Origin of the sequence: Burkholderia sp. BCC0398 (assembly GCF_902833245.1) — a bacterium.
GTDB classification, from domain to species: domain Bacteria; phylum Pseudomonadota; class Gammaproteobacteria; order Burkholderiales; family Burkholderiaceae; genus Burkholderia; species Burkholderia sola.
Map to the genome: position 1 here is coordinate 1 of NZ_CADFEM010000024.1, position 55,343 is coordinate 55,343.

The window sequence follows — 55,343 nt, forward strand, 5'->3', positions numbered from 1 at the left end:
ACCAAGACTCCTTGGCCGTCTAACTATAGGTCGGCACCGTCGTCTCGGCTTGGGTGGGAGGCGTTCATTTCATTGCTCGAACGCGATGGCCAAATTGCGTGCAGCAGTCGCTGCGTCCGGCGTCGGCATGAAGGCGACGTAGTCGCGTTTCATCGCCTTCACGAAGCGCTCGGCCGTCCCGTTACTTTGCGGGCTGCACACCGACGTGGTCAATGGCTTCAGGCCGGTGGTCACTCCGAACCGACGCGTGTCATCAGCCGTGTAGCCCGAACCGTTGTCGCTCAGCCACTCGATTTCTGGCGGGGTATGTGTGTCTTGTTACCTCAAGAAGTCAGGATACCTATTGATATGGGTGGGATTTATCTCGACTTGTCGCGTGGTTGATGCGGTCTGCTGGTTGTTGTTCTGCTGGTGTGAATTTGCTTCGGCGGACGGCGCAAGCCATATGACGGACGAGTGTCCAGAAGGCTGCAATATGTCCGAGCCGCCCGATTGGGTTCGCGTGAGGCAGCAAGTCACTTGCCGTTGTTCGCTTGAGCCATCCGCGGTTGTGCAGAAGTTGTGTATGCAACTTATATGCGGGGCATGTCCATTGTCGCGACAAAAGAAATCACACCCTGTGATTTTTGCTAGGTTTTTGTCAATTTCGGACGTGTCTTATGTGATTTTCTCCGAGTGCTCGGTAAATTCGACGCAGGAGAAATTCCGTTCGATGGAGATGAAACGTGCAGGACGATACCTCAGGCAAGGATGTCGCTCGCTTTGGCGATTCAACGGATCACGACGGCACGGTCATTCACGTCGCGGACAACGTTATGCGCGGGGGATTTCGGGCGTTGTCGAGTGGTGATGAATGCGGCAGTGGGGCAGTATTTGGCCTGCTTGGATCATCAGCGTCCCTTCGTGGCAGCGAGGCCCTTCGCGAGCTCGATGACAATAACGTTGCTGTGGAGGACGAAAATATTATTGCGTCACTGTACAGTCAATACCTCAGATTTCTCGATGATCCGCTTTCATTGGCCGAGTGGGCAATCTCTTATACACCGGAAGCCACGCCATCTGCGTTGCCCGTGCAGGCTGAACCGGGATTGGGTTTGCTCACTATGGTGGAGTTGCCGCCGCAACCGGTTAAGCCGGTTGCCAAGCCCCAGGGGATCATGGAGCTACTCAGGCCGCCGGTCAAACTTGAACAGCTGTTCGGCGACCTCAGTGGGGCACCGGACCTCTGTGAACCGGAGCAATGGAACGACGTGCTGAGTCTGTTCGCGCCTGCCGAATTCCTCGCAGCCGCATCACGCCATGCTGCCCAGCGGCCACCCGAACTGACGCGACGCGAACATCATATGGTCGCAATGGATAGCCCCGTGTCCCTGCCGGTCGGGTTGTTGCCTGATAGCGAAACGTCCTGACGAGTCAGTCTGCATACGCTCGCCGAGTAGCCCGATACGATCCATCTTATTGTCGGAATCACCATGTCCAACGCGTTTGACGTTCAAAAACTATATCCGGTCATGCAGAAATTCAGCCGGCCCCGAACGCTCTCTATCAGTGGGGCGGCCGTCCCGTTATCGCACAATGGCGAACCTGTATTGCAACTGGTTGCGATCGAAGGCGAGGAAGAACTTTCCAAAATCTACACCTACGATTTGGAGGTTAAAACCTCGCTCGATGCGGGGTTGAGTGACGAAGAGGCGGCGAATCTCAATACGCTCGACATGATTGGGAAGGAACTGACCGTCACCATCCAGCTTGACGGGATGGGCACTTTTGTCCCTGGAATGCCAGGGGCGACCGGTGCAGCAAACGTCGGACGCGGGTTACGCGAAATCAGCGGGATTATCACGGCAGTGAGTTTTTCCGGTCAGTCAAATCGACAGAGTAGATATCGACTCAAATTGCAACCGTGGATCGCGCTAGCTGAGAAACGCTCGGATTACAGGATTTTCCAGAATAAGTCTGTTATTGAAATCATTCACGAAGTGCTGAGCGACCACTACCTCTACTCGTGGGACATGCGGCTAAGCGAGTCCTATCCGAAGCTGGTCTATCAGGTCCAGTATGGCGAAACCGACTTTCATTTTATCCAGCGTCTAATGGAAGAAAACGGGATTTACTGGTTCTTCGAGCATTCAGATACCGTGCATCGCATGGTCCTGGTGGACCAGTTGGGGGCGCACAAGCCGGTTGACAGCGAAGCCTATCAGACGCTGTCGTACTATCCGCCAGGCCGCAGGGTTGATATGGAGCACATCGACAACTTTGATACGACTGCACGTATCCAGTCAGGTCAGTGGACCACGAACGATTTCGACTTTACGCGGCCAAGGGCAAATCTCGAGGCCCAGATTCAGTTGCCGCAGGACACCTCGCACAATACGCTTGAACGCTACGAGTGGCCTGGCGACTACACCGAGCGGGAGGCCGGTGAGCAGTTTGCACGGATACGCATGCAGGAAATGCGTGCCCTGGGTGAGCGGGGCACTGGCGGTGGGCATGTGCGGAACGTTGTGTGCGGGACGACTTTTACGTTGGCGGGCTTTCCGCAAGCCGATGCAAACCGCGAATACCTTGTTATCCGGGCTCGGCTGGATGCGGCTGAACTCGACGGGGCAACCGATACCGGCGAATACCGGATTCGGACACGGTTTGAAGTGCAGCCGGCCACGACCGTTTTCCGTCCACCGCGCACGGTCAGCAAGCCACGCACAACCGGTCCGCAGACGGCCATTGTCACGGGGGCCGACGGGAGCGAAATCTACACGGACCAGTACGGCCGGGTGAAGGTGAAGTTCCACTGGGACCGCTCGCCAGTACATGATCAGACATCATCCTGCTGGCTGCGAGTCTCCTATCCGTGGGCAGGCAACAACTACGGGACCATCAGCGTTCCGCGGGTCGGCTCGGAAGTGATAGTGGACTTCGAGAACGGCGACCCTGATCGGCCATTTGTGACGGGGCGGCACTACAACGCGCACAACATGCCGCCGTGGGAGTTGCCCGCCAATGCGACCCAGAGCGGCACGCTGACGCGCTCCACCGATGAAGGCGGCTACGAAACCGCCAACGCGCTGCGGTTCGAGGACAGGAAAGGCAGGGAGGAAATATGGCTCCACGCCGAAAGGGATATGCGAACCGAAGTTGAAAACGATGAATCGCATACGGTTGGGCATGATCGCGCGAAGACAGTCGGACATGATGAATCGGTGACGATTGACAACGATCGTACGGAAAAAGTCGGCCGCGGCGAACAGGTCGAGATTGGTGTAGATCGTCGTCACACCATTGGCCAGGATGCGTTCCTTTCGGTTGGGCGCGATCACCGCATCCAGATCGGCAAGGATCGAATCGAGGAAACGGGCAACAATCGCAAGGACACCATTGCGGCCAACTTCCTGGTCACGACTGGCGGCAACGCCGAACACAAGGTGCAGGGGCGTCACCAGATCGAGGCGGGGCAGGCTATTGAGCGCAAGACCCGTATCTACCAGCTACAGGCGGGCGACAAGGCTGAAATCATCGGCCCAGCCGGAAAGATCACGCTCGACGGTGAGGGCGTCACGATTGAAGGAGTCCGGATCAAGCTGAAGGGGCCGGTCCAGACCGAGACCGGCTGGGTCAAGAATGCCCTGGACATGCGCTCAGACGTGAACAAGGGCGATCCGTTCACACCGGACTACTTCCCGTTTTCAGGCTGACGCCTGCCGTTCATTCCATCAAGGAACCGTGTCTCGTGATTGTGACTTTCCCGTTTGAAGACGATCCTTATTACAGCGCCCCGCAGCCAGCGTCTTACCCGCAGTCAGCCAGTGCCGCGCTGAGTACGCCAGCACTTGTCCGCAAATATATTGATCTCGCGAAGCACGTCGCGGGAGGTGTATTCCCGGTGGGGCGCAACCGCTTCTGGCACGGCGGCGTACACCTGAGCGGAAAAAAGCCGGTGCGCGCGGTCGCGGACGGCACCATCGTCGCGTTCCGACTGGATCGGGACTATATCGACAGCGAACTCGACCGGCAGATCAAGGCGGCCGCACCCGTGAAGGCGTCAGCGTCGAAAGCCAAGCCACAGCCGTCATCGCCCCGACAGTTCAGCAGCAGCTTTGTACTGATTCGGCACGAGTGCGAGGTCAATAGAGGCGGCGGTGAAATGCAGCCTGTGGAGGGCGTTTCGCAGGGTGTCAGCGCGAGCATCCCCAGATACATCGGGGCACACTTCTACTCGCTCTACGCGAATCTGCTGCCGCAGAAGCAGTTGCAGAACAAGGCAGTCCTGCCGCCGTTTCTCACGACCACCAATACAATTGTTCCGGTTGCCGCGTTGCGCGGGGACGAAGTAACGGTAAGCGCGGTGATCGATGACGGGCATCACATGGTCAAGATCAGGATTACTGACATCAATACCCGCAACAGTGGCGAGGGATGGATCGAGCGCATGTATCTGGACGTGGAGCCAGGCGCTCCACTGAGGCCCGAGCAGAAAATCCGGCTGGGCTACCCCATTTCATTCATGTATTGCTGCCATCCTACGGAAAAGCGGTGGATGCCGTTGGACTGCACTTTCTCATTGGAGTATCCGGTCAGGGCCGGACAGGTGATTGGTTACGCCGGGATAACGGACGGTGATCTTGGCCCGGTGGCGGACAGCTTCCACTTCGAGATTTTTACGGGTGAGAACAAGTTGGTGAAGCAGATGAAGCCGCTTGTTCCGCTGAACATTATCAACCCAAGTTCGTCGTACCAGGGGTATGCGGATGGGCAGAAAAGCGATGGTATGGGGAAGGTGTGGTTGACGCGGAATGCAACGCTGGCAAAAGATGTTTTTTCAAGTGAGGGTGGATTATCCGCGTCAAGCATGCAAGTGTTTCCAGCCGGCTCCTGCTTTTTTGCAGCGATACCCTGCGGGTTGGATGGAACGAAGCCTGATTTGGTTAGCGACCTGATATGTTTCAAGCTATTTGGAATGAATGGAAGCACCTACTACGCGTACGCCGATCAAGCGAGGGCCGTAGCCGATGGGCGGGAATTTGTCCGCGACGCGTGGGTGACGCTGACTACCGATAGCGACTGGGTAGCGCGGGGATGGCAGGCCTATGAGGATAGCGAACTGAATACGACAGACGACGGCTTCGTTGAGGACGACGATGCGGTCATGCAGAAAATCCTGTCCGCCGCACACAAGTCTTCTGCGAGCCTGAGTCTCGATGATCTTCATGCTGATGGCGTTGACGCGATCTTGCGCACCGCTGCTGTCCGGTTTCACACCGAATGGGACAGCAGTAACAACAGCAAGCGATACGACAAACTTCAGCAAGGTGCCCATCCGCCGCTTCCGCAATTATCCGACAGCCAGTTCAAGGCGTTCTTGCAGGATATTCAGCGTCAGCAGTTCTGGAGCGACGCGAAGGTACAGCAGGATGGTGTGAACAATGCCATGAAGCCGCTATCCACGCCGATGGATACGAAGAACTGGCATTTCCATCCAGTGGGCTTTCTGGCCCAGATGCGGGAATGTCTCGCAACGGACGCAACGCTGTCCGAGGAGGCGTTCGAACTGGAAATCCGGCAGAGCTGGATAACCTGCCTGAGGCTGATCGAGAAGCGCCTCAAACAACTCGAACCCTGGGCGGACGCCAACGCCGCCATGCCTGATGCGCCCTCGGCGCGGGCGCCAGTCGTCAGGGAATATGCGACTCTGCAAACGATTCACAATGTTGCCCATCACGATCTCTGGTCGAACTTCGAATACTGGTTTGGCGTGACGCCCAATGACATCGCTGCTCCGGAGACGTTGCACGGACAGCTTGCAGCCAAGCCTGCCGGGCATCACATCCATAACTACCTGAAAGGCATGCGGGAGTTCTTCCGCCATATATCCATGCAGCGGGTGGTCAAGGGCGCACTGGGTTTTGAGGCAGGTGCCTATGTGCAGCCGGGGTTGTATCCAGTCAAGGCGCTCAAGCCCGCCCAATCAGGCTTCCGGATGGAATACGTCAATATCGCCTGCCAGTATGGTCCATTCTTCCGAAGCTTTAATAACAGGGATCCGGTCGATCAGAACCGTATGGAAATCCAGTTGCACGAGGTGGCGCATTTGCAGAATACCGCTCATGCCAAGGACCAGAAGATCGATGTTAACGGGGCACACGACCCTGACAGATACAACGGAAAGACCGCCTATGGGGCACGCGCGGCACGGGTACTCGCCGAATTCACGCCCAACAGGGCGTTAGCTAATGCCGAAAGTATTGCATTTTTTATCGAGAGCGCAAAGGATGAAACCTGACCGTCTGACAATGAACGGCGTTCGCACCATTATTTCGATTGGAGGGATGGTGGCACTGGTCGGCTGCTCGTCTCTTGCGGAACAGCAAGCGGCGCCGCCTTCGAACCAAAATACGAAAAGTTCTATGACCGACAAGCAAAGTGGAAACCAGACGGGTGTCGTGCCGAATGAACGGGTGAGTTGGGTCAAGAATCCGCTGATCACGCAGATCAGGTTCCATGACGCAATCGTACGTGACGACAGCATTAAAATGCGGTACTACCTTTCCTATATCAATCCAAGTAAACGGGACGTTAAGTGGACCGGTAAACCGACACCTGATGGTCCTGCAATGCGGCTGTATTCGGGGGGCAAGGAGATTAAGCCTGCCCCGCCTAAGTACAGTGGTATTGAGCCTTATGTCGCGGCTCCCCGGGACGAAGATATAAAGCGATCTACCCATGTGGTGAAGGCAAAGGAGAAATGGGTAGGCGAAGTTGCAGACGAATTTGTGATCTTGAATAGCCAGTTCCTTCCTGGCACGCACGTCTACGAGATGGTCTACTGGCATACGCAACTCGACTGGATTGACGTGCGCGAGGTTCTGGACCGTACCGATACGGGCAAGGGCAGGATGATGTACCCGATCACGGATAACGCGCCGTCGAACCGCCTCTATTTCAGGGTCTACAAGCCGACCGATGAAGAAGCGCGTGAGGGGCGGCACATTGAATTCCTCGGCGAAGTGGATGCCCGTACGCAGGTCCCGGCGCTGCCGTACGCCCGTCCGGGTGACTACGCGCCAAAGACCGGCTATTGGGCCGCGACGGGCAAGAGCATCGAACGGCTCGGCGGCTATCACGAAGTGTTCGTGAAGGAAGGGGATTCACTGCCGAACCTGCCGGGGGACCGGGGCGTGGACCCCTTCAGCTTCCAGTGGAAGTACGTGGGCGAACAGAGTGCCGCCGCTGGAAAGTAACGGGTACTCGCCGAGTTCACGCCCAACAGGGCGTTAGCGAATGCCGAAAGTATTGCATTTTTATCGAGAGCGAAGGATGAAGCCCGACCGTCTGACAATGAACGGTGCTCGTCTCGTGGTTTCGATCTGGGGGATGGCGATGCTGATCGCCTGTTCATCCCATACGGAGCAGCGCGCGGTGCCGCCTTCGAACCAAACTACGAAAAGTTCTATGACCGACAAGCAAAGTGGAAACCAGACGGGTGTCGTGCCGAATGAACGGGTGAGCTGGGTCAAGAATCCGCTGATCACACAGATCAAGTTTCATGACGGAAAACTGGGTAGCAACTACGTCGAAATTCGCTATTACCTGTCTTATGTCAATCCAAGTAAGCAGGACGTTAAGTGGACTGGTAAACCGACACCGGATGGTCCTGCAATGCGGCTGTATTCGGGGGGCAATGAGATTAAACCCGCCCCGCCTAAGCATCGTGACATTGAGCCCTATGTCGCGGCTCCCCGGGACGAGGAAATAAAACTGTACGCCAACAAGGTTAAGGCTGAAAGCAAATGGACTTCAGATGGCCCCGGTGAATTTGTGATTATGAACAGCCAGTTCCTTCCTGGCACGCACGTCTACGAGATGGTCTACTGGCATACGCAACTCGACTGGATTGACGTGCGCGAGGTTCTGGACCGTACCGATACGGGCAAGGGCAGGATGATGTACCCGATCACGGACAACGCGCCGTCGAACCGCCTCTATTTCAGGGTCTACAAGCCGACCGATGAAGAAGCGCGTGAGGGGCGGCACATTGAGTTCCTTGGCGAAGTGGATGCCCGTACGCAGGTCCCCGCGCTGCCGTACGCCCGTCCGGGTGACTACGCGCCAAAGACCGGCTATTGGGCCGCGACGGGCAAGAGCATCGAACGGCTCGGCGGCTATCACGAAGTGTTCGTGAAGGAAGGGGATTCACTGCCGAACCTGCCGGGGGACCGGGGCGTGGACCCCTTCAGCTTCCAGTGGAAGTACGTGGGCGAACAGAGTGCCGCCGCTGGAAAGTAACGGGTACTCGCCGAGTTCACGCCCAACAGGGCGTTAGCGAATGCCGAAAGTATTGCATTTTTATCGAGAGCAAAGGATGAAACCTGGCCGTCTGACAATGAACGGCGTTCGCACCATTATTTCGATTGGAGGGATGGTGGCACTGGTCGGCTGCTCGTCTCTTGCGGAACAGCAAGCGGCGCCGCCTTCGAACCAAACTACGAAAAGTTCTATGACCGACAAGCAAAGTGGAAACCAGACGGGCGTCGTGCCGAATGAACGGGTAACGTGGGTCAAGAACCCGCTGATCACGCAGATCAGGTTTCATGACGGAAAGCTTGGCAGCAACTATGTCGAAATACGGTACTACACCACATACATAAATCCGAGCGATGGGGACGTTAAGACAACGGGCAAGCCCACGCCGGATGGTCCTGCAATGCGGTTGTATTCGGGAGGCAGGGAGATTAAGCCTGCCCCGCCTAAGTACAGTGGCATTGAGCCTTATGTCGCGGCTCCCCGGGACGAAGATATAAAGCGATCTACCTATGTGATGAAGGCAAAGGAGAAATGGGTAGGCGAGGTTGCAGACGAATTTGTGATCTTGAATACCCAGTTTCTTACTGGCACACACATTTATGAAGTCGTCTACTGGCATACGCAACTCGACTGGATTGACGTGCGCGAGGTTCTGGACCGTACCGATACGGGCAAGGGCAGGATGATGTACCCGATCACCGATAACGCACCGTCGAACCGCCTTTATTTCAGGGTCTACAAGCCGACCGATGAAGAGGCGCGTGAGGGGCGGCACATTGAATTCCTCGGCGAAGTGGATGCCCGTACGCAGGTCCCCGCGCTGCCGTACGCCCGTCCGGGCGACTACGCGCCAAAGACCGGCTATTGGGCCGCGACGGGCAAGAGCATCGAACGGCTCGGCGGCTATCGCGAAGTGTTCGTCAAGGAAGGGGATTCACTGCCGAACCTGCCGGGGGACCGGGGGGTGGACCCCTTCAGTTTCCAGTGGAAGTACGTGGGCGAACAGAGTGCCGCCGCTGGAAAGTAACGGCAGATCAATATCACCATCGGAGATTTTCATGCGACCCGTTGTGCTTGTCGGCCATCGCCATGTCTGTCCGCTGCACGGACCCGGAACTGTTATCAGCGGCACGGACGGCGTGACCGTCGGGGGGAGAAAAGCGGCCTGTGTCGGTGACTCTACGAGTTGCGGTGCTGTCATCGTCACCGGGGGCGTAACCACGTTTGGCGGCCGGGCGGTCGCCCGCGAGGGTGACACCACCAGCCACGGCGGCACGCTGGTCGAGGGCGATAACGGCTGGTTGCTTGATTGAGCGGAACAGGGAAAGCACGCCATGATTCAGCTTCCAGGCAGACATGCTCCGGGCGACGCATCGGCGTCCGCTGAGTCGCGGCAGGCAAAGTTCTTCGCGCTTTCGCGTCTTACTTTGACGCGACGATCAGAGCAACGCACTTGGCTACGCCGAACAGCCGCATCGGTGTTTGGGGGTAGGGCATTTGCCGCCGGGGACGATCCAGCCACCCAACCGGGATGGCTGCAACGTGCTTCTGCAATCGGGTTGGGCCGCCCGCCAGGGACGATTGATTACTGGACCGGACAACCAGCCGTCAGGATGTTTTCTTGAACTTCGCCGGGCAGGTCATGCCCTCACGCCGTGCAGATACCGGCCACGCCGACTTTCTGGAACAGGTGCGGGCTCGCGACGGCGGACGACGGATAGGCCGGCAGCACGAGGATCGCTGCATCCAGGTCAGCCGAACTGAAGTCGCCGGCGATGTCGCGGACATGCTGTTGCCACCGCCCGACCACGGCCTGATAGGACGCCTCGCCGAGAGACGTCGGCGCGTGCAAAGGGGAACGCTTGTGTGCCGGATCGGGTAGCGACCCGATCAGCCCTTCGCCGGTCAGCACGTCGATCTGTTTCAGCACCGCCTGCCGACCGGCCTGCGGGTCGAGCGAATCGCCGACGACAACTGAGTCGAGTGCGTAGCTGATCTGCCGGGCGCATTTGCCGCGCACGCACGACAAACCCTTTTCGATCAATGGCTTGGTGCCGTTAATGGACGGTTGTCCACAAGCTTGCCAACACAATCTGTGGAAAAGCCTTGCGTCGCGCGGCGTCAGGCCGGCTGCGTAAAGCGCACCGTGACGGTCAGCCCGCGTCCGCCGTGCGTAGTGCCGAGCGCGACGGTCGCGCGATGCTGTTCGGCGATCCGCTTGACGATCGACAGCCCGAGCCCGCTGCCCGACGACGTGACGGCCTGCGCGCCTTCACCGCGATAGAAGCGCTCCCACACGTCGGTGCGTTCGGCTTCCGGAATGCCGGGGCCGTCGTCGGCGACTTCGAGCACGGGCGTCTCGCCGTCGATGCGCGCCGACACGTCGACGCGCGCGCCTTCGCCCGCATAGCGGATCGCGTTGTCGACGAGGTTGTTCAGCAGCGCGCGCAATGTGTCGGCGTTGCCCGATGCCATCACGGGGGCGTCGACGATCGCGCCGAGATCGATGCGGTGCGCATCGGCGACGCGCGCGCGGTCCGACACCACCGAGCGGCACAGCGCGGCGAGATCGACCGGCGCCGATGCGGCGGCGGCCGCCTGCGCATCGGGTTCGAGGCGCGCGAGCGTCAGCAACTGTTCGGCGAGGTGGCCGAGGCGCGTCGTGCCCGCATGGATTTGCGCGAGGATATGCTCGCGTTCCTCGGCCGTCGCTGCACGCCGCAGCAGTTCCGACTGGATCGACAACCCCATGATCGGCGTGCGCAGTTCGTGCGCGGCATCGGCGATGAAGTGCCGCTGCAGCGTGAACGAGCGGTCGAGGCGTGCGAGCAGATCGTTGATTGCTTCGGCAAGCGGGCGAACCTCGTTCGGCATCGATGCGACGTCGACCGGCTCGAGGTTGTTCGCATTCCTGCGTTTCAGGCCGGCCGCGATCGCCCGCAATGGCCGCAGCCCCGCGCCGATGCCGAACCACAGGCCGAGCGCGAGCAGCGGCAGCATCGAGAACACCGGCCACAGCAGGTGGACGGCGATGCCCGCGATCGCTTCCCATCGTGCGTGGCGTGCCTGCGCGAGCCGGATCGTCGTGCCGCCTCGCTCGGTCACATAGGTGCGCCAGGGCTGGCCATCGACGTCGACGCTCGCGATGCCTTTCTGCTCGGGCGGCGGCAGCTTCGAATCGCGGTCGGTCGAATACACCAGCGTGCCGTTGCGCCACACCTGCAGCAGCACCGCATCGGGGTCGCTCGCTTCGAAGCCGTGCTTGCCCTTGGCGTGGTTGCTGAACGACAGCTCGCCGTTCGGGCCGACGACGATCTGTTTCGACATGCTGCGCATCTGGTCGTCGAGCAGGTCGTCGAGTTCGCGCAGCGCGCCCCAGTAGGTGCCGGCGCTCGCGACCAGGCCGATCACGCACGCGGCCGGCAGCAGCCACGTCAGCAGGCGCCGCCGCAGCGACGCGTTGCGCCAGCGCGCGACCGCGCGTTGCATCCGCGTCACGTGCCGTCACCGATCCGGTAGCCGACGCCGCGCACCGTGCGGATCATGTCGTGGCCGAGTTTCTTGCGCAGGTTGTGGATATGCACCTGCACCGCGTTGCTCTCGATTTCCTCGCCCCAGCTGTACAGCCGTTCCTCGAACTGCTCGCGCGAAATCACCGCGCCCGGTTCGCGCATCAGCTCGTGCAGCAGCACGAATTCCTTCGGCGACAGCGGCACTTCGTCGTCGTCGAGCCAGACGAGGTGCTTGACGGGGTCGAGCCGCAGCGGGCCGATCGCGAGCGTCGTCTGCGCGCGGCCCGCATGGCGGCGGCTGACCGCGCGGATACGGGCGAGCAACTCGTCGAGCTCGAACGGCTTGACGAGATAGTCGTCCGCGCCGCTGTCGAGGCCCGCGATGCGGTCGGGCACGCCGTCGCGCGCGGTGATGATGATCGCGGGGAGGGTTTCGTCGCGGCGGCGCAGCGCGGCGAGCACCGACAAACCGTCGCGGTTCGGCAGCCCGAGATCGAGCAGCAGCAGCCCGTAGCTGGTCGCACGCAGCGCGAGCGACGCGGCGTCGCCGTCCTTCACCCAGTCGACCGCGAAGCCTTCCTGTTTGAGGCCCTGTTCGAGCCCGCTGCCGATCAGCGGATCGTCCTCGACGAGCAGTACGCGCATGGATTGGTGTCTCTCCAACGGGGGCGCGGCAGCGCCCGAGGTTCTCATGATAAGCGCACGCGTCTTAGGCGGAGCTTAAATGCGGGCGGCGTGCGGCGGGCTTTCGTACTCGTCCTATGCGGCAGCGTGTCACTTGGGCGCGACCTTCAGGTTTGCTTAATCTTACGGTCCGTAATCTGGCGCCGTCGCGTTCAACGGAGCGCGGCGCCACATCGAAGAAGAGGACCGAGATCATGAAACACCTGGCCAGAATCCTGGCGGTCGCGCTCGTCGCGTTGCCTGCTGCCGTCCATGCGCAATACACGGGGCCGTCCGCGCTGACCACGACGACCGTGAAGGAACTGCTCGCCAACGGCAAGGACGACCAGCACGTGCAGTTGCAGGGGCGCATCGTCAAGCACGTCGGCGGCGAGGATTACGAGTTCGCCGACGCCACCGGCACGATCCACGTCGAGATCGACCGCAAGCTGTGGGCGGCGGGCCAGCCCGTCAGCGACAAGAACGAAGTGAAGCTGACCGGCGAATTCGAGCGCAAATGGTCGGGCCGCGTGAAGGTCGACGCCGATCACGTCGAAGTGCTGCGCTGACCGGTGGGCGCGGGGCCGGTGATACCATGGACGACCGGTTCCCGTTCCCACCAAGATGGCCGCCAATTTCGACGAACTCGCGTCCCGGATCCGGGCGCAATTTTCCGAGCTGAGCCCGCAATTCCAGGCGGGCGCCGCCTTCCTGCTCGATCATCCCGACGAAGTCGCCACGTCGTCGATGCGCAAGGTCGCGCAGCGCGCGCAGGTGCAGCCTGCGTCGCTCGTGCGGCTCGCGCAGCAATTCGGCTTTCCCGGCTGGAACGAGCTGCGCGACCTGTGCGTCGCGCGCGTGCGCACGCGTCCCGAGCCGCTCACCCAGCGTGCGCGCTCGCTCGTGCGGCCCGACGCGAAGGCGTCGCTCGCGCACGATCTGCTCGCCGCGCAGCAGCACAACCTGTCGGCCACCGCCGCCCAGAACGAGCACACGCTCGCGGATGCGGCGAAGCTGATCCGCAAGGCGTCGCACGTGCACGTGGCGGGGTTTCGGTCGTGCTATCCGGTTGCGTTCGGTTTCGTCTACGGCTATCGGCTGTTCCGGCCGACCGTGTCGCTGCTGAACGGCGTCGCCGGCTCGCTCGAAATGGAGCTGCGGACGATCGCGAAGCAGAGCGTGACCGTGATCGTCAGCTTCGCACCGTATTCGGCCGAAGCGACGCGTGTCGCGCAGGCCGCGAAGGCGCAGGGCAGCCGGATCGTCGCGATCACCGACAGCGCCGTGTCGCCGATCGCGCTGCACGCGGACGCGCAACTGATCTTCACGCACGACAGCCCGTCGTTCTTTCCGTCGCTGGTGGCCGCGCACGCGATGGCCGAGGCGCTCGTCGCGCAGTTGCTGGCGCTCGAAGGCAGCGATGCGATCGCGGCGCTCGAACGGACCGAAGCGGAACTGCACGCGAAGGGCGCGTACGTCGTTTGACGCGCGCGGCGGTATGGATGGTTTCAGCCAACTCTCATTCACGACCCGACGTAACCGATGACGTTGACCTACGCAGTGACCGACGCGGCCGACGCGGACGTGCGCAAGCAGATCGTCGCGCCGCTGATCCGCTTCAACGAAAGCCACGCCGGCCCGGTCGATTTCCGGCCGCTGGCCGTGATCGCGACCGACGCCGCCGGCGCGGTGGTCGGCGGCCTGTGGGGCGGCACGGCGTTCGGCTGGCTGCATGTCGACCTGCTCGTCGTGCCCGAGGCCGCGCGCGGCCAGGGCGCCGGCACGCGCATCATGGATCTGGCCGAACGAGAGGCCATCGCGCGCGGCTGCCACAGCGCGTGGCTCGATACGTTCGACTTCCAGGCGCGGCCGTTCTACGAGAAGCGCGGCTATGTGCGCTTTGGCGAGCTGCCCGATTACCCGGTCGGGCACACGCGCATCTTCCTGACGAAGCAACTCGCGGGCTGAACGGCGCGGCCCGGCCCGGTTGACGATGCGGTCAGCCGTCGCCTACGATACCGGGCAGCGATGCAGGTCGCTTCCGGGTCCGCGGAAAGGGTTCAACCCACCTGTCGCAGTCAATCCAGTCTTCCCCATCCTTCGTGCTGGCGGTGTTGCGGACCTTCGGCCATCCATGCACGAGGATCCGCATGAAAAAGCTGCCTCCCGACGCTCATCCCGATCATCTGAAAAAGCAGGCCAAGACATTGTTGCGCCTGTACCGGCAGGGCGACGCCGATGCCGTCGCGCGCTTCGTCGCATCCCTGCCCGCCGCCGCGCATCGCACGCACGACGAAACGCTCGCGCTCGGGCTGCGCCTGCACGACGCGCAGTCCTGCATCGCACGCGAGTACGGCTTTGCTTCGTGGGCCGATCTCGGCGTGTTCGTCGAAACGCACGCACTCACGCGGCAACCGCGATCGCTGCTGATCCGGCGCTGGCTCGATCTCGCGTACGGCGCCGACGTGACCGGCGGTTTCGACGCGGCCCGGCCGCGCGTCGCCGCGCAATTGCTGCTCGATCGTCCCGATCTCGTGTCGGCGGACCCGACCATCGCATGCGCGGCGGGCGATCTCGACGCGGTGAAGGCGGCGCTGGCCGCCGATCCCAGCTGGATCGCGCGCGCCGGCGGGGCGCTGAAGCTGCCGCCGCTCGTCGCCGTCACGCATTCGCGGCTCGCGCAGCTTCCCGAATTCGCGGCCGGGTTGCGTGCGTGCGCGCGTCATCTGCTCGAGGCGGGCGCCGATCCGAACCAGCGGATCGGGAACCGGTATCCGCCGGCCTCGCTTGCCGAGCCCGACGAGTCGGAACCGTTGTCGGCGCTGTATGGCGCCGCCGGCGTCAATCGCGATCCGGCGCTCACCGCGATGCTGCTGGAAGCCGGCGCCGATCCGAACGACGGCGAATCGCTGTATCACTCGGTGGAGAACCCGGCGTGCACGCGTCTGCTGCTCGAGCACGGCGCACGGGTGGGCGGCACGAATGCGTTGCGGCGCGCCCTCGACGTGCCGGACGCGACCGCGCTCGAGCTGCTGCTCGCGCATGGCGGCGACCCGAACGAGCCGGCCGGCGAGGGGCCGACGAGGATGTGGGGCGCGCCGTTGCTGCGCGCGATCGCCGTGCGTTGCCCGGCACGCCACGTCGCCGCGCTGCTGGCGGCCGGCGCCGATCCCGGCGCGCGGACCGCGGCGGGCGTCAGCGCATACCGGCTCGCGATGCAGGGCGGGTTGTCCGACGTCGCGGCGCTGTTGCGCGCGGCCGGCGCGGAGGAGGCGCTCGATGCGCAAGACGCGTTCATGGCGGCCTGCGCGCGCGCCGATGCCGACGACGCGCGGCGCATTCAGGCGGAACACCCCGAACTGCCCGGTGCGCTGTCCGACGATCGGCTGCGGTTGCTACCGGACGCCGCTGCATGGGGTTCGCGCGACGCGGTGAAGGTGATGGTCGAGCTGGACTGGCCGATCGCCGCGCGCGGCGGCGACTGGGACGCGAGCGCGCTGAATCACGCGGTGTTCCGCGGCGATGCCGAACTGCTGGCGTTCCTGCTTGCACACGGCGCGAGCTGGCGCGACCTGCACGGGTTCGGCAGCGATGCGCTCGGTACGTTGTCGTGGGCATCCGTCAACGAGCCGGAGGGCGTCGGCGATCCCGACTGGGACGCGTGCGCGCGCGTGCTGCTCGCGCACGGCGTGCCGCCAGCGGTGCGCGATCCGTCGAATCCGGACGGCGTGCTGATCGACGGCCGCGCGATGCGGTTCTCCGACGCCGTCACCGACGTGTTGCTCGGCATCGACGACGGGCGGCCCGCATCGACGCGACGCGACGCGGGCCGTTGAACGTGGCGACCCGCATCCGGCCGGCCCGGGTGTTTCCGTTGCGCGACGACATTTCGGCAAACGCTGAAACGTCGCGTGCACGACCGGCGTAAGCTCACCGTCAACACCTTCCCGGAGTTCGTAATGACCCGTTCCGACCAGCAAGTCCGCCACGCCGAAGCTTTCCGTGCACTGCACACGCGCCCCGGCGCGTTCATCATCCCGAACCCGTGGGACGCCGGCACCGCGCGCCTGCTCGCGATGGCCGGCTTCGAAGCGCTCGCCACGACGAGCGCCGGGTACGCGTTTTCGAAAGGGCAGCCCGACAACGCGATCGACCGCGACGCGATGCTCGATCACATCGCCGAGCTCGTCGCCGCGGGCGGCTTGCCCGTCAGCGCCGATCTCGAGAACGGCTTCGGCGACGCGCCCGACACGGTGGCCGAAACGATCCGGCTGGCGGCCGAGGCGGGCGCGGTCGGCGGCTCGATCGAGGATGCGACCGGCCGCGCCGATACACCGATCTATGCGCGCGACGCGTCGGTCGAACGCATCGCGGCGGCCGTCGACGCGGCGCGCGCGCTGCCGTTTCCGTTCACGCTGACCGCGCGCTGCGAGAACTACCTGCACGGCCGCCGCGACCTCGACGACACGATCGCGCGGCTCGTCGCGTATCGCGACGCCGGCGCCGACGTGCTGTATGCGCCCGGCATCACCGACGCCGACGAGATCGCGGCCGTGACCCGGGCGGTCGGCGCGCCCGTCAATGTCGTCATGGGGCTGCAGGGCGGGTTGCTGAGCCTCGACGAACTGGCGGCGCTCGGCGTGAAGCGCGTCAGCGTCGGCGGCGCGCTGGCGCGGGCCGCGCTCGGCGCGTTCCTGCACGCGGCGACGGAAATGCGGCGCGACGGCACGTTCACCTTTACGCGGGCAGCCGTGCCGGGGCGCGATATCAACCGCTGGTTCGCGGCGCCGGATAATTCGCCGATTTTGTTCGGCGAATGAGCCCCAATAAAATCCGGAATCGTTTCCACTTAAGCATTGATTGACAATAATCAATCGGTTTCGCGCCTGCATTAATCGTCGGCGCTGACGCGAAAATCGTCGCTTATTCTCCGCATTCCGCCCGATCGGCTGCCGCCGGCGCGCAAACCGCGCCGAATCTGAGGCTTGGCGGGCTGTCATACGCGACGATGTCGCGCATTGTTGCAGGTTCTCGTTCAGAACGTTTCAGTGCGCGGCAGTTGCCGGATGATTTTTTGATTGATAATCTGCGTCACGTTCGAATGACCGGCGAGTGGGCTGCCGGGAATATCAATATATTCAATATATTAAAAGCTGAGAGAGCGATGACGATCCGAGAAAATCATCGAGTGAGGTTTCGCGTGGGCGATGTCGTGACGCTGAAAACGGGCGGGCCGCGCATGACCGTCACGTATGCCGGGCCGGTCGTGTTCGACGACGGCGATTGGCTGATCTGCCAGTGGTTCGACGAAAACGGCGAGTTCCGGCAGGAAATGTTTCATCACGACACGGTGGCGCCCGAGCCGCGTGCGATTTCGGCCGGGCGGGTCCGACTGCGCATGCAGTCGCACCGCTACCGGTCGGCGGCCTGACGCCGGCCGGCCGCCGCGATGCCGCTACGCGCGGCGTCCGTGCAACGACACTTCACGCTATTCCGAAACATGCGGCGGCGCGCTGCGCCGATACTGAACGCATGAACCCGACCGATCCCATTGCCGCGGTCACGCACCGCGATCCCTATCCCTATTACGCCGCGCTCGTCGACGGGCCGCCGCTTGCGTTCGACGCCACGCTCGGCCTGTGGGTCGCGAGCCGCGCGGCGACCGTGACGGCCGTGCTCGGCCATCCGGCCTGCCGCGTACGCCCGCTCGACGCGCCGGTGCCGCCCGCGTTGCGCGGTACGACGGCCGGTGCGCTGTTCGGCGAGCTGGTGCGCATGAACGATGGCCCGTCGCGACACGACATGCCGAAGCAGGCGTTGCGCGCGGCGTTCGCGCCAATCGACACGGATGCGCTGCGCGCTCGCGCCGACGCGCTTGCCGCGCGGCGGTTGCCGACGCCCGGCGATGCCGATGCGCTGAATGCGTGGTGCATGACGGTGCCGGTGTGTGCGGTTGCCGATCTGCTCGGCTTCGACGAAGCGCAACTCGACGACATTGCCGAGCGGGTCGTCGAGTTCGTCGCCGCGCTGTCGCCGCTGTCGGATGCCGCGGCGCTGGCGCGCGCGAGCGACGCGGCGCGGCACCTGCTCGACCGGATGACGGAACGGGTTGCGCAGTCGCATGCGCGCGACGGCACGCTGGTCGCCGCGGTGCAGCAGGCGGCCCGCGCGTCCGGCTGGCACGCGAGCGGCGCGCTGGTCGCGAATCTCGTCGGGTTGCTGTCGCAGACGTGCGAGGCGACGGCCGCCTGGCTCGGCAATGCACTCGTGGCATGGGACGGCGAAGCCGGCGTGGCGCCGGACGCGGCCGCGCTCGACGCATTCGTTGCCGAAGTCGCGCGTTTCGATGCGCCGGTGCAGAACACGCGCCGGTTCGTCGCGGCGCGCACGTCGATCGAAGGCGTGAGCGTCGAAGCCGGCGACGCGATCCTCGTCGTGCTCGCGGCGGCGAACCGCGATCCGGCCGTGCATCGCGAGCCGCATCGGCTGATGCCCGGCCGCGCGGCGGGGCCGAATTTCGGCTTCGGCACGGGGCCGCATGGGTGTCCGGGCGAGCGGATCGCACGGGCGGTGACGGCGGGGGCGTTCGCGGCGCGGTTGCGTGCAGGCGGCTGGCCGCCGCGCGACGTACTGAAGTGGGATTACCGCGCGTCGACCAACGTCAGGATGCCGAAGTTCGACGCGACGCGGTGAAGCGGAAAGAGGGACTTAACGGCAGCCTTGTTTTTCCGCCCATTGCTCCTGGGCGGCGACGCGGCGCTGCACGCGTTCGACGAGGCCGGTCGAGAAGGTGCGCATGCTGACGCCGCGGCGCTTCGCGAGGATCGTCTGCGCGACGTCGGTGCGCGGATTCGGCTGGCACGCCCAGTACAGCGTCATCAGCCAGCCGATGCCCGTCCACGCGAACAGCGCGTTGAACATCGCGATCGTGAGCTTGTCGTGCCGGCCGCGCCGGTCGGCAATGACGGCCGGCAGGAAATAGAGCGCGATCGCCGCGACTGAACCGGCCAGTTGAATCAGGACTTCATCATGCATGGTGCTGCTCCGTCCGAACTGCAATGAGGCTGATTGTCGCGCTTTTTCCGTTCGTGTGCAGGCAATTGATTGTTGCGCTTTTGGTGACGATCAGCCGGCTTCGGCGTCCGCCGGCTGCACGTCGTTGCTCAGCGCGAAACCTTCGTCGAGCCAGCCCGTCACGCCGCCGATCATCAGCTTGACCGGCCGGCCGAGGCGCGCGAGCCGGATCGCCGCGCGCGCGGCGCCGTTGCAGTGCGGCCCCGCGCAGTAGACGACGAACAGCGTGCCGGCCGGATAACCGGCGAGCTTGCTTTCGATGATCTTGCGGTGCGGCAGGTTGCGCGCGCCGGGCACGTGGCCGGCGGCGAACGGGTCGGCGCCGCGCACGTCGAGCAGCACGAAATCGGGCGTGCCGGACGCGAGTGCGTCGTGCACGTCCCAGCAATCGGTCTCGAAGCGCAGCGATGCCTCGAAATGCGCGAGCGCGGCGGGGCTGTCGGCAGCGGGGACGTCGGTGACATAGGACATGGTCGGGCTCTCCTGGTTGAGCGGGTACGGAACCGAGCGGGCACGGAACGCGCCGCAATGAAGGGCAGTATCGCGGTTCGGCTCGTTTCGCGGCAGTGGCGCGATCGACAAGTTCCGGTAACATCGCGTCATGCACAATCATCTCGTCGTCGCGCTCGCCTACGATCGTCTCTGCACGTTCGAATTCGGCTGCGTGGTCGAACTGTTCGCGCTCGAGCGCCCCGAACTCGGCGTCGACTGGTATCGCTTCGCGGTATGCGCGAGCGAGCCGGGGCCCGTGCGCGCGGCGGGCGGCATCACCGTTGCGGCGCCGTACCGGCTCGCGACGCTCGATCGCGCGGACACCATCGTGATTCCCGGCTGGCGCGATCCGGACGAACTGCCGCCCGAGCCGTTGCTGAAGAAACTGCGCGCCGCGCATCGGCGCGGCGCGCGGCTCTGCTCGATCTGTTCGGGCGTGTTCGTGCTGGCGGCGGCCGGCGTGCTCGACGGTCTCACCGTGACGACGCACTGGCGATATGCGGAGCGCCTGCAGGCGCGTTATCCGGCGCTGCGCGTGAATCCCGATGCGCTGTACGTCGACGAAGGGCAGATCGTCACGTCGGCCGGCTCGGCGGCGGGGCTCGACATGCTGCTGCACCTGGTGCGCCGCGATCACGGCGGCGCGATCGCGAACCGCGTCGCGCAGCGCCTCGTGCTGCCGCCGCATCGCGACGGCGGGCAGGCGCAGTTCGTGCCGCGTCCGGTCGCACCGGGCGGCACCGACCGGCTCGCGAAGCTGATCGACTGGATGCGCGCGCATGCGGTCGAGCCGCACACGCTCGCGTCGCTCGCCGCGCAGGCCGCGATGAGTACGCGTACGCTGCAGCGTCAGTTCGCGGATGCGACCGGGATGTCGCCGCTCGCATGGCTGATCCGCGAACGCGTGAACGTCGCGAAGGACATGCTCGAAGCGCAGCCCGCGTTGCCGCTCGCGCAAGTCGCGGCGCGCGCCGGGTTCGGTTCCGAGGAATCGCTGCGCCGGCATTTCCGGCGCGTCGCGGCGACGAGCCCGGCCGCGTACCGGCGCGGGATGGATCGCGGCGGCACGTAGCAGGCGCCGGGCGGCATCGCTCGGGCGCGACGAAGAAAAGAACCACTGGTGTGGCGACGGCCACTCATTCCGAACAAGGATGCCGATGACGATGCTGCCTTCCCGTTTGCCGTTGATCCAGGCCCCGATGGTGGGCTCGCTGAGTCCGCTCGCGATCGCCGTGTGCGAAGCCGGCGGGCTCGGTTCGCTCGCGTGCGCGGCGCTCGGCCCGCAGCAGTTGCGCGACGAGATCGCGGCGATCCGTGCGCGCACGGCCGCGCCGTTCAACGTGAACTTCTTCTGCCATGCGTCGCCCGCGCCCGATGCCGAGGTCGACGCGCGCTGGCGCGCGGCGCTCGCCGGCTACTACGCGGAAGCCGGGCTCGACCCGGCCGACGTGAAAGGCGGCCCCGGCCGCGCGCCGTTCGACGATGCGATGTGCGCGGTCGTCGAGGAACTGCGGCCGGCCGTCGTGAGCTTCCATTTCGGACTGCCGGACGACGCGCTGCTCGACCGCGTGCGCCGCACGGGCGCGCAGGTGGTGTCGTCCGCGACGACCGTCGAGGAGGCGCGCTGGCTCGATGCGCGCGGCGTCGACGCGATCGTCGCGCAGGGCGCGGAGGCCGGCGGCCATCGCGGAATGTTCCTGACCGACGATATCCACGCGCAACCGGGCCTGTTCGCGTTGCTGCCGCAGATCGTCGATGCAGTACGCGCGCCGGTGATCGCAGCCGGTGCGATCGCCGACGGGCGCGGCATCGCGGCCGCGTTCGCGCTCGGCGCCCGCGCGGTGCAGATCGGCACCGGCTACCTGCTGACGCCGCAGGCCGGCCGCTCGGCGCAACATCGCGCGGCCGTGCGCGCCGCCCGCGACGACGGCACACGCATCACGAACCTGTACACGGGCCGCCCCGCACGCGGGCTGCTGACGCGCTTCATGCGCGAACAGGGGCCGATGAGTGCGCTCGCGCCGGCGTTTCCGCTCGCGACGGCCGCGGTCGATCCGCTGCGCGGCGCGTTCGAGCGGCAGGGCCGCGACGATTTCTCGCTGCTGTGGTCGGGCGAGGCCGCGGCGCTCGCGCGCGAAGAGGATGCCGGTGAATTGACGCAGCGCCTGTGGCGCGACGCACTCGCGTGCGCGGCCGGGCTGCGCGACGCGTTTCCGACGGCTGGCTGAACGGCCAGGAGGGGCGCCGGCGGGGGAGCATCGGCGTATGATCTGGATTTTCGTCAGCCCGATCCAGGCACCCCCACCATGACTTCCGTCGACACTACCCCCGTCCTCGACCATGACAAGCTCGTTACCTTCATCGAGCGCAAGTGGAACGATGAAATCCTCCACGCACTGACCGACTACATCGCGATTCCCGCGAAGAGTCCCGCATTCGACCCCGACTGGGCGAAGCGCGGATATCTCGAACGCGTCGTCACCGACGCCGCGCAGTGGGCCGAACGCCAGCCGGTGAAGGGCCTGAAGCTCGAAATCGTGCGTCTGCCGGGCCGCACGCCGGTGATCTTCTTCGAGTCGCCGGCCACGCGTTCGGGCAGCACCGACACGATCCTGCTGTACGGCCACCTCGACAAGCAGCCCGAATTCGACGGCTGGCGCGCGGATCTCGGCCCGTGGACGCCGAAATTCGAGAACGGCAAGCTGTACGGCCGCGGCGGCGCGGACGACGGCTATGCGATCTACGCGAGCCTCGCGGCGCTCGGCGCGCTCGACGAGCAGGGCATCGAGCGGCCGCGCTGCGTCGGCCTGATCGAGACCTGCGAAGAGTCGGGCAGCTACGACCTGCTGCCGTACGTCGACGCATTGCGCGACCGGCTCGGCCAGGTATCGCTCGTCGTGTGCCTCGATTCGGGCGCCGGCAACTACGACCAGATGTGGCTCACCACGTCGCTGCGCGGCCTCGTGTCCGGCGACCTGCAGGTCGAGGTGCTGGAAGAAGGCATCCACTCGGGCGTGTACGGCGGCATCGCGCCGTCGAGCTTCCGCGTGATGCGCCAGTTGTTCGAACGCCTCGAAGACGCGAAGAACGGCAACCTGCTGCCGGGCGCGTTCCATTGCGAGATTCCGTCGAGCCGCGTGCGCGAAGCCGAAGCGGCCGCCGCGATTCTCGGCGACACGGTGTGGAAGGGGCTGCCCTGGGCGTGCGGCCAGGACGGCAAGCCCGTGCTGCCGACCACGACCGATCCGCGCGAGGCGCTGCTGAATTCGACGTGGCGTCCGTCGCTGTCGGTGACGGGCGCGGCCGGCATGCCGGCGCTCGCCGATGCGGGCAACGTGCTGCGTCCGCGCACCGCGTTCAAGCTGTCGCTGCGGCTGCCGCCGCTCGTCGACGCCGCGCAGGCCGTGCAGCAGTTGAAGGAACTGCTCGAACTCGATCCGCCGTACAACGCGAAGGTCACGTTCAAGCCGGACGCGGGCGCGGCGACGGGCTGGAGCGCGCCGGATCTCGCGCCGTGGCTCGCGTCGTCGCTCGACGCCGCGTCGCGCCGCCACTTCGGCGCCGACTGCGCGTACATGGGCCTCGGCGGCACGATCCCGCTGATGAACGTGCTGCAGGAAGGCTTCCCCGCCGCGCAATTCATGGTGTGCGGCGTGCTCGGGCCGAAGTCGAACGCGCACGGCCCGAACGAGTTCCTGCACGTGCCGTACGCGAAGAAGCTCACGGCGGCGGTGGCCGACGTGATCGCGACCGCGCGCTGAGCGTCGCAGCGTTCGACGAACCGATTGCCCGACCCGAACCGACTGGATGGAGTGTTGCCGATGACCGCACTGCCGACGCCCGATACCGAACCGCTGCGCATGCGCGCCGAACCGCTGCATGCATTCGTCGCGGCACTCTGGGAACGGGCCGGCAGCAATCCGCGCGAGGCGACGCTCGTCGCCGATCACCTGGTCGGCGCGAATCTCGCGGGCCACGATTCGCACGGGATCGGGATGATCCCGAATTACGTCGCGTCGTGGCGGGAAGGGCAGTTGCAGCTGAACGCGCACGCGTCGATCGTCCGCGACGGCGGCGCGGTGCTGACGATCGACGGCGGGCGCGGCTTCGGCCAGGTGATCGCGTTCGAGGCGATGGTCGAAGGAATCGAACGCGCACGGCGCATGGGCATCTGCGCGATCGGGCTGCGCGACGTCCATCACCTCGGCCGTATCGGGCACTGGGCCGAGCAGTGCGCGCGCTCGGGGCTCGTGTCGTTCCATTTCGTCAACGTGCCGGGCGACCTGCTGGTCGCACCGCTGCACGGCACCGATCCGCGTTTCGGCACGAACCCGTTCTGCGCCGCGTATCCGCGTGCGGGCAAGCCGCCGCTGCTGCTCGATTTCGCGACGAGCGCGATCGCGTACGGCAAGACGCGGGTCGCGTACAACCAGCGCAAGCGCGTGCCGGCCGGGTCGCTGATCGACCATCGCGGCGAGCCGACCGACGATCCGGCCGTGATGCATGAGCAGCCGTTCGGCGCGCTGCTGCCGTTCGGGCTGCACAAGGGATATGCGCTTGCGGCGATGTGCGAGATTTTCGGTGGCGCGCTCGTGGGCGGGCATACGACGTACGGCGATACGCTCCAGAAGACGAGCGCGATCGTCAACGGGATGCTGTCGGTGCTGATCGATCCGAAAGCGTTCGACGCGGCCGATGCCGAACGCGAAGCCGATGCGTTCGTCGCGTGGGCGAAGGCGTCGCCGCAGGCCGGCGATACGCCGGTGCAGATGCCGGGCGAACCTGAAGAGGCGAGCCGCGCCGCACGCGGCACGACCGGCATTCCGGTCGACCGCGCGACGTGGCGGCAGATTCGCGAGAGCGCGGCGGCCGTCGGTGTCGACGCGGCCGAGCTCGATGCATGGACGCAGCGCTGCGAGGTGCCCGCATGAGCTGGCAGTCGGAGAAGGCGCACGGCGAGGAAATCGCGTATCAGCTTGCGCCGCTCGGCACGGTCGCCGTTGTACGGTTCTTCAGCGGTGCGGCGTTGCGGCTCGACGGCGTGATGTTCGGCTTCATGTCGCGCGGGTCGCTGTTCCTGCGGGTGGACGACGTGAACCGCCCGGCGTTCGTCGCGGCGGGGATGGGGCCGTTCTCGTATGCGAGGCCCACGCGCACCGTCTCGCTCGAGGGCTATTACGAAACGCCGGCCGACGTGCTCGAGGATGCGGGCGCGCTGTTCGACTGGTGCCGCGGCGCGTATCGCGCGGCGCTGCTGGCCGGGACCCCGAAGCGCAAGGCGAAGGCGGCGTCGGAGACTGTGTCCAGAGCGGGGGCGAAGGCTGCACCGAAAGCGGCATCGAAGGTCGCGTCGAAACGTGCAGCGAAACCGGTGGCGAAGCCTGCGACGAAATCGGTAACGAAACCCGCGTCGGCACGGAAAACGAAGCCCGCGGCGAAAGCAGCAGCGAAACCGGCGTCGGCGCAGACAGCAAAACCGGCATCGAAATCGTCGCCCGCGCCGGCACCGAAACCCGCGGCGAAGCGCAAGCAGGCGTAGTCCCGATCACGAGAAGCGACCGCCTCGCGATTTTCGCTTTCCTTACTTTCAGGCGCGCCCGTCGCGGCCGACCAGCACGCTGCGCGGCCTATGTGCCCGCACGATCCGGCGCACGCATGCATCGAGCTTGACGCACCGCACGTCCTGCATGCTTCACAACGGCGGCCCCGGCGTTTATGATCGGCGCGGGTTGTGCCCATGCGTCGCGCGACCCGCGCCGGCCTCGCCGCCGGCCTCGCGAACGGCGCACCCGACGCCGCGCGGAACGCTTCCCCACTCATCATTCCAGACGGAGACAGCCGATGCTCGTCCTGATTCTCGGTTTAGCGATCTTCCTCGGTGTGCATTCGATCCGGATCGTCGCCGACGGCTGGCGGTCCGCGACGATCGAGCGGATCGGCGAGAAGGGCTGGAAGGGCGGTTACGCGATCGCGTCGATCGTCGGCTTCGCGCTGATCGTCTGGGGGTACGGGCTCGCGCGCGCGGGCGCGACGCTGCTGTGGGTGTCGCCGGTCGGCGTGCGTCACCTGACGGGCATGCTGACCGCGGTCGCGTTCGTGCTGATCGCCGCGTCGTACGTGCCGCGCAACCGGATCAAGACGCTCGTCGGGCATCCGATGCTGGCCGGCGTGATGGTCTGGGCGGTCGCGCACCTCCTCGTGAACGGCACCGTGCACGCGGTCGTGCTGTTCGGCGCGTTCTTCGTGTGGTCGATCGTCGATTTTGTCGTGTCGCGTGCGCGGGATCGCCGCGACGGTGTCCGCTATCCGGCCGGCGCACTGGCCGGCGACGTCGCGGCCGTGGCGGCCGGCCTCGTCGCGTGGGCTGTGTTCGCGCGATTCCTGCACGGCCCGCTGATCGGCGTGCGGCCGTTCGGCTGAACGTGCACGCCGGGCCGGACCGGCTGCCGCGGCAACGGCGTGCGTGCGTCAGATCGGCTTGACGAACAATCCGACGGTCAGCAGCGCGCCGATGCAGACGATCGCGATGCGCAGCACGCGTTCGTTCACGCGATGCAGCGCCCATGCGCCGAGCAGGCCGCCGACGATGGCGCCGGCGCCGAGCGCGATCGCCTCACGCCAGTGCAGGTGTGGCGACGTGACGAACAGCACGACGGCCGATGCGTTCATCACGCCCGCGAGCGCATTCTTCGTCGACATCGCGTGACGCGGCGGCAGGCCGGCCATCGTCAGCGCGGCCATCATCAGGAACCCGATGCCGCCGCCGAAGTAGCCGCCGTAGATCGCGATCAGGAACTGCGCGACCCCGGCCGCGACGGGGCCGAGATGTTGCGCGCCGGCGCCCGGTTTGCGAAAGAAACTGCCCCACGCGAACACGACCGTCGCGAACAGCACGAGCCACGGCACCAGGTGCGAGAAGATCGACGACGGCGTTTTCAGCAGCAGCAGGCCGCCGAGCGCGCCGCCGGCCACGCTGATCGCGAACAGTGCGCGAAACGGCAGCTTGCCCACGCCGCTCACCATGTTCCGGCTCGCCCAGCCCGTCGTGACTTGGCCGGGGAACAGCGCGACCGTCGACGTGATGTTGGCTGCGAGCGGCGACATGCCCGACACGATCAGCGCGGGCAGCGTGACGAACGAACCGCCGCCCGCGAGGGCGTTCTGCAGGCCGGCCCAGAGGCCGGCGACGATGATGAGAGCGAGCATCGGTGCGCAACGGAAGAGGTGGCGGGGGGCCCGCTGCCGGAGAAGCGCGGGCGGGGTGGCCGCACGATGGTAATGCAGGATGGCGGCCGCCGGAAGCCGGCGCGGGGCGCGCGCGATGTCACGCGTCCGGTGGGGCGTCTTTCGCTCGCGCGGCGCTGCCGTGGTCGTCGTCGACATTTGGGTAGACGATCGTGCCGTCGGGCCGGACGACTGCGCCGGCCGTGAGCCGCGCGGGTTCCACGCGGTTGCGCCCCATGATGTGCAGTACCGTTTCGCCGCGCGCGATCAGGTAGTCGGACACGATGCGTCGATGACAGCGCCACCACACGGCTTCCGAACACATGATCGCGCAGCGCTGCTCGTGCCCCTGGGCGATCAGTCGGTCGAGGCCCGCGTGAAATTCGGGCGACAGCGCGTAATCCGCGTAGCGGTGAAAGCTGCGGTTCGTCCAGAAGTCGTTGACGTCGTCGGGTATGCCGCGCGACTTGCCGCGCAGGCCGCCGAGTTCGGCGATGTGTTCGTACGCGATGTCGGCGGCGGCGAGCGTATCGGGCAGCGTCGCTTCGTTGAACTGCGGGTTGGTGCGCGAACGCGTCATCTTGCGGATATCGGCGAGCAGCGTGATCTCGACCGCATCGAGCAGGCCGACGAATTCGTCGAGCGTGCGGTTCGAATGGCCGATCGTGTAGAACGGGAGCGTCATGCGCGGTCCTTGCCGGCGATCCGTTCGAGCATGCGGCCGCGATGCGCGGCGACATGGTCGGTCCGGTCGCTCTTGACCTCGTACTGCGGATCGTCGGGCGACGCGTGATGGCGATGGCCCTTGTAGTCGAAGTCGGCGGTGTGGATCGCGATGATCGTGCCGGTCACGTAGCCGGCCTCGGAATTCCAGCGGACGTGGTCGCCCAGCTTGAATGGGGTGGTCATGCAGCGGGTCCTCCTGGCGCGGTTGCCGTGTGCGTCGATCCTGGCGGTGTGTGTCGTCATGCCGGGACGAACGGCGTGCCCATTATCGGCCACGACCGTTCGCGGAGAAAGACATAGACGGCCGCGCGGCGCTGCGTTGCCTGCACGACGAGACCGACGAACCAATGTCGCGCGATTTTCTCTCTGGCCGAAATTTTTACAAGGATAAAGACTCGGGCAGCGCGGATCGGACCAAACGTCACCGGACAAGTGAAATATCGATCGAATCGCAAAAGGGGCAGGCCACACAATCCGACGGGTTTATCTCATATCGCGGGAAGACCTGCGCGAATCGGCCGATCGAATGGGTTTCATAAACGTATGCGAGCCAGCGCGGAATATCGGTGTGAAAGTCAATAGAAGCGTCTAAATGTTCCGACATTCGATCGCGATGCGCGGGAGTGTGCGGTGCTTTGCGCGGAAGCCGTGCCGGCCGGGCATGCAGCGCCTGGTGGCGCCCGCACTGGCTTTGCCGTTGCGGGCCCTGCTTCACCGGCCGGCTTGCGTGCGCGATGCGCGGATCGACGCAATCGAAATCGGTTTTATTTTATTGTTCATTCGCGCGCATCGTTTCATTTAAACCCGATACGCATCGCGTCCGGTTGCGATTTATTGCAGCGCGGTGCACAATCGTTCACAAGTGCAATAAATCCGCAGCGGATTTTCTCAGTGGCACGAATACTCCCCGCCATTCGCTGCCCGCCATTTCGGCGGACGCACGATCGTGCGTCAGGCTCGGCGGCGCGATTGCCGATTTCCGGTCTATCGCGAATCACGGAGCACATGCGCCCGAGGCACGATGCCGTCGGCCCATCGGCCGGCCGGTCCCGACAGTACAGCAAGAGCGCAACATGGCGACTTCCATCGACCTCAATCTTCTCGTCGTTCTGGACGCGTTGCTGTCCGAGAACAGCGTCGTGGGCGCGGCCAACGCGCTCGGCCTCAGTCCGTCCGCCCTCAGCCGCTCGCTCGCGCGCTTGCGGGTGATGACGGGCGACCCGTTGCTGGTGCGGGCAGGGCGTGATCTCGTCCCGACTCCGCGCGCGCTCGAGTTGCGCGACAGGGTGCATGCGCTCGTCGTGGAGGCGCATTCGGTCATGTGCCCGTGCGAACGGGTCGACATGAGTACGCTCAAGCGCACGTTCTCGATTCGCGCGAACGAGGCATTCGTCGAGACCTTCGCGCCGGCGCTGCTCGAACACGCGTCGCGCGCCGCGCCCGACGTGCGGCTGCGCTTCGCGCCGAAACCCAACAAGCATGTCGATGCGCTGCGCAACGGCGACATCGATCTCGAGGTTGGCGTGATCGGCCAGGCCGGCCCGGAGCTGCGCGTGCAGGCGCTGTTTCGCGACCGCTTCATCGGCGTGGTCCGCGCGGATCATCCGCTGGCGACCGGCGAAATCACGCCGCAGCGCTTCGCGTCGTTTCCGCAAGTGAGCGTGTCGCGCCGCGGGCAGTTCAACGGCCCGATCGATACGTTGCTCGATTCGCTCGGCATCGCGCGCTCGGTGACGACCGTCGTGTCGAGCTTTCCGACCGCGCTGTCGCTCGCGCGCAGCTCGGACTTCGTCGCCAGCGTGCCGGAGCGGCAGACCGAGCGGTCCCGCGTCGGCATGTACAGCTTCACGCTGCCGTTGCCGATCGCGGACCTGACCGTCTCGCAGATCTGGCACCCGCGTTTCGACCGCGACCCCGCGCATCGCTGGCTGCGCGATTGCGTGCGCGGTATCTGCGCGCCGCGCGTGGCCGAGGCGATCGCACCCGCTTGTCATGCGGCCGCTTCGATGTGACGCATCATGCAACTCTGGTGGCGTGCGTCAACGTCATTGATACATTGCGTCTCGTGCATCTTCCGCAGCGTAAATCGATTCGGTATGCTCGATTCCATTGTGACAACGCCGGAGATAATGCGTGGGACGATCGTTGCTTGTGAATTCGCCGAATATTCGTGACGCCTTTAAATAATAAACATCCAATCCGAGGGGTATGTGAATTGAGGTGAACGCTGGAAATAACGAATCTGAAACATTGGCGTCTTATTCTGGATGGAGAAACGAATGATTCAGTGTGCGGCGAATATAGCGGCGCCCGCGGATGTCGCGCTGAGCATGCGCGAATGCGAGGTGTTGCGATGGGCGGCGGAAGGGAAGACCGCCTATGAGATCGGCATCATTCTCGGCCTGACCGAGCGGACGATCAACTTCCACATTTCGAGATCGATCGTCAAGCTCAACGCGTCCAACAAGACCAATGCGGTCGTGAAAGCCGTGTTGATGGGCCTGATCGTGTTTGCGTGAACGGTACCGGGGCGTCCGTCGTGGACCCCCGGTTGCCGCATCAGATCGCGCCCTGGAACGACAGCACGCGCGTCCTGAACTCTTCCGGCACCGGCACCGTGGTCTTGCTGCCGTAGTCGAACATCACGTGCGTGGACACGGCCCGCGCCACCACCGCCGGATCGTCGGCCGAATCCTCGGTGCCCGCCTGCCCGTCGCGCACCATCAGGTATTCCAGTTCGAAGCTCTTCGAGCCGAAGCGCGTGACGCTGCTGCGGACCGTGATCGTATCGCCGTACTGCGCAGGCTTCAGATATTCGCACGCGGTCTTGACCATGATGTGCGGCAGCTTTTCCGAATACGGCAGCTCGAGCAGGTCGTGCATGTAGGTCAGGTACGCGTGCTGCAGATAGTCGTAATAGACGGGGCTGCTCACATGGCCCATCGCGTCCGTTTCCCGATACTTCACGTCGATTCGGGTTTCAAAATACTTTCTTGTCATTGCGAGGCTCCTTGGCAGAACGGCGGGTGAGAACGTTTTTGGCAGGAGTTAAGTTAGACGTGAACCGCATATCGGAATACTGTCGGAAATCACAGATATTCACTATGTGAAATGCTTCTGAGATAAATGACAGTATCACCGGGGATTTGACCGCGCTCTAATTGCCTCCGTAAATCGGCATCCGATCAGCGAGAGTGGAGCGTTAAATGGAAAAATCCGTTGAGGCAGCGTTGACGCAAGGCGTGGCGGTGATCAGTGCGCAGCGGTTGCGCACCGAGTTGCCCTGCGATCCCGGCCTGGCACGGTCGATCGGCGATGCGCGGCGCGCATTGGCGCGCATCATCGCGGGCGAGGACGACCGGCTTGCGCTGATCGTCGGCCCGTGCTCGATCCATGATGCCGACGCCGCGCTGGCGTTCGCGCGCCGCCTCGCGCCGCTGCGCGAGCGGTACGCCGATGTGCTCGAGATCGTGATGCGCGTCTATTTCGAAAAGCCGCGCACCACGGTCGGCTGGAAAGGGCTGCTGAACGACCCGTATCTCGACGGCAGCTTCCGGATCGAGGACGGCCTGCGCGTCGCGCGCAAGGTGCTGCTCGGCATCAATGCGCTGGGCTTGCCGGCCGCGACCGAATTTCTCGATCCGATGACCGCGCCGTATCTCGACGATCTCGTGTCGTGGGGCGCGATCGGCGCGCGCACGACCGAATCGCAGATCCATCGCCAGGCCGCGTCGGGGCTCGACCTGCCGGTCGGCTTCAAGAACGGCACCGACGGCAACGTGAAGGTCGCGATCGACGCGATCCGCGCGTCGCGGGCGTCGCATAGCTACCTGAGGTCGTCCGTGTCCGGCGGCGTGGAAATCGCGACCACGCGCGGCAATCCCGACACGCATGTCGTCCTGCGCGGCGGCAAGACCCCGAACTACGACGCCGCCAGCGTCGCGGCCGCCTGCGCCGCGCTGCGCGACGCCCATCTTCCCCCGTATGTCGTGATCGACGCGAGCCATGGCAACAGCGGCAAGCAGACCCGCGCGCAGATCGACGTGTGCGGCAACGTCGCCGCGCAACTGCATCGCGGCGAGCGCGCGATCGTGGGCGTGATGATCGAGTCGTTCCTCGTCGAGGGGCGGCAGGACCTGGTGCCGGGCACGCCGCCGGTATTCGGCCAAAGCATCACCGACGCATGTCTCGGCTGGGATCACACGGCCGAACTCGTCGAGCAGTTGGCTGCCGCGGCGGTTGCGCGGCGGCGTTCGCCAGCCGGCTTCATCGCGCACGGCGCCGCCGTCGCGATGCAGGCCGTTTCTTACTGAATGAAAGGAGCTCTCTTGAACTCACCCATCGACATCGCCCGCGCGCTCGACTGGAAAGGCGACGGCGCCAGCCGCACACCCTACGAGGCGTATACGAGTGAAGCGCTGTACCAGCGGGAACTCGAGCGCCTGTTCTATGCGAATCACTGGTGCTACATCGGCCTCGAAGCCGAAGTGCCGTCTCCCGGCGATTTCCAGCGCACGGAAGTCGGCGAGCGATCCGTCGTGATGACGCGCACGGAGGACGGCGAGATCGTCGTCTTCGAAAACGCGTGCGCGCACCGCGGCATGCAGTTCTGCCGCGAGCGCTCGGGGAAGGCGAAGGATTTCCACTGCCCGTATCACCAGTGGAACTACGACCTGAAAGGCAACCTGATCGGCGTGCCGTTCCGGCGCGGCGTGCGTCAGGGCGGCACGATCAACGGCGGCATGCCGGCGGATTTCGAGCCGGGCAAGCATGCGCTGCGGCGCCTGCGCGTGTCGACGCGCGGCGGCGCCGTGTTCGCGTCGTTCGACGAGAACGTCGAATCGTTCGAGGACTTCCTCGGCCCGCGCATCCTGCCTTACTACGATCGTCTGTTCCACGGCCCGAAGCTGACCGTGCTCGGCTACACGCGGCAGCGCGTGCCGAGCAACTGGAAACTGATGGTCGAGAACATCAAGGATCCGTATCACGCCGGGCTGTTGCATACCTGGTTCGTCAACTTCGGCCTGTGGCGCGCGGACAATCCCGCCCGGCTCGTGACCGATGCGCATCACCGGCATGGCGCGATGGTGTCGATCCGCAGCGGCGGCGGCGGCGGCGAGGTGACCCACAACGTGACGAGCTTCAAGGAGCGCATGACGCTGCACGACGACCGCTTCCTCGACGTCGTGCACGAACCGTGGTGGGGCGATCCGACCGTCGTGATGCTCACGCTGATGCCGAGCGTCATCATCCAGCAGCAGGTCAATGCGTTGTCGACGCGTCGCATTCGGCCGATCGGCCCGGGCGTGTTCGACTACGTGTGGACGCATTTCGGTTTCGAGACCGACACGGAAGAGATGACGCGGCGCCGTCTGCGTCAGGCCAATCTGTTCGGGCCGGCCGGCTTCGTGTCGGCGGACGACGGCGAGGTCATCGAATGCGTGCAGCAGAGCTTCGAGCAGATCCAGCACGGCAACGTCTACAACGAGCTCGGCGGCCGGCAGATCGACGAGCAGACCGAACATATGGTCAGCGAAACGCTGGTGCGCGGCATGTACCAGTACTGGCGCCAAGTGATGGAGGCCTGAATGAGCACGATCACGACACGAACGGACCGACCGTCCGCCGAGCCGCACGCGGGCGGCGCGAACTTCGAGGATTTCTATTCGCTCGTCCAGCTCAATGCGAGATATGCGGCCGTGCTCGACGGCGGCGACTGGGACGCGTGGCCGGAGTTCTTCATCGAGCAATGCCGGTACACGGTGGTGCCGCGCGAGAACCACGAGCGCAACCTGCCCCTCGCGGTGATGGACTTCGAGAGCAAGGGCATGCTGAAGGATCGCGTCTACGGGATCAAGGAGACGCTGTTCTTCGATCCGTACTACCAGCGCCACGTGATCGGGCTGCCGTTCATCACGTATCTCGACGACGCGGTGATCGAGGCGGAGACGAACTACGCGGTGCTGCGCACGAAGACCGAGCAGATGAGCGACGTGTACAACACCGGGCGCTACCTGGACCGGATCGTGCGTACGCCGCACGGGCTGCGTTTCGAGTCGCGCATCTGCGTGTACGACAGCGAGATGATTCCGAACTCGCTGATTTATCCGATCTGAACGAGGTGCCGAAAGTGACTACGGAATGGATCGATGCAGTCGCGCCGGAAGCGGTGCGCGCCGACGGAATACTCGGCGTCTGGGTGGGCGGCCGCGACATCGCGCTGTATGCGGTCGGCGACGAGATCTTCGCGACCGAGAACCAGTGCACGCATGGCGACGCGCGATTGAGCGACGGCTTCCTGCTCGACGACGAGATCGAATGCCCGTTGCATCAGGGGCGCTTCAGCGTGCGGACCGGCATGGCGCTGTGCGCACCGCTGACGACGTGCGTGCACACCTATCCGGTGAAGATCGAGAACGGCCGCGTGTTCGTGCAGCTCGCGCCGGCCGATGCGGCGACGCCGGCGGAGGCGCGATCATGAGCGCGTACGTGGTGTTCGATATCGATGTGCACGACGTCGACGCGTACCAGGCCTACCGCCGGCTCGGCGCGCCGACGGTGGCCGCGTATGGCGGGCGCTTCCTGGTGCGCGGCGCCGAAGTCGAGACGCTGGAAGGAGACTGGGCGCCGAAGCGCGTCGTCGTGCTCGAATTCGAGTCGGCGGAGCGCGCCCGCGAGTGGTATCGGTCGGAGGGCTATCAGGCGGCCAAGCGCCTGCGCGAGCCGGCCGCGCGGACGATCGGCATCCTGGCCGACGGCTACGTGCCGGCGCCCGGCGATCCGCGTTAAGCGAAGTAGAAGTAGAAGTAGAAGTAGAAGTAGAAGTAGAAGGGGCTCCGCGCCGTGTCGTTCGGCGCGGAGCCCCCTTTTTCATTCGGGGCGCCGCCGAACGCGGCCCTGCGCAGTCGATTCATCGGTGAGGCGGCGATGCGATCCGGCAGAGACTTCCGCCGCCCGCCGCCCGCCGCCCGCCGCCCGCCGCCCGGTTACCCGGTCGATCGCTCCGCCGGCCGACACGGCTTCCGGCGGTTTCCCCTCACGACGTCACGCATGACGATAGCGGATCGACCAGACCGCCAGCAGCGTCGCGCCGAACAGCAGCAGGCAGCCGAACGAGAAATCGTTCAGCGCGAGCATGTGCGCTTCGACGTCGATCGCATGCGAGACCGACGCGAGCGCGCCGGACGGCGACAGCCCCGCGTGATCGAGCCGCGCGAACCAGTCGCCCGACGCGAAATCGTACGGCGTGATGTGGTCGACGAGATAGGTGTTGTGCACGCGGGAACGACGCTCGAAGTAAGTCGGCGCGACCGAGGTCGCGACGCTGGTGCCGATCCGGCGCAGCGCGTTCTGCAGCCCGGATGCCGCGGGCAGCCGCTCGCGGGCCAGCCCGGCGAGCGACAGCGACACGAGCGGCGTGATGAAGAACGCGGTGGCGGCGCCCATCAGCAGCGAATTGGCGGCGATGTCGCCGAGGGTCACGTCGCTGTTGAAATGCATGCGCCAGAACGACGCGGCGCCCCAGCCGACGAGCGCGACGGTCGCGAGCAGGCGCGGGTCGGTGCGGCCCTGGAAGCGGCCGAGCAGCGGCGCGATCACGATCCCCGCGACGCCGAGCGGTGCGGTGGCGATGCCGGCCCAGGTGGCCGTGTATCCCTGCTGGGTCTGCAGCCACAGCGGCACGAGCACCAGCGCGCCGAAGTAGAGCCCGAAGCCGACCGTGATCGCGAGCGTGCTCGTCGTGAAGTTGCGGTCCGCGAACAGCCGCAGGTCGACGATCGGATGGTCGTCGGTCAATTCCCAGAGGATCAGCGCGACGAACGACACGATGCTCACGACCGCCAGCATGCGAATTTCGTCGGAGGCGAACCAGTCGAGGTTCTGGCCGCGATCGAGCAGCAACTGGAACGAACCGAATGCGGCGGTGAGCAGCAGCAGCCCGACGACGTCGACCGGCAGCCGCCGCGTCGCGTTGTCGCGTCCCTTCAGCAGCCGCGCGAGTACACCCAGCACGAGCAGGCCCGGCGGTACGTTCACGTAGAAGATGTACGGCCAGCTCAGGTTGTCGGTGATCCAGCCGCCGGCGATCGGCCCGAGCACCGGTGCAACGAACGTCGTGGTCTGCCACACGGCCAGCGCGACATGGCGGCGCGTCGACGGGAACACCGCCATCAGCAGCGCCTGCGACAGCGCGGTGATCGGGCCCGACGCGGCGCCCTGAAGCGCGCGAAACAGCAGCAGCGACTCGAAGTTCGGCGCCATCCCGCACAGGACCGACGTGAGCACGAACAGCAGCACCGACACGCGGAACAGCCGCACCTGGCCGAAGCGCTGCGTGAGCCAGCCGGTGAGCGGCAGCGTGATCGCGAGCGGCGTCGCGAACGAGGTCAGCATCCACGTGCCCATGTCCGGGGCGACGCCGAGATCGCCCGCGATGGTCGGGACGGCGACGTTCGCGATCGTCAGGTCGAGCGTCTGCATGAAATTCGCGACGCTGACCGCGATCGCGACGAGCGCCAGCGGCATGCCGGCGAGCGGTTCCAGCGGCAGTTTCGGCGCCGCGTTCCGGGTGAAGAAGCGCATCGTCAGGCTCCCGGTGCGAGCGGGCGTGCGCCGCTGTTCGCGCGAATCGTCTCGGTGACGAGCGCCTCGCCCGCTTCGTCGTCGTCGCGATAGATCGACGTGGCGTCGATCGACCGGCGCGCTTCGGGCGGACGGGCGGGCGGCGACGCCGACGCGGTGCCGGGGCCGTGATCGACCGGTACCGATGCCGTCATCGACAGGCCGATACGCAGCGGGTGCGCGCGCAGCTCGGCGGGATCGAGCGCGATCCGGACCGGCACGCGCTGGACGACCTTGATCCAGTTGCCGGTCGCGTTCTGCGCGGGCACGGCCGCGAACGCGGCGCCGGTGCCGGCTTCGAGCCCGACGACGCGCCCGTGGAACACCACGTCGCTGCCGTACAGGTCCGAGAACAGCTCGACCGGCTGCCCGGCGCGCATGCCGCGCAGTTGCGACTCCTTGAAGTTGGCCTCGACCCACACGTGATCGAGCGGCACGAGCGCCATCGACGGCGTGCCGGGCGACACGTGCTGGCCGACCTGCACGACCCGGCGCGTGACGAGCCCGCCGAGCGGCGCGTGTATTTCGGTGCGGCGCAGCGCGAGCGCCGCGCTGCGGACCCGGGCGGCCGCCGCGCGCACGAGCGGATTCGTGTCGATCGACGTGCCGTCGGTGCGCGCGAGCGTCGCGTCGTAGGCGGCCTGCTGCGCGTTCAGCGCGGCGGCCGCGCCGTCCATCGCATCCCGCGCATGGCGCAGGTCCTCGCGCGACACGCCGCCGTCTTGCGCGAGGCTCAGGCGGCGCTGCAGGTCGTCGTTCGCCTTCGCCCATTCGGTGCGCCGCACCCGGATCTGCGCTTCGTCGCGCACCGCGTCCGCATGCGCGGTGCGGTATTGGCGCACCGCATGCGCGAGTTGCGCGACCGCTTCGTCCAGCGCGAGCCGGGCGTCGGTCTTGTCGACGCTGAACAGCAGATCGCCGGGACGGACCCAGTCGGCGTTCTGCACGCGCACGGCGTCGACGGTGCCGCCGATCTGAGGCGAGATCTGCACGACGTCGCCGGAGACGTACGCGTCGTCGGTCGTCTCGGTGCCTCGGGTGGTGGCCCACGCGACGGCGGCGAGGCCGGCCGCGCCGGCGAGCGCGATGAAGAACCAGCGGAAGTAGCGCCGGCGCGCGCGTTGCAGCGCGGGCTCGGCGGCGGGGGATTCGGGACGGTTCATTGGGTGACTCCAGTGGAAGTGGCGCCGCCGAGCGCGGCGATCAGGCGGGCATGCTCGATCGCGAACGACGCGTCCGCGCGGGCGACCGATGCGCGGTCGTCGAGCAGCCGGCCTTCGGCGAGCAGGACGTCGAGATAGCCGGAAATGCCTTTCCGGTAGCGCTGCGTTTCGATGGTGTAGGCCTGTTGCGCGCGCGACAGCGCCTCGCGCTGAAGCGCGCGCTGCCGGCCGAGCGTGTCGATCTGGACGAGGGTGTCGCTGACCTGCGCGAGCGCGTTGACGACCGTGTCGTCGTACGTCGCGACGGCCGCGTTGTACGCGGCGGTTTGCGCGCGCAGGCCGGCACGCAGGCGCCCGCCCTCGAAAATCGGCAGCGTGATCGCGGGGCCCGCGCCGAGCGTGCCGCTGTTGCCGTGGAACAGCGCGCGGAAGCCGAAGCTCTGCACGCCGGCGAAGGCCAGCAGGTTGACGTCCGGATAGAACGCGGCGCGCGCCGCGTCGATGTTCGCCGCTTCGGCTTCGACCCGGTAGCGCGCGGCCAGGACGTCGGGCCGGCGGCCGATCAGCGCCGCGGGCAGGACGGCCGGCATCGGCAGCGCCGCGGCCGGCGGCGCGGCGGGCGTCAGCGCATCGGCGTAACCGGGCCCCCGGCCGACGAGCGCGGCGAGCCGGTGGCGCAGCCGGGCCGACGCGGCCGCATGCGCGTCGATGTCGGCCTGCGCGTGCGGAATCGGTTCGCTCGCCCTGAGCACCGCGACCTGCATGTCGAGGCCGGCGTCCGCGCGTTGCGACGTGAGGCGCAGCAGATAGCTGTGCTGCTGCAGCGTATCGCGCGCGATCGCGAGCAGTCGCTGTTCGAGCGCGAGTTGCAGATACGTTTCGACGATCGCCGCCTGCAACGACACGGCGGCCGCGCGTTCGAGCGCGCGCTGCTGGTCCGCGCGCAGTGCGGCGGCGCGCGCCAGCGCGTGCTGCCGGCCGGCGATGTCGAGATCCCACGACGCGCCGAGCAGCGCCTGCGCGTCGACCTGCCAGTGCCCGGCCGCGGGCGGCGGCGTCCGGTAGCTGCCGGGCAGGCGCGTCGGTACCGCGCTCGCCGTCGCGCCGAGCTGCGGCAGCAGCGCGGCATTTTCGACGTCGGCGTCGGCCAGCGCCTGCGCGACCCGTTCGCGCTGCGCCTGCAGCGTCGGTGCGCCGGCCAGCGCATCGTCGACGAGGCGATCCAGCTGCGCATCGCCGAACGCGGTCCACCAGCGTTCGGCGACCGTCGGCGAGCCGGCGCTGGCCGCGCCGATCGCGGCGCCCGCATCGAGCTGCTCGACGGGCGTGATCCGGGCCGCCGGGCGTTGCGGGCCGAACGGCGCGCAGCCGGCGATCGCGAGCGCGGCGAGCGCGGGAACCAGGCGGCGGGCGCCGCGCGCGCGGTCGATGAGGAGGGGCATGGTCGGTTTCCTGTCGCGTGAAGGCAAACGATCTGTATCTAAAAATATATCTTTAGATATTATTTGACGATCGGCAACTGGTAGAAATGGCAGTCGGCCGCACCGGACGGCATCGTCGAAACAGCGGAAGGGGGGCAGACAGGGGCGCGCGGGTTACGCGATGGCGAGTGCGTCGAGCGCTGCCGCGAGCGTTTGTGCGACGGACTGGCCCGAGGTGTCGATGCGGCAGTGCGCGCAGGCGCGGTACAGCGATTCGCGCGCGTCGTGCAGCGCGGCGAGCGCCGCGCGCGGGTCGGCGACGTTCAGCAGCGGGCGGGACGCGTCGCCGCGCGTGCGGTGCCACAGGGTGTCGAGATCGGTCGCGAGGTGGATCACGAAACAGCGCTGGCCGAGCCGCGCGCGCGTGTCGTCGCGCAGCACGGCGCCGCCGCCGGTCGCGAGCACGAGCGCCGGCCCGCACGTCAGCGCGTCGATCACGTCGGCTTCGCGTGCGCGGAAGTCGCCCGCATGGAATTGCACGGCGACGGGCGCGCCGAAGCGGCGTTCGAGTTCGCGGTCGGCGTCGACGAACGGCAACGCGAGCGCGCGGGCCAGTGCGCTGCCGATCGTCGTCTTGCCGGCGCCGGGCATGCCGACGAGCGCGATGCGCGTCGGGCCGGCCTGCGGGCGCGGGTTCACAGGCGGCTCCGCAGCGACGGCGCGCGGCGCGTCACGGCGGCGATGCGCTGCATCCGGACGTAGTTCGCGAGCGGGTCCAGCGCATCGGTGATGAAGGTGTGCGGCGCGCCGGCGGCCGTGTCCAGCGCAATGCCGGCGACTACGAGCGTGCCGTCGCACAGTGCGTCGGCGAGCGCGCCGATGCGCGCGCCAAGCGCCGGCGACGCAGCGCCGAGATCCGCAATGACGCGGCGCGAGCGCGGCCAGTCGACCGGCTCGGCCGCGCGTACCGGCCAGCGCGCCAGCAGACCGCCGGGCAGCGGCGTCGCGGCCCGTGCAGCGGACGTTTCGAGCACCCGCCAGGTCAGCGGCGCCGCGGGCAGGCACGCGCGCCAGCGGCCATAGGCGGTCGCCGCGGTGTCGCCGATCGCCACCGCCGGAAGCCGCAGACGCTCGCAGCGCCGCAGCAGGCACGCGATGCCGGCGGCGTCGGGCGTGCCGCGCACGAACGGCAGCAGCTCCAGTTCGTCGTCGTATTCGGCGCGCAGCGCGCGCAGCCATCGTCCGGCGGCAAGCGGCAGGCAGTCCGCCGCGGCGATGCCGCACAGCACGAGCAGGCGATCGTCGCGACCGTCGCGAATCGCGAGCAGCCGGGCCGCGACGCGGGACGAAGCGGGTGCCGTCGTCATGATGCGGCGGGGCCGTCGGCGTGCCGGTCGGTACCGCCCGCGGCACGCGGATAGGCGCCGAGCACGCGCAGCTCGGAAGCGGCGAACGCAATCTCGTCGAGCGCCGCGCGCACGTTCGGATCGAGCGGATGCCCGCCGAAGTCGATGCAGTACCGATATGCATGGCCCGCGTCCCGTGCCGGGCGCACGTCGACCCAGAGCAGCGGCGCGCGGTGGTGGGCGAGCGCGTCGAACACGCGCGCCAGCGCGTCGGGCGCATCGGTCGGCCGCAGCACGATGCTCGTGCGGTCGTAGCCGGTCGGCGCCGGCGTCTGGCCGCCGACGATCACGAAGCGCGTGCGGTTGTCCGGGTGATCCTGGATCGCGCTGGCGACGATTCGCAGTCCGTAAAGCGCGGCCGCGGGTTCGCCGGCGATCGCCGCGCAGTCATACAGGTGCGCGGCCTCGCGCGCTGCCACCGCGTTGCTGGACACCGGGATGCGGCGCAGGCCGGGCGCATGCGCGTCGAGCCACGCGCGGCATTGCGCGAGCGCCTGCGGATGGCCGACCACGCTGTCGACGCCGGTGAGCGAGCCGCTGGCGCTCAGCAGGCAGTGCGCGACCGGCAGTTCGATCTCGCCGGTGACGGGCGCCGCTTGAGCGATCAGCAGGTCGAGCGTGCGGGTCACGGTGCCTTCGGACGAATTCTCGACCGGCACGACCGCGCATTCCGCGTCGCCGCGTGCGAGCGCGTCGAATACGGCGTCGATCGTCTCGTGCGCCTGCCCGCGGGCGAATTCGCCGAAGTGACGCAGCATCGCGGTTTCGGTGTAGGTGCCCGACGGGCCGAGGAACGCGACGGACGGCAGCGATTGCGCGTCACGGCTCGCGCTGAACAGCGTCTGCCAGATGGCGCGCAGGTCGCGGTCGCGTAGCCCCCACGGCGCGCGCGTGCACAGCTCGGCGACGATCGACGCTTCGCGGGCGGGCTGCCGCACCGCGAGCCCCGCATTCCGCTTGAGATGGCCGATCTCGGTTGCGTGAGCGATGCGCTGGCCGATCAGCTCGAGAAGCTGGTCGTCGATCACGTCGATCTGCGCGCGGCGGCGTGCGATCGCATCGTCGACGGACGACGGGGCGGCAAGTTCGGTCGGCGTCATCGCGTATCGGTCCGTGAAGTCGCGGAAACGGCCGGCCGGTGCGGGGCGACGTGCGTCGCCGCGCCCGGCTGCATGCGGGCGACGGCGCGCGCGTATTCGGCCGCGAGCCGTTCGACGATTTCGGCGACGCTGAGCACCGCGTCCATCGCGCCGACGCCCTGGCCGGCCCCCCAGATGTCGCGCCACTGCTTCGCGCCGCCGTCCGGCGAGAAATCGAGCTGCGCGCCGTCGACCCGGGCGAGTCGCCGCGCGTCGAGCCCGGCCGCCTCGATGCTCTGGCGCAGGTAGTTGCCGTGGACGCCGGTGAACGCGTCGGTGTAGATGATGTCGGCCGCGCTGGCTTCGACGATCGTGTCCTTGTAGCGCTGCACCACGTTGGCTTCGTGCGACGCCAGGAAGCGCGTTCCGATGTACGCGAAATCGGCGCCGAGCGCGCGCGCGGCGGCGATCGCGTCGCCCGTCGCGATCGCACCGGACAGCGCGATGAAGCCGTCGTAGAAGCGCCGCACTTCGGTGACCAGCGCGAACGGCGACAGCGTGCCGGCGTGGCCGCCCGCCCCCGCCGCGACGAGGACGAGGCCGTCGACGCCGGCTTCCAGCGCCTTCTGCGCATGTCGCACCGTCGTGACGTCGTGCAGCACGATCCCGCCGTACGCATGGGTCGCATCGACGACGTCGCGCGACGGTGCGCGCAGGCTCGTGATCATCAGCGGCACGCGTCGGTCGATGCAGATGCGCAGGTCCTGTTCGACGCGCGGATTCGACGGATGGCAGATATGGTTGACCGCGTACGGGCCGACCGGCGCATCGGGATGGGCGTCCCGATACGCGCGCAGCGTGCCGTCGATCGTGTCGATCCAGTCGCCGAGCTGCGCGCTGAGCCGCGCGTTGAGCGCCGGAAATGCGCCGACGATCCCGCTCCTGCACTGGGCGAGCACCATCTCGGGATAGCTCGCGATCAGCATCGGAGACGCAATCACCGGCAGCCGGAGACCCTGCAGCGGAAGCGGAATCATGGTCGGGCTCCGGCTCGTTAGCGGGCGAGCGCCGCGCTGTCGCGCCGCTCTTCCAGGCGGCGGTGGAAGCCGTCGCGGCTGACGGCGCAGCGCGTATGCACGCCTTCGCCGACGACGCCCACCGCGTCGCGCACCTCGACCCGGTACGTCATCATGCGGCCGTCGACCTCGATGAGTTCGGCGTCGACCGTCACTTCCCATTCGGGCGGCGTCGGTGCGAGATGCTTGATCTCGAAGTTGTAGCCGACCGTCATCTGCCCGGCCGGCAGCAGATGGTCGGTCGCCTGCATGCAGGTCTGTTCGATGAAGATGATCATGATCGGGCTCGCGAGCGCGTGCGCTTCGCCGCCCCATTGATCGGCGAGCGAAATCGTGTCGACGCGGTGGGTGGCGCGGGCACGCAGGCCAGTCTGGATAGTCAAGGGCAACTCCTGAACGGGTGAGGGAAGGGTGTGCGGTCACGCCGCGCGCGCCGTGGCGGCCGCGCGGCGTTGCATCTGGCTGAAGATGTTGCGGTAGTGCATTTCCTCGGTGCCGCCGGCCGAGCCCATCGCGAGCGCGTCGGCGACGAAGGTGGCGAGCGGCCCGCGCCGGTAGCCGTCGCTGCCGTGAATCGCGAGCAGGTGCAGCGCGGCCTGCGCGAGATCGCGCGCGCCCGCGAGCTTCGCGATCGAGCAGTTCGCGAGCGCCTCGGGACGCTGCGCGACGAGCAGGTCGAGCGCCGCGCGCGCCGTCCAGCGGGTGCGTTCGATGCCGACCTGGACGTCGACCAGCCGGCGCTGCACGTGTTGATGCGCGTCCAGCGCGACGCCGAGCGTTTTGCGGGCGCTGACGTGCGCGAGCGCGTCGGCGAGAAACGGCTGGGTGACGTTCGCGCACAGCAGGCCGAACAGCGCGCGATTCATCGACGCGATGTCCATCAGCAGGCGCAGCCCGTCGCCGGGCGTGCCGAGCAGTTCGTCGGCATCGACGCGCACGCCGGACAGCGCGACGTCGCCGATCGGAAGATCCGCGACGCCGAACGTCGCCTGTGGGGCGCTGCGCTGCACGCCCGCGCGTTCGGGATCGATCAGCACCAGCGCGGTGGCCGGCTTGCCGTCGCCGGTCAGGGTCGCGACGATCATCATCAGGCGCGCTTCGGGCGCGTGGCTGATGTTGTACTTGTGGCCGTCGAGCCGGTAGTGGTCGCCGTCGCGAACGAGGCACGTTTCGAGCGCGCGCACTTCGGTGCCGGTACCTTTCTCGGAGATCGCCGTGGCGCCGATCGCGCCGGACAGCAGCGACGGCAGATGCCGCGTGCGCTGCGCGTCGGAACCGTATGCGACGAGCGCGCGAATCAGCGTCGCCTGATTCGCGAGCGCCATCGCGAAGCCGACGGAGCGCAGCGCCGCGGCGACCGCTTCGAACGCATCGACGAAGTCGTGCCACGTGCCGCCCGCGCCGCCGAGTTCGCGCGGCACCGGCACGCGCCACAGTCCCGCGTCGGACAAGGCATCCCACGCATCGCGATGGAAGGCGCCGCAAGGGGCGGACCGCGCATGGCGTTCGGCGATGTCCCGGTATGCGGCGGTCGTCGTGTGCTGTGCTTCGCAGGCGGTGAGAGTCATGTCGGGGCGCGAGACTTTGCATGGATCGTGTCGCCAATCTAATGAAAAGCCCCCGGGCGAGAAACTGTCAGTTATTGCACTTCGACGCGGCGTGCGGCGGCGGATGATTCGAGTGCAAGCGGGGTTGCGATGGGCGGCGGAGCGCGATTGCCGGACGCGGACGTGATCGTGATGCCCGTCGCGCGCATCGGCGCGAGCGATGGCAGTCCAGCCATGTCGTCGTCGGCGGTATCGCGGCGCTTCGATGACGGAAGACGATCGCGTGTCGGTGGTGGGGCGACACGCGGTGGGATTGCCAATGCTTCGTCGTTCAGGTCGATTCGATTGAATTCGCAGTCCATATCATTAGGATGGCGGGGAATGCGTTCGTGTCGAATTCCCGATGCTCGTTTCGTTGCCGTCACACCTGCCGGGCGGCGGGCAGGCGTCGGTGGAGCGCGCGACAAATAAACCGTCAGACGATCCGAAAGGCCCGACCCCGTCGCGCCGACGATCGGTGAAATCATGCCCGGCCTTGCTTCCGTGAAATTGTCATGCTAGTTTTTCATGAAATTTACCGGTGTAATTTTCACGGAAATCCGCATGTTCATGCAGTCCGACCGTCACGTCGCAAGCTATTACGCCGGCACCTACCCGACGCCGATCCCGCATCGGCCGGCGCTGGACGAACGCTTCGATGCCGACGTGCTGGTCGTCGGCGCGGGCTTCAGCGGGCTGCATACGGCGCTGCGGCTCGCGCTTGCCGGCAAGCGCGTCGTGATGCTCGAAGCGAGCCGCGTCGCATGGGCCGCATCGGGCCGCAACGGCGGACAGGCGCTGCTCGGCTGGTCGTGCGACATGCAGCCGCTCGAGGATGCGCTCGGCCGCGACGGCGCGCGGCTGCTGTGGGACAGCATGCGCTGGGCGGCGGCCGAGGTGCGCGAACTGCCGGCCCGGCATGGTTTCGACATCGACTACCGGCCCGGCAGCCTGTGGGCCGCGGTGCGGCCGCGGCGCGTCGCGATGCTGGCGCAGGCGCGCGACGAGGCCGCCGAGCGGTGGGGCTACGACCGGCTGCGTGTGATCGGTCGTGACGAGATGCCCGAATGGATCGGTGGCACGCGCTATCTCGCCGCGCTTCACGATCCCGAGGCCGGCCACCTGAACCCGCTGAAGCTCGCACTCGGCCTCGCGCAGACGATCGAGTGCGCGGGCGGCCGCATCTTCGAACAGAGCCGCGTGCTCGACTGCCGCGAGACGGCCGGCGGCCACGTCGCGCGCACGGCGCACGGCGAAGTGCGGGCGGACGTGCTGGTGCTCGCGTGCAATGCGTACGTCGACCGGCTCGATCGCGACCTCGCGCGCCGGCTGCTGCCGGTCGGCACGTACCAGGTCGCAACGGCGCCGCTCGCGCCCGACGTCGCGCATGCGCTGTTGCCGCGCAACAGTTGCGTGATCGACAACCAGTTCGTGCCCGACTATTTCCGCCTGAGCCCCGACAACCGGCTGCTGTTCGGCGGCGGCTGCACGTATCTCGGCGGCATTCCGGCCGATATCGCGGCGGCGACGCGCCCGCATCTCGAACGCGTGTTTCCGCAACTGGCCGGCGTGCCGCTCGACTACGCGTGGGGCGGTCACATCGACATCAGCATGCGTCGCACGCCGGACATCGGTCGCCACGGGCAGCGCTTCTGGCTGCAGGGCTTTTCGGGGCACGGCGTGCTGCCGACGCTCGCCGGTGCGCGCGCGGTGGCCGACGCCGTGCTCGGCGACGCACACCTGCTCGCGCAGTACCAGCGCATCCGCAACCCGCGCTTTCCCGGCGGCGACCGGCTGGCCGCGCCGCTGGAGGCGATCGGCAAGGCCTGGTACCGCCTGCGCGATACCGTTTGATTGCACCGGAATCCATCATGAACGAACAGGAAGAGATAGAAAGTCTGGCGATCCTGATCCGCGACCTGCGCAAGCATCGCAAGGTCACGCTGAACGATCTCGCCGAACGGATCGGCCGCTCGGTCGGCTTTCTGTCGCAGGTCGAGCGCGGGCTGTCGCGTCCGACGGTCGCGGATCTCACCGCGATCGGCGAGGCGCTCGGCGTGCCGACCACGTATTTCTACAGCCTCAGCAAACCGCGCAGCGTGCCGTGGGTCACGCGGCCCGGCGAGCGGCGCACCGTGTATTACGCGAATGGTATTACCGACATCCTCGTGTCGCCGAACATGCGGTCGCGCTTCTCGATCCTCGAAAGCCATCTCGGGCCGGGCGCGAGCAGCGGCGAGCGCCCGGTCGACGACAGCGACGAGCAGGGCGGCTTCGTGCTCGAAGGAGAACTGACGATCTGGCTCGACGGCGACGACACGCACGTCACGCTCGGCCCGAACGATGCGTTTCAGCTTCCCGCGCACAAGCGCTTCCGGTATGCGAACCTGACCGACGCGCCGACGCGCGTGATCTGGGTATTCACCTGAGCCGAGTGGTCGGCGGGGCGGGCGGCGTCGGAGGCCGCCGCGCCGTGCAGTCTGTTTGCATTACTGAGTGATTTGCGGCTTGCGCTGCGCCGTGTGCCGCATGAATCCGGTTCGCCGCGTTGCGGCACCGCCCTACAAGACATGGAAAGGATGAGACATGGCTGACGTCGTTCCCGCGCTGGTCAGTGAAGTCCGCGCGTTCCGGCAGGCGCACCCCGAGATCCGTTATGTCGACCTGATCTGCCTCGACCTGCCCGGGCATTTCTACGGCAAGCGCTATCCGATCGACGCGCTCGAAAAAGTCGCGTCGGGCTCGCTGCTGAAGCTGCCGCAGAACTGCGTGCTGCTCGGCACGCAGGGCGGCCTCTACAAGATCGGCGATTACTGCTTCAACGACGGCGATCCCGATGCGCCGCGCCGCCTGATCCCCGGCACGCTGAAGCCCGTGCGCTGGGAACGGCAGCCGCTCGCGCAGATGCTGATCAGCTCCGACGGCACCGATTCGCCGATCGAATTCGAGCCGCGCGAGGTGCTCGCGCGCGTGCTGCGGCGGTTCACGGCGCGCGGCATCCGGCCGGTCGTCGCATTCGAGCTCGAGTTCTACCTGTTCGCCGCGCAGCTCGAGCAAGGCATGCCACAGTATCCGCGCGATCGCCTGAGCGATGACCGCGACGATCAGCCGAACATGCATATCGAGCGCCTGTCGCGCTTCTCCGACGTGCTGCACGAGATGGTCGACGCCGCGTGCGAACAGGGCGTCGATGCGACGGTGATCACCGCCGAGCTCGGGCCCGGCCAGTTCGAGATCAATTTCGGGCATACCGACGACGCGCTGCGCGCGGCCGACTGGTCGGCGCTGTTCTGTCGCAGCACGCGCGGCGTCGCGTTGCGGCATGGCTATCGCGCGAGCTTCATGGGCAAGCCGTACCTGCATGCGCCGGGCAGCGGGATGCACGTGCACGTGAGCCTGTACGACGACGCGGGGCGCAACGTGCTTGCGGCCGACGGGCAGCGGCCGTTGCGGCACGCGGTGGCCGGCTGCCTCGCGCTGCTGCCGCACTGCATGCCGGTGTTTGCGCCGAACCACAATGCGTTCCGGCGCTACGGGTCGATGGTGAACGCGGCGAGCCGCGCGAGCTGGGGCTTCGAGGATCGCGACGCGTGCATCCGGATTCCGGAATCGGACGCACGCAACCTGCGGATCGAGCACCGGCTCGCGAGCGCGGATGCGAACCCGTACCTGGTGCTGGCGGCGATCCTGAGCGGGATGGAGCACGGGCTCGATGCGCGGCTCGAGCCGATCGCGCCGCTCAACGACGATCGCGGCAGCGGCATCGATTTTCCGCAGGAGATGCTGTCGGCGGTCGCCGCGATGCAGGATCATCCGGCCGTGCGCGAAGGGCTCGGCGGCGAGTTCGTGATGGTGTATTGCGAGAACAAGCGGCAGGAGGAACTGGATTTTCGCAACGAAATCGGCGCGCGGGAGTATCGGTGGTTTCTGTGATGGCCGCGCGCGTCGACGCAGCCGGCTACGGGAGTGCGCGCCAGTAGTGCACTTCCTCGATCGGCGTACCGTCGATCTCGAAGGTCTTGATGTCGCGTTCGGCGACGAAACCTTCGCGTTCGTAGATAACGTTTCAGCGGCAGAAGATCGCCGATGAAAAAGTAGTCGATCGGGTCATCGAAGACTTCGGAGAACGCATGCCGCGAAGCGGCTTCGCGGCATGGCATGCTCGACGCCCTTACTCCCCGAGCTTCGACGTCACGCACCCGGTGCTCGAGCATTCGCGCTCACGCTCGCGCAGGAACGACAGCCGCGACTGCGTCATGTCGTTCGCGCACTGGATATCGACGAGGTAGCTGCTGCCGCGGGTCTCGCTGCACTGCGCGTCGCGTTGTTTCAGCCAAGCGAGCTGGCCGGACTTCAGCGCTGCCTGCTGGTCGCCGCTCAGTTGCTTGCGCAGCCGGCCGTATTCGTCGTTGAGATCTCGGTCGGACTGCGAGAACTGCGTGCTCGTGCAATACACCTGGTCGAACGCGCTGCGCGGCTTCCCGCAGCCGGCCGCATGCGCGGCGAACGGAACGGCAAGCGCGAGCAGCGCACAGGATGCGAGCAGATTCTTCTTCATGGTGAGTCTCCTGACGGGGTGAAAACCGGTGAATCCGACGGGCGATACCGTCGTTTATCGGGGTGTCGTACACGCGTCGATGCCGCCCGCGATCGCGGCGGACAGGCGTTGGATCGTCTCGCGCCGCGCGAGCCGCGCTTCCTCGTCCGGATTGACGATCACGCCGGCTTCGACGAGCACGGCCGGAACCGGCGCGGTGCGCAGCACGACGAGATCGTCGAAGCGATGGATGCCGAGTGGCGGGTCGATCAGCGGGCGGTTCTCGCCCTTGATCGGCTGCGCGTGATACAGCGACGGCCGTTCGCCGGCCGCGACCAGCCGCTCGGCGATCGCCTTCGCGCAACGCAGGCTTTCCGCATAGTGCGGATTGCGTTCCGACACGAACACCGAGAAGCCGCGGAATTCGCGCTGCCGGCCCGCGTCGATGAACTGCTGCTGCATCGAGTCGTGATGGATCGACACGAACAGGTTCGCGTCGGGCGCCTGCGTCGAACGCCGATCGAGCGCGATCTCGCGGCCGTCCGCCGACGTGCGCAGCACGCGGTCGCCGTGCGCGGCGAGTGTGTCGGCGACCGCGCCGGACAGGTCGAGGTTGTACAGGTATTCGACGCGGCCGCTCGCGCCGGTGGAGCCCGGACGCGCGGGCGTATGGCCGGTGTCGACGACGATGTAGCGCCCGCTCGCGGGCTCGGTTACGGAGGTCCCGGAAGCGCCGCGGACAACGGCGGCATCGGCCGCGTGCAGCGCCAGCGGTGCGCCGAGCAGCGGGGCGCACGCGAGCACGCGCGCGGCGGCGCGCACCAGCGGGCGAAGGCGTCGGAAGGTTCGGTTCGTCATTGTTGTTGTCGAGAAGGGCGGTCGGCGCGTCGAACGGCGCGCCACCGTCGGCCTGCTCTATGCAGTCGGAATGTCGCGCGATTATAGCGGGTGGCGGCGACGCCGCAATGACGAACGGCGGTTGTCAGGCCAGCACGCGCCGGGCCGCCAGCATACCCCAGTACGACGCTTCCTCGAACAGCGACAGCCCGGACAGGTCGGCATGCGCGAATACGACGGGGCCGTCGGCATCGCGCAGCGCGAGCAGCCCCGGTCGGCTCAGGAAGCCGACGTCGGGTGTCGCCATCGCATGGCCGCGCACGGTGATCTCGAGTGCGGTCGCATGCTTCCACAGCTCGCGTCCGTACACGGCCTGCAGGTCGATTGCCGCCTGCTCGCGCAACGCGTCGGGCTTCGCCTGCGCGAGCCAGCGGCGCGTATCGTCCGGCGTTTGCGTGCTCAATGCCTGATAGGCGGAGAAGACGGAGCGCGTCGGCGGCGACATCCGGATCAACTGGTGCGTCGACACGACATAGCCGAGCCCCGCGCCGCCGTAGACGACGTTGTCCCACGCGAGCGGTACGCCGGCTTCCTCGGCCGGCATGCCGTCGAGCAGGAAATTGGCCACGAGCCACGGCGCGCGCGGCGGCAGATCGCGCGCGGGATCGAAGCCGTATGCGTGTATCTGAGGAAACACGCGCGCCGCGACGAACAGCGGCATCGCGGAAACGACCCGGCGCGCCTTCAGCATGAACGTCGACAGCGCGCCGTCGCGGCCGACGCGGGCGCACAGCACGTCGACGCCGCCCGCACGTTCGGTCGCGCGCACCGCGAAGCCGTCCCGCGACCATGCGTTCGAGCCGGTGCGCGCGGCGATCGAATCACTCAGCTTCGTCACCATCGTGTGCAGCCCGTCGGGCCAGGTCAGCACCGCGCCGTCGCCCGCGTCGCCCGCATGGCCGCCGCGCGACGAGAAATAGTGCAGCCCGGCCCATGCGGAGACGTGCTCGTAACCGGCGCCGTAGTCGTCGCGGCAGCAATAGTCAAGATACCAGTGCAGCGCCTTCGCGGTGTAGCCCTCGTCGCGCAGCCACTGGCGAAACGAGCGCCGGTCGAGTGCGCGCCAGCGCGGGTCGCGCGACGATTCCGCGATCGGGATGCAGAACACCTTGCGGCCGTCGGCGCCGCGCGCGGTGCGCAGCCCGTCCGTGTACGCGAAGAAGCGCGCCTGCTGCGCGAGTGCGTCGGCGTCGAGGCCGGCGGTCGGCACGATGCCGTCCTGCCACTGCCCGCCGATGAACAGGCGTTCGTCCGGTGCGTGGACGAGGGCACGCTCGTCGTACACGGGGCGCGCGGAGAACGGCGCGGATTCGATCACGCCGAGATCGGCGAGCATGTCGCGCAGATGCACGGATTCGAGCGACGGCAGCGGCAGGTAGTGCGCGCCCTTCGGATAGCCGAGCGTGCCGAAGCGCCCGCCGGCCGCGTTGCCGCCGAATTCGGGGCCGGCGAGCACCGTGAAGCGCGTATGGCCGGCGCGCGCGAGCTGCCATGCGCACGACAGCCCGGCCGCGCCGGCGCCGAGAATCGCGACGTCCGTCTCGATCGTGCCGGACGGCGGCGGCAGCGTGGCATGGTCGCGCAGCGCGTGGCCTTCGCGCATGCCGGGGTAGTCGATGCGCGGCGTCGTCTCGATCCAGCCGGTGCGGCCGCAGGCGGCGAGCGACGCGGCCGCCGACGCGACGAGGAACGTGCGACGGTCCATCAGCGCAGTACGTGCTTCCAGTCGTCGTCGAAGCGGCGCACGAGCGGCTGGTCGTTGAGTTCGTTCGGCGACATCGGCAGCGCCGGCATGTCGGCCGGAAAGTGGAACATCTCGGCGGCCGTTTGCGGATCGAGCCAGCGCGTCGGCACCGAGTAGTGCGTCGGCACCGTGAAATCGCGGCGCTTGCCGGCGATCACGAAGCCCCAGTCGCCGAACGACGGCACGTAGCAGTGGTACGGCCACGTGTTGAACCCGGCTTCGCGCAGCGTCGCGATGATGGTCCAGTACGCATGCGGCGCGAAATACGGCGACGTCGACTGGATCACCGTGTAGCCGTTCTCCGACAGGTGCCGCGCGAGCAGCCGGAATACGGGCACCGAATACAGGCGGCCGAGCCCGAAGTTGGTCGGATCGGGGAAGTCGACGACGATCGCGTCATACACGTCGGCATTCGATTCGAGCCAGCGCACCGCGTCGTCGTTGATCACCTGCACGCGCGGGTCCTTCAGCGCGCCCTGGTTCAGCTTGACGAGCGGCGCGGACGTCGAGAACAGCTTCGTCATCGCGGGATCGAGATCGACGAGCGTGATCCGTTCGAGATGGCGGTGCTTGAGCAGTTCGCGCACCGCGAGGCCGTCGCCGCCGCCCAGCACGAGCACGCGCTTCGCCCACGGCAGCGCCTCGATGGCCGGATGGATCAGCGCTTCGTGATAGCGGTGCTCGTCGCGCGACGAGAATTGCAGGTTGCCGTTCAGGTACAGCCGCATGTCGTCGTGCCACTGCGTGAGCACGATGCGCTGGTACGGCGTCGTTTCCGAATAGATCGTCTCGTCACCGTATACGCCGTGCTCGGCCCAGTGCGTGATGCGCTCCGACAGCGCGAACCCGGCGATCAGCAGCCCGATCACGAGCGACGCGCGCATCAGCTTGCCGCGCACGTTGCGGATTTCGTCGCGGAACAGGTGCGTCGTCCACAACGCGACGAATGCGTTCAGGAGACCGAACAGGAAGCTCGTGCGCAGCAGGCCGAGACGCGGCGCGAGCACGAGCGGGAAGATCAGCGACACGGCGAGCGAGCCGAGATAGTCGAAGGTCAGCACCTCGCTGACGGTATGGCGGAACGCCTGGCGGCGCTGCTGGAACGCGCGCATCACGAGCGGAATCTCCATCCCGATCAGCAGGCCGAGCGCGAGCACCAGTGCGTAAAGCGCCGCGCGAAACGGTGCGGCGAGCCAGGCGAACACGACGAACAGCAGCGCGGCCGATACGCCGCCGAGCAGGCCGACGAGCAGCTCGATGTCGACGAAGCGGTCGAGCACGTCGTCGTCCTCGACGAACTTCGCGAGCCACGAGCCGATCCCCATCGCGAACAGGTAGCAGCCGATCACCGACGAGAACTGCAGGATCGAATCGCCGAGCAGGTAGCTCGACAGCGCGCTGCTGATCAGTTCGTAGCCGAGCCCGCACGACGCGAGCACGAGAATCGACAGGACGAGCGCACGCTTATGCAGCATCGCGCATCCGTTGTGCAGTGTTCGGCAATGTGGATATACTGGCGCGGATTTTCGTCTGGCGGCCCCGTGCGGGCCGACCGGCGACGGGGCGGCGAACCGAGCACAAAATCCGAGGAAAAGAATGAATAGTGCCTATCTTTATGCGGTTCATTTACTGTCGGCGTTCGTGCTGCTTCTTGTGTTCGCGGCAGTGTACCTGAAGGTCACCCCGTTCGACGAACTCGCGCTGATCCGCGACGGCAACGCGGCCGCGACGCTGTCGTTCGGCGGCGCGCTGATCGGTTTCTGCCTGACGCTCGCGTCCAGCATCGCGCACAATTCCACGCTCGGCGAAGTCGTGATCTGGGCCGTCGGCGCGATGATCGTGCAACTGATCACCTATGCGGTGCTGACGCGCGTGATGCCCGGCATGAATCATGCGATCGAGGATCGCAACGTCGCGATGGGCGGCCTGATGGGCACCGCGTCGCTCGTCGTCGGCATTATCAATGCCGCCTGCCTGACCTGACGCGCCACGCGTTTCGAGGAGACCGACATGAGTCTGGGTTCATTCATCCGCAAGCAGTTCATCGACGTCCTGCAATGGACGGAAGACACCGACGGCGTACTGGCCTGGCGCTATCCGATGGAAGACCAGGAAATCCAGTACGGCGGCAAGCTGACCGTGCGCGAAACGCAGGTCGCGATCTTCGTCAACGAGGGCAGGGTCGCCGACGTGTTCCAGCCTGGGCTCTATACGCTGGAAACGCGCACGCTGCCGGTGCTCACGAACCTGAAGAACTGGGATAAATTCTTTCAGTCGCCTTTCAAGTCGGACGTCTACTTCTTCAGCACGCGGCTGCAGCTGGGCCGGCGTTGGGGCACCGCGCAGCCGATGACGATCCGCGATCGCGAATTCGGCTTCGTGCAACTGCGCGCGTTCGGCATCTACTCGTACCGGATCGTCGATGCGGCCGCATTCCATCGCGAGGTCAGCGGCACGCGCGCGGCCTATACGGTCGACGATCTCGAGCAGCAACTGCGCAACCTGGTCGTCACCGCGATGAGCACGACGTTCGGCTCGGCCGACGTGCCGTTCGTCGACATGGCCGCGAACCAGTCGCTGCTGTCGCAGCGTGTGGCCGACGCGCTGGTGCCGGTGTTCACGCGCTACGGGCTTGCGCTCGACGCGTTCGCGGTCGAGAGCGTGTCGCTGCCGGCCGAGCTGCAAAAGGCGCTCGACCTGCGGATCGGAGCGGGGATGGCCGGCGATCTCGCGCGCGCCACGCAATACCAGACCGCGCAGGCGATTCCGCTCGCCGCGCAAAACCCGGGCGGCATCGCCGGGGTCGGCGCGGGGCTGGCCGCCGGGGCGGCAATCGGGCAGGCGATGGCCGGCCAGATCGCGGGCGCCGCACAACCGGCGCAGGCTGCGCCGCCCGCGCCCGTCGCGGCGCCGATCGCCGCGGGAGCGGCCGAGGGCACCGATTACGTGCAGCGGCTCGAGCAGTTGAAGGCGCTGCTCGACAAGGGCCTCGTGACCGAAGACGACTATTCGCGCGCGAAGGCCGAGATCCTCGCGAAGCTCACGCGGTAAGCGTCGCGCATGTTCCGTACCTCGTGCCCCCAATGCGGCGCGCCGGTCGAGTTTCGCTCGGCCGCGGCGGTGATGGCCGTCTGCGCGTTCTGCCGCAGCACGCTGCTCAAGCGCGGCGCCGACGTCGAGCGCATCGGCGAACTGGCCACGGTGCTCGACGATGCATCGCCGATCCAGATCGGCACGGCCGGGCGCTACGGTAGCCGCGTGTTCACGGTGCTCGGCCGCATCCAGATGACCTACGACGCCGGTGCGTGGAGCGAATGGTACGTCGTGTTCGACGACGGCGCGTTCGGATGGCTGTCGGATGCGTCGGGCCAGTACGCGATCACGGTGCGCGAACCCGACGATGCGGCAGGCGCCGCGTGGCCCGCATTCGGCACGCTCGAGCCGGGCATGCGGATCGACCACGGCGGCCGCGCGTATCTGGTGTCCGACGTGCGTACCGCACGCTGCACGGGCGGCGACGGCGAGCTGCCGTTCCGCGTCGATGCCGGGTGGGAAGCGCGCGTCGTCGACCTGCGCACCGGCAATGCATTCGCGACCTACGACTATTCCGACGCCGAGTCGAACGCCGGGAGCCCGGCCGTCTATTCGGGCGAGGCGCTGGCATTCGATGCGCTCGCGTTCACGGGGTTACGCGATACCGAAAACGATACGCGCGAGAAACGCGGCGCGGAGATGGTGCCGTTCGCGTGCCCGAGCTGCGGTGCGCCACTGTCCTATGCGCCGAACGTGGCCGACTACGTCGTGTGCGGCAACTGCCATG

At 66.7% G+C, this 55,343-nt stretch carries 57 protein-coding genes and 2 pseudogenes (1 of these 59 running past the window's edge); 34 read left to right on the forward strand and 25 right to left on the reverse strand.

The annotated features are described in order from the left end of the window. Positions 1-72: 72 nt before the first annotated feature. Positions 73-309 (reverse strand): annotated as a pseudogene (locus HWX76_RS34025) (IS3 family transposase); the annotation flags it as partial. A gap of 416 nt (positions 310-725) precedes the next feature. On the opposite strand from HWX76_RS34025, the gene HWX76_RS34030 reads away from it, so the two are divergent. The 7 genes from HWX76_RS34030 to HWX76_RS34060 all read left to right on the forward strand — a co-directional run bounded on the left by HWX76_RS34030 (position 726) and on the right by HWX76_RS34060 (position 9,614). Further along, a complete protein-coding gene (locus HWX76_RS34030) occupies positions 726-1,409 on the forward strand; it encodes a TagK domain-containing protein (RefSeq protein ID WP_176016998.1) in 684 nt (227 codons plus the stop codon). Between the two features lie 63 nt (positions 1,410-1,472). Continuing rightward, complete coding sequence (gene tssI, locus HWX76_RS34035; RefSeq protein WP_244138067.1) at positions 1,473-3,695, forward strand: type VI secretion system tip protein TssI/VgrG; 2,223 nt, start codon at positions 1,473-1,475, stop codon at positions 3,693-3,695. Between the two features lie 35 nt (positions 3,696-3,730). After that, a complete protein-coding gene (locus HWX76_RS34040) occupies positions 3,731-6,280 on the forward strand; it encodes a hypothetical protein (protein WP_124630656.1) in 2,550 nt (849 codons plus the stop codon). Beyond that, positions 6,270-7,238, forward strand: coding sequence for a hypothetical protein (locus HWX76_RS34045; RefSeq protein ID WP_244138068.1), 969 nt, complete (start codon positions 6,270-6,272; stop codon positions 7,236-7,238). The genes HWX76_RS34040 and HWX76_RS34045 overlap by 11 nt, the downstream gene beginning before the upstream one ends. A gap of 76 nt (positions 7,239-7,314) precedes the next feature. Further along, complete coding sequence (locus HWX76_RS34050; protein WP_244138069.1) at positions 7,315-8,283, forward strand: hypothetical protein; 969 nt, start codon at positions 7,315-7,317, stop codon at positions 8,281-8,283. 211 nt (positions 8,284-8,494) lie between these two features. Next, the gene (locus HWX76_RS34055; protein WP_244138070.1) at positions 8,495-9,328 is read left to right on the forward strand and encodes a hypothetical protein; all 834 of its coding nucleotides are present in this window, start codon (positions 8,495-8,497) and stop codon (positions 9,326-9,328) included. A 31-nt stretch (positions 9,329-9,359) separates the two neighbouring features. Next, positions 9,360-9,614 (forward strand): PAAR domain-containing protein, encoded by a 255-nt coding sequence (locus HWX76_RS34060; protein WP_080334425.1) that lies wholly within the window; start codon positions 9,360-9,362, stop codon positions 9,612-9,614. A gap of 335 nt (positions 9,615-9,949) precedes the next feature. On the opposite strand, the gene HWX76_RS36860 is transcribed toward HWX76_RS34060, so the two are convergent. The 3 genes from HWX76_RS36860 to HWX76_RS34080 all read right to left on the reverse strand — a co-directional run bounded on the left by HWX76_RS36860 (position 9,950) and on the right by HWX76_RS34080 (position 12,458). Beyond that, positions 9,950-10,297, reverse strand: coding sequence for a MarR family winged helix-turn-helix transcriptional regulator (locus tag HWX76_RS36860; RefSeq protein ID WP_235356329.1), 348 nt, complete (start codon positions 10,295-10,297; stop codon positions 9,950-9,952). A 125-nt stretch (positions 10,298-10,422) separates the two neighbouring features. Further along, complete coding sequence (locus HWX76_RS34075) at positions 10,423-11,799, reverse strand: ATP-binding protein (RefSeq protein ID WP_176016999.1); 1,377 nt, start codon at positions 11,797-11,799, stop codon at positions 10,423-10,425. Continuing rightward, on the reverse strand, positions 11,796-12,458 hold the full coding sequence (locus tag HWX76_RS34080; protein WP_050018128.1) for a response regulator: 663 nt from the start codon (positions 12,456-12,458) through the stop codon (positions 11,796-11,798). The genes HWX76_RS34075 and HWX76_RS34080 overlap by 4 nt, the downstream gene beginning before the upstream one ends. 233 nt (positions 12,459-12,691) lie before the next feature. On the opposite strand from HWX76_RS34080, the gene HWX76_RS34085 reads away from it, so the two are divergent. The 7 genes from HWX76_RS34085 to HWX76_RS34115 all read left to right on the forward strand — a co-directional run bounded on the left by HWX76_RS34085 (position 12,692) and on the right by HWX76_RS34115 (position 19,169). Beyond that, entirely contained in the window at positions 12,692-13,045 is a 354-nt protein-coding gene (locus HWX76_RS34085) for a NirD/YgiW/YdeI family stress tolerance protein (protein WP_050018129.1), read from the forward strand. 55 nt (positions 13,046-13,100) lie between these two features. Continuing rightward, positions 13,101-13,961, forward strand: coding sequence for a MurR/RpiR family transcriptional regulator (locus tag HWX76_RS34090; RefSeq protein WP_050018130.1), 861 nt, complete (start codon positions 13,101-13,103; stop codon positions 13,959-13,961). A 57-nt stretch (positions 13,962-14,018) separates the two neighbouring features. Further along, positions 14,019-14,444 carry a GNAT family N-acetyltransferase gene (locus HWX76_RS34095; RefSeq protein WP_050018131.1) on the forward strand — a complete coding sequence of 142 codons (426 nt, stop codon included), beginning with the start codon at positions 14,019-14,021 and terminating at the stop codon, positions 14,442-14,444. A 182-nt stretch (positions 14,445-14,626) separates the two neighbouring features. Further along, a complete protein-coding gene (locus HWX76_RS34100) occupies positions 14,627-16,312 on the forward strand; it encodes an ankyrin repeat domain-containing protein (RefSeq protein ID WP_176017000.1) in 1,686 nt (561 codons plus the stop codon). Positions 16,313-16,435: 123 nt separating this feature from the next. After that, a complete protein-coding gene (locus tag HWX76_RS34105) occupies positions 16,436-17,296 on the forward strand; it encodes an isocitrate lyase/phosphoenolpyruvate mutase family protein (protein ID WP_124638812.1) in 861 nt (286 codons plus the stop codon). A gap of 344 nt (positions 17,297-17,640) precedes the next feature. Next, a complete protein-coding gene (locus HWX76_RS34110; protein WP_050018134.1) occupies positions 17,641-17,907 on the forward strand; it encodes a YodC family protein in 267 nt (88 codons plus the stop codon). A 101-nt stretch (positions 17,908-18,008) separates the two neighbouring features. Next, the gene (locus HWX76_RS34115) at positions 18,009-19,169 is read left to right on the forward strand and encodes a cytochrome P450 (protein WP_176017001.1); all 1,161 of its coding nucleotides are present in this window, start codon (positions 18,009-18,011) and stop codon (positions 19,167-19,169) included. Positions 19,170-19,184: 15 nt separating this feature from the next. Here HWX76_RS34115 and HWX76_RS34120 read toward each other — a convergent pair whose 3' ends face one another. Then, positions 19,185-19,511, reverse strand: coding sequence for a superinfection immunity protein (locus tag HWX76_RS34120; RefSeq protein WP_050018136.1), 327 nt, complete (start codon positions 19,509-19,511; stop codon positions 19,185-19,187). 90 nt (positions 19,512-19,601) lie between these two features. Next, entirely contained in the window at positions 19,602-20,021 is a 420-nt protein-coding gene (locus tag HWX76_RS34125) for a rhodanese-like domain-containing protein (protein ID WP_124630662.1), read from the reverse strand. Positions 20,022-20,151: 130 nt separating this feature from the next. Here HWX76_RS34125 and ftrA point away from each other — a divergent pair, with 130 nt between their 5' ends. The 6 genes from ftrA to HWX76_RS34155 all read left to right on the forward strand — a co-directional run bounded on the left by ftrA (position 20,152) and on the right by HWX76_RS34155 (position 26,462). After that, a complete protein-coding gene (gene ftrA, locus HWX76_RS34130; protein ID WP_176017002.1) occupies positions 20,152-21,114 on the forward strand; it encodes a transcriptional regulator FtrA in 963 nt (320 codons plus the stop codon). Between the two features lie 85 nt (positions 21,115-21,199). Next, positions 21,200-22,270: a nitronate monooxygenase gene (locus HWX76_RS34135; RefSeq protein ID WP_124595528.1), complete on the forward strand. Its 1,071-nt coding sequence runs from the start codon at positions 21,200-21,202 to the stop codon at positions 22,268-22,270. Positions 22,271-22,348: 78 nt separating this feature from the next. Beyond that, complete coding sequence (locus HWX76_RS34140; protein WP_006480804.1) at positions 22,349-23,803, forward strand: M20 family metallopeptidase; 1,455 nt, start codon at positions 22,349-22,351, stop codon at positions 23,801-23,803. 60 nt (positions 23,804-23,863) lie between these two features. Further along, a complete protein-coding gene (locus HWX76_RS34145) occupies positions 23,864-24,973 on the forward strand; it encodes a malate/lactate/ureidoglycolate dehydrogenase (protein WP_124630665.1) in 1,110 nt (369 codons plus the stop codon). Then, positions 24,970-25,581, forward strand: coding sequence for a TfoX/Sxy family protein (locus HWX76_RS34150; RefSeq protein ID WP_050018141.1), 612 nt, complete (start codon positions 24,970-24,972; stop codon positions 25,579-25,581). Before HWX76_RS34145 ends, HWX76_RS34150 begins: the two co-directional genes overlap by 4 nt. Before the next feature lie 302 nt (positions 25,582-25,883). After that, on the forward strand, positions 25,884-26,462 hold the full coding sequence (locus HWX76_RS34155) for an NnrU family protein (protein ID WP_050018142.1): 579 nt from the start codon (positions 25,884-25,886) through the stop codon (positions 26,460-26,462). 48 nt (positions 26,463-26,510) lie between these two features. Here the strand turns inward: HWX76_RS34155 and HWX76_RS34160 are convergent, their stop codons facing one another. The 3 genes from HWX76_RS34160 to HWX76_RS34170 form a co-directional block, all read right to left on the reverse strand. Next, positions 26,511-27,248 carry a sulfite exporter TauE/SafE family protein gene (locus HWX76_RS34160; RefSeq protein ID WP_124557348.1) on the reverse strand — a complete coding sequence of 246 codons (738 nt, stop codon included), beginning with the start codon at positions 27,246-27,248 and terminating at the stop codon, positions 26,511-26,513. A 118-nt stretch (positions 27,249-27,366) separates the two neighbouring features. Next, on the reverse strand, positions 27,367-27,951 hold the full coding sequence (locus HWX76_RS34165; protein WP_050018144.1) for a DUF488 domain-containing protein: 585 nt from the start codon (positions 27,949-27,951) through the stop codon (positions 27,367-27,369). Then, positions 27,948-28,175, reverse strand: a complete 228-nt coding sequence (locus tag HWX76_RS34170; RefSeq protein ID WP_176017003.1) for a DUF2945 domain-containing protein — start codon at positions 28,173-28,175, stop codon at positions 27,948-27,950. Before HWX76_RS34170 ends, HWX76_RS34165 begins: the two co-directional genes overlap by 4 nt. 409 nt (positions 28,176-28,584) lie before the next feature. On the opposite strand from HWX76_RS34170, the gene HWX76_RS34175 reads away from it, so the two are divergent. From HWX76_RS34175 to HWX76_RS34185, 3 genes are all read left to right on the forward strand, one after another. Next, positions 28,585-28,794 (forward strand): hypothetical protein, encoded by a 210-nt coding sequence (locus HWX76_RS34175; RefSeq protein WP_124630668.1) that lies wholly within the window; start codon positions 28,585-28,587, stop codon positions 28,792-28,794. A gap of 271 nt (positions 28,795-29,065) precedes the next feature. After that, the gene (locus HWX76_RS34180) at positions 29,066-30,004 is read left to right on the forward strand and encodes a LysR family transcriptional regulator (RefSeq protein ID WP_050018146.1); all 939 of its coding nucleotides are present in this window, start codon (positions 29,066-29,068) and stop codon (positions 30,002-30,004) included. A 267-nt stretch (positions 30,005-30,271) separates the two neighbouring features. Continuing rightward, positions 30,272-30,511 carry a LuxR C-terminal-related transcriptional regulator gene (locus HWX76_RS34185; RefSeq protein ID WP_050018147.1) on the forward strand — a complete coding sequence of 80 codons (240 nt, stop codon included), beginning with the start codon at positions 30,272-30,274 and terminating at the stop codon, positions 30,509-30,511. Positions 30,512-30,551: 40 nt separating this feature from the next. Here HWX76_RS34185 and HWX76_RS34190 read toward each other — a convergent pair whose 3' ends face one another. Continuing rightward, positions 30,552-30,992, reverse strand: coding sequence for a thioesterase family protein (locus tag HWX76_RS34190; protein WP_050018148.1), 441 nt, complete (start codon positions 30,990-30,992; stop codon positions 30,552-30,554). Between the two features lie 206 nt (positions 30,993-31,198). Here HWX76_RS34190 and HWX76_RS34195 point away from each other — a divergent pair, with 206 nt between their 5' ends. Genes HWX76_RS34195 through HWX76_RS34215 form a run of 5 tightly spaced genes read left to right on the forward strand, consistent with a single transcriptional unit; the run spans position 31,199 to position 34,781 of the window. Then, entirely contained in the window at positions 31,199-32,305 is a 1,107-nt protein-coding gene (locus HWX76_RS34195) for a 3-deoxy-7-phosphoheptulonate synthase (protein ID WP_176017004.1), read from the forward strand. Between the two features lie 15 nt (positions 32,306-32,320). Next, positions 32,321-33,580 carry a Rieske 2Fe-2S domain-containing protein gene (locus HWX76_RS34200; RefSeq protein WP_050018149.1) on the forward strand — a complete coding sequence of 420 codons (1,260 nt, stop codon included), beginning with the start codon at positions 32,321-32,323 and terminating at the stop codon, positions 33,578-33,580. Continuing rightward, complete coding sequence (locus tag HWX76_RS34205) at positions 33,581-34,108, forward strand: aromatic-ring-hydroxylating dioxygenase subunit beta (protein WP_050018150.1); 528 nt, start codon at positions 33,581-33,583, stop codon at positions 34,106-34,108. It begins immediately after the preceding gene. A gap of 14 nt (positions 34,109-34,122) precedes the next feature. Then, positions 34,123-34,473, forward strand: coding sequence for a non-heme iron oxygenase ferredoxin subunit (locus HWX76_RS34210; protein WP_176017005.1), 351 nt, complete (start codon positions 34,123-34,125; stop codon positions 34,471-34,473). Then, complete coding sequence (locus HWX76_RS34215; protein WP_050018151.1) at positions 34,470-34,781, forward strand: DUF1330 domain-containing protein; 312 nt, start codon at positions 34,470-34,472, stop codon at positions 34,779-34,781. The genes HWX76_RS34210 and HWX76_RS34215 overlap by 4 nt, the downstream gene beginning before the upstream one ends. 255 nt (positions 34,782-35,036) lie before the next feature. Here the strand turns inward: HWX76_RS34215 and HWX76_RS34220 are convergent, their stop codons facing one another. The 10 genes from HWX76_RS34220 to HWX76_RS34265 form a co-directional block, all read right to left on the reverse strand. Next, positions 35,037-36,575: a DHA2 family efflux MFS transporter permease subunit gene (locus HWX76_RS34220; RefSeq protein WP_124630671.1), complete on the reverse strand. Its 1,539-nt coding sequence runs from the start codon at positions 36,573-36,575 to the stop codon at positions 35,037-35,039. Between the two features lie 2 nt (positions 36,576-36,577). Next, positions 36,578-37,777 (reverse strand): efflux RND transporter periplasmic adaptor subunit, encoded by a 1,200-nt coding sequence (locus HWX76_RS34225; RefSeq protein ID WP_050014931.1) that lies wholly within the window; start codon positions 37,775-37,777, stop codon positions 36,578-36,580. Next, positions 37,774-39,219, reverse strand: a complete 1,446-nt coding sequence (locus HWX76_RS34230) for an efflux transporter outer membrane subunit (protein WP_176017006.1) — start codon at positions 39,217-39,219, stop codon at positions 37,774-37,776. Before HWX76_RS34230 ends, HWX76_RS34225 begins: the two co-directional genes overlap by 4 nt. Before the next feature lie 153 nt (positions 39,220-39,372). Next, a complete protein-coding gene (locus HWX76_RS34235; RefSeq protein WP_176017007.1) occupies positions 39,373-39,897 on the reverse strand; it encodes a shikimate kinase in 525 nt (174 codons plus the stop codon). Next, positions 39,894-40,565: a hypothetical protein gene (locus HWX76_RS34240; protein WP_050014935.1), complete on the reverse strand. Its 672-nt coding sequence runs from the start codon at positions 40,563-40,565 to the stop codon at positions 39,894-39,896. The genes HWX76_RS34235 and HWX76_RS34240 overlap by 4 nt, the downstream gene beginning before the upstream one ends. After that, complete coding sequence (pheA, locus tag HWX76_RS34245) at positions 40,562-41,704, reverse strand: prephenate dehydratase (RefSeq protein WP_124595067.1); 1,143 nt, start codon at positions 41,702-41,704, stop codon at positions 40,562-40,564. Before pheA ends, HWX76_RS34240 begins: the two co-directional genes overlap by 4 nt. Next, positions 41,701-42,720 (reverse strand): nitronate monooxygenase family protein, encoded by a 1,020-nt coding sequence (locus HWX76_RS34250; protein WP_176017008.1) that lies wholly within the window; start codon positions 42,718-42,720, stop codon positions 41,701-41,703. Before HWX76_RS34250 ends, pheA begins: the two co-directional genes overlap by 4 nt. A gap of 17 nt (positions 42,721-42,737) precedes the next feature. Continuing rightward, entirely contained in the window at positions 42,738-43,142 is a 405-nt protein-coding gene (locus HWX76_RS34255) for a hotdog domain-containing protein (RefSeq protein ID WP_050014941.1), read from the reverse strand. Positions 43,143-43,178: 36 nt separating this feature from the next. Beyond that, on the reverse strand, positions 43,179-44,327 hold the full coding sequence (locus HWX76_RS34260; protein ID WP_050014943.1) for an acyl-CoA dehydrogenase family protein: 1,149 nt from the start codon (positions 44,325-44,327) through the stop codon (positions 43,179-43,181). Positions 44,328-44,398: 71 nt separating this feature from the next. Then, a complete protein-coding gene (locus HWX76_RS34265) occupies positions 44,399-44,833 on the reverse strand; it encodes a hypothetical protein (RefSeq protein WP_176017009.1) in 435 nt (144 codons plus the stop codon). 76 nt (positions 44,834-44,909) lie between these two features. Between HWX76_RS34265 and HWX76_RS34270 the strand changes: the two genes are divergently transcribed. From HWX76_RS34270 to HWX76_RS34280, 3 genes are all read left to right on the forward strand, one after another. After that, a complete protein-coding gene (locus HWX76_RS34270; protein ID WP_124630675.1) occupies positions 44,910-46,199 on the forward strand; it encodes an FAD-binding oxidoreductase in 1,290 nt (429 codons plus the stop codon). Positions 46,200-46,216: 17 nt separating this feature from the next. Continuing rightward, positions 46,217-46,774 carry an XRE family transcriptional regulator gene (locus HWX76_RS34275; RefSeq protein WP_050014949.1) on the forward strand — a complete coding sequence of 186 codons (558 nt, stop codon included), beginning with the start codon at positions 46,217-46,219 and terminating at the stop codon, positions 46,772-46,774. 157 nt (positions 46,775-46,931) lie between these two features. Next, positions 46,932-48,278 carry a glutamine synthetase family protein gene (locus HWX76_RS34280; RefSeq protein ID WP_124630676.1) on the forward strand — a complete coding sequence of 449 codons (1,347 nt, stop codon included), beginning with the start codon at positions 46,932-46,934 and terminating at the stop codon, positions 48,276-48,278. Between the two features lie 25 nt (positions 48,279-48,303). On the opposite strand, the pseudogene HWX76_RS37040 reads toward HWX76_RS34280, so the two are convergent. The 5 genes and pseudogenes from HWX76_RS37040 to HWX76_RS34300 all read right to left on the reverse strand — a co-directional run. Then, positions 48,304-48,402: pseudogene (locus HWX76_RS37040) on the reverse strand (GNAT family N-acetyltransferase); the annotation flags it as partial. A gap of 114 nt (positions 48,403-48,516) precedes the next feature. After that, positions 48,517-48,903: a lysozyme inhibitor LprI family protein gene (locus tag HWX76_RS34285; protein WP_050014952.1), complete on the reverse strand. Its 387-nt coding sequence runs from the start codon at positions 48,901-48,903 to the stop codon at positions 48,517-48,519. Between the two features lie 54 nt (positions 48,904-48,957). Further along, on the reverse strand, positions 48,958-49,740 hold the full coding sequence (locus tag HWX76_RS34290) for an N-acetylmuramoyl-L-alanine amidase (protein ID WP_050014953.1): 783 nt from the start codon (positions 49,738-49,740) through the stop codon (positions 48,958-48,960). A gap of 124 nt (positions 49,741-49,864) precedes the next feature. Next, entirely contained in the window at positions 49,865-51,484 is a 1,620-nt protein-coding gene (locus HWX76_RS34295; protein ID WP_176017010.1) for an NAD(P)/FAD-dependent oxidoreductase, read from the reverse strand. Next, entirely contained in the window at positions 51,484-52,998 is a 1,515-nt protein-coding gene (locus tag HWX76_RS34300) for a polyamine aminopropyltransferase (protein WP_050014957.1), read from the reverse strand. Before HWX76_RS34300 ends, HWX76_RS34295 begins: the two co-directional genes overlap by 1 nt. 121 nt (positions 52,999-53,119) lie before the next feature. Between HWX76_RS34300 and HWX76_RS34305 the strand changes: the two genes are divergently transcribed. The 3 genes in view from HWX76_RS34305 to HWX76_RS34315 are tightly spaced (at most 27 nt apart) and all read left to right on the forward strand, a layout consistent with a single transcriptional unit that may run on beyond the window. Next, positions 53,120-53,506 carry a DUF350 domain-containing protein gene (locus tag HWX76_RS34305; RefSeq protein WP_006480820.1) on the forward strand — a complete coding sequence of 129 codons (387 nt, stop codon included), beginning with the start codon at positions 53,120-53,122 and terminating at the stop codon, positions 53,504-53,506. A 27-nt stretch (positions 53,507-53,533) separates the two neighbouring features. Further along, entirely contained in the window at positions 53,534-54,574 is a 1,041-nt protein-coding gene (locus HWX76_RS34310; protein ID WP_176017011.1) for an SPFH domain-containing protein, read from the forward strand. 9 nt (positions 54,575-54,583) lie between these two features. After that, positions 54,584-55,343 carry the 5' portion of a DUF4178 domain-containing protein gene (locus HWX76_RS34315; protein ID WP_050014961.1) on the forward strand. The gene runs 755 nt beyond the window's last position, so 760 of the gene's 1,515 nt are visible here — the first part of the coding sequence; its start codon is at positions 54,584-54,586; its stop codon lies off the right edge, out of view.

Excerpts from the sequence above, each read along its gene's own strand:
- tssI (WP_244138067.1), top strand. The coding sequence starts at position 1,473 with ATGTCCAACGCGTTTGACGTTCAAAAACTATATCCGGTCATGCAGAAA.
- HWX76_RS34045 (WP_244138068.1), top strand. The coding sequence starts at position 6,270 with ATGAAACCTGACCGTCTGACAATGAACGGCGTTCGCACCATTATTTCG.
- HWX76_RS34050 (WP_244138069.1), top strand. The coding sequence starts at position 7,315 with ATGAAGCCCGACCGTCTGACAATGAACGGTGCTCGTCTCGTGGTTTCG.
- HWX76_RS34055 (WP_244138070.1), top strand. The coding sequence starts at position 8,495 with ATGACCGACAAGCAAAGTGGAAACCAGACGGGCGTCGTGCCGAATGAA.
- HWX76_RS34060 (WP_080334425.1), top strand. The coding sequence starts at position 9,360 with ATGCGACCCGTTGTGCTTGTCGGCCATCGCCATGTCTGTCCGCTGCAC.
- HWX76_RS34080 (WP_050018128.1), bottom strand. The coding sequence starts at position 12,458 with ATGCGCGTACTGCTCGTCGAGGACGATCCGCTGATCGGCAGCGGGCTC.
- HWX76_RS34085 (WP_050018129.1), top strand. The coding sequence starts at position 12,692 with ATGAAACACCTGGCCAGAATCCTGGCGGTCGCGCTCGTCGCGTTGCCT.
- HWX76_RS34090 (WP_050018130.1), top strand. The coding sequence starts at position 13,101 with ATGGCCGCCAATTTCGACGAACTCGCGTCCCGGATCCGGGCGCAATTT.
- HWX76_RS34095 (WP_050018131.1), top strand. The coding sequence starts at position 14,019 with ATGACGTTGACCTACGCAGTGACCGACGCGGCCGACGCGGACGTGCGC.
- HWX76_RS34100 (WP_176017000.1), top strand. The coding sequence starts at position 14,627 with ATGAAAAAGCTGCCTCCCGACGCTCATCCCGATCATCTGAAAAAGCAG.
- HWX76_RS34105 (WP_124638812.1), top strand. The coding sequence starts at position 16,436 with ATGACCCGTTCCGACCAGCAAGTCCGCCACGCCGAAGCTTTCCGTGCA.
- HWX76_RS34110 (WP_050018134.1), top strand. The coding sequence starts at position 17,641 with ATGACGATCCGAGAAAATCATCGAGTGAGGTTTCGCGTGGGCGATGTC.
- HWX76_RS34115 (WP_176017001.1), top strand. The coding sequence starts at position 18,009 with ATGAACCCGACCGATCCCATTGCCGCGGTCACGCACCGCGATCCCTAT.
- HWX76_RS34120 (WP_050018136.1), bottom strand. The coding sequence starts at position 19,511 with ATGCATGATGAAGTCCTGATTCAACTGGCCGGTTCAGTCGCGGCGATC.
- HWX76_RS34125 (WP_124630662.1), bottom strand. The coding sequence starts at position 20,021 with ATGTCCTATGTCACCGACGTCCCCGCTGCCGACAGCCCCGCCGCGCTC.
- ftrA (WP_176017002.1), top strand. The coding sequence starts at position 20,152 with ATGCACAATCATCTCGTCGTCGCGCTCGCCTACGATCGTCTCTGCACG.
- HWX76_RS34135 (WP_124595528.1), top strand. The coding sequence starts at position 21,200 with ATGACGATGCTGCCTTCCCGTTTGCCGTTGATCCAGGCCCCGATGGTG.
- HWX76_RS34140 (WP_006480804.1), top strand. The coding sequence starts at position 22,349 with ATGACTTCCGTCGACACTACCCCCGTCCTCGACCATGACAAGCTCGTT.
- HWX76_RS34145 (WP_124630665.1), top strand. The coding sequence starts at position 23,864 with ATGACCGCACTGCCGACGCCCGATACCGAACCGCTGCGCATGCGCGCC.
- HWX76_RS34150 (WP_050018141.1), top strand. The coding sequence starts at position 24,970 with ATGAGCTGGCAGTCGGAGAAGGCGCACGGCGAGGAAATCGCGTATCAG.
- HWX76_RS34155 (WP_050018142.1), top strand. The coding sequence starts at position 25,884 with ATGCTCGTCCTGATTCTCGGTTTAGCGATCTTCCTCGGTGTGCATTCG.
- HWX76_RS34160 (WP_124557348.1), bottom strand. The coding sequence starts at position 27,248 with ATGCTCGCTCTCATCATCGTCGCCGGCCTCTGGGCCGGCCTGCAGAAC.
- HWX76_RS34165 (WP_050018144.1), bottom strand. The coding sequence starts at position 27,951 with ATGACGCTCCCGTTCTACACGATCGGCCATTCGAACCGCACGCTCGAC.
- HWX76_RS34170 (WP_176017003.1), bottom strand. The coding sequence starts at position 28,175 with ATGACCACCCCATTCAAGCTGGGCGACCACGTCCGCTGGAATTCCGAG.
- HWX76_RS34175 (WP_124630668.1), top strand. The coding sequence starts at position 28,585 with ATGTTCCGACATTCGATCGCGATGCGCGGGAGTGTGCGGTGCTTTGCG.
- HWX76_RS34180 (WP_050018146.1), top strand. The coding sequence starts at position 29,066 with ATGGCGACTTCCATCGACCTCAATCTTCTCGTCGTTCTGGACGCGTTG.
- HWX76_RS34185 (WP_050018147.1), top strand. The coding sequence starts at position 30,272 with ATGATTCAGTGTGCGGCGAATATAGCGGCGCCCGCGGATGTCGCGCTG.
- HWX76_RS34190 (WP_050018148.1), bottom strand. The coding sequence starts at position 30,992 with ATGACAAGAAAGTATTTTGAAACCCGAATCGACGTGAAGTATCGGGAA.
- HWX76_RS34195 (WP_176017004.1), top strand. The coding sequence starts at position 31,199 with ATGGAAAAATCCGTTGAGGCAGCGTTGACGCAAGGCGTGGCGGTGATC.
- HWX76_RS34205 (WP_050018150.1), top strand. The coding sequence starts at position 33,581 with ATGAGCACGATCACGACACGAACGGACCGACCGTCCGCCGAGCCGCAC.
- HWX76_RS34215 (WP_050018151.1), top strand. The coding sequence starts at position 34,470 with ATGAGCGCGTACGTGGTGTTCGATATCGATGTGCACGACGTCGACGCG.
- HWX76_RS34220 (WP_124630671.1), bottom strand. The coding sequence starts at position 36,575 with ATGCGCTTCTTCACCCGGAACGCGGCGCCGAAACTGCCGCTGGAACCG.
- HWX76_RS34225 (WP_050014931.1), bottom strand. The coding sequence starts at position 37,777 with ATGAACCGTCCCGAATCCCCCGCCGCCGAGCCCGCGCTGCAACGCGCG.
- HWX76_RS34230 (WP_176017006.1), bottom strand. The coding sequence starts at position 39,219 with ATGCCCCTCCTCATCGACCGCGCGCGCGGCGCCCGCCGCCTGGTTCCC.
- HWX76_RS34240 (WP_050014935.1), bottom strand. The coding sequence starts at position 40,565 with ATGACGACGGCACCCGCTTCGTCCCGCGTCGCGGCCCGGCTGCTCGCG.
- pheA (WP_124595067.1), bottom strand. The coding sequence starts at position 41,704 with ATGACGCCGACCGAACTTGCCGCCCCGTCGTCCGTCGACGATGCGATC.
- HWX76_RS34250 (WP_176017008.1), bottom strand. The coding sequence starts at position 42,720 with ATGATTCCGCTTCCGCTGCAGGGTCTCCGGCTGCCGGTGATTGCGTCT.
- HWX76_RS34260 (WP_050014943.1), bottom strand. The coding sequence starts at position 44,327 with ATGACTCTCACCGCCTGCGAAGCACAGCACACGACGACCGCCGCATAC.
- HWX76_RS34265 (WP_176017009.1), bottom strand. The coding sequence starts at position 44,833 with ATGATTTCACCGATCGTCGGCGCGACGGGGTCGGGCCTTTCGGATCGT.
- HWX76_RS34270 (WP_124630675.1), top strand. The coding sequence starts at position 44,910 with ATGTTCATGCAGTCCGACCGTCACGTCGCAAGCTATTACGCCGGCACC.
- HWX76_RS34275 (WP_050014949.1), top strand. The coding sequence starts at position 46,217 with ATGAACGAACAGGAAGAGATAGAAAGTCTGGCGATCCTGATCCGCGAC.
- HWX76_RS34280 (WP_124630676.1), top strand. The coding sequence starts at position 46,932 with ATGGCTGACGTCGTTCCCGCGCTGGTCAGTGAAGTCCGCGCGTTCCGG.
- HWX76_RS34285 (WP_050014952.1), bottom strand. The coding sequence starts at position 48,903 with ATGAAGAAGAATCTGCTCGCATCCTGTGCGCTGCTCGCGCTTGCCGTT.
- HWX76_RS34290 (WP_050014953.1), bottom strand. The coding sequence starts at position 49,740 with ATGACGAACCGAACCTTCCGACGCCTTCGCCCGCTGGTGCGCGCCGCC.
- HWX76_RS34295 (WP_176017010.1), bottom strand. The coding sequence starts at position 51,484 with ATGGACCGTCGCACGTTCCTCGTCGCGTCGGCGGCCGCGTCGCTCGCC.
- HWX76_RS34300 (WP_050014957.1), bottom strand. The coding sequence starts at position 52,998 with ATGCTGCATAAGCGTGCGCTCGTCCTGTCGATTCTCGTGCTCGCGTCG.
- HWX76_RS34305 (WP_006480820.1), top strand. The coding sequence starts at position 53,120 with ATGAATAGTGCCTATCTTTATGCGGTTCATTTACTGTCGGCGTTCGTG.
- HWX76_RS34310 (WP_176017011.1), top strand. The coding sequence starts at position 53,534 with ATGAGTCTGGGTTCATTCATCCGCAAGCAGTTCATCGACGTCCTGCAA.